45 protein-coding genes and 1 pseudogene (1 of these 46 running past the window's edge) are annotated in these 57,671 nt (G+C 70.7%); 20 read left to right on the forward strand and 26 right to left on the reverse strand.

Features of this window, described 5'->3' with window-relative positions:
- From KF837_41720 to KF837_41740, 5 genes and pseudogenes are all read right to left on the reverse strand, one after another.
- The coding region (locus KF837_41720; protein ID MBX3233916.1) for a MerR family transcriptional regulator at positions 1-662 on the reverse strand (662 nt) is incomplete at its 3' end.
- A gap of 255 nt (positions 663-917) precedes the next feature.
- Positions 918-1,226 (reverse strand): annotated as a pseudogene (locus tag KF837_41725) (integration host factor subunit alpha).
- A gap of 181 nt (positions 1,227-1,407) precedes the next feature.
- Positions 1,408-3,006: a glycosyltransferase gene (locus tag KF837_41730; protein ID MBX3233917.1), complete on the reverse strand. Its 1,599-nt coding sequence runs from the start codon at positions 3,004-3,006 to the stop codon at positions 1,408-1,410.
- Positions 3,007-3,108: 102 nt separating this feature from the next.
- Positions 3,109-4,419, reverse strand: coding sequence for a hypothetical protein (locus KF837_41735; protein MBX3233918.1), 1,311 nt, complete (start codon positions 4,417-4,419; stop codon positions 3,109-3,111).
- Positions 4,420-4,452: 33 nt separating this feature from the next.
- On the reverse strand, positions 4,453-6,042 hold the full coding sequence (locus tag KF837_41740) for a protein kinase (GenBank protein MBX3233919.1): 1,590 nt from the start codon (positions 6,040-6,042) through the stop codon (positions 4,453-4,455).
- Positions 6,043-6,189: 147 nt separating this feature from the next.
- Here KF837_41740 and polA point away from each other — a divergent pair, with 147 nt between their 5' ends.
- Positions 6,190-8,994 carry a DNA polymerase I gene (gene polA, locus KF837_41745; GenBank protein MBX3233920.1) on the forward strand — a complete coding sequence of 935 codons (2,805 nt, stop codon included), beginning with the start codon at positions 6,190-6,192 and terminating at the stop codon, positions 8,992-8,994.
- On the opposite strand, the gene KF837_41750 is transcribed toward polA, so the two are convergent.
- Positions 8,995-9,672 carry a hypothetical protein gene (locus tag KF837_41750; GenBank protein MBX3233921.1) on the reverse strand — a complete coding sequence of 226 codons (678 nt, stop codon included), beginning with the start codon at positions 9,670-9,672 and terminating at the stop codon, positions 8,995-8,997.
- A gap of 68 nt (positions 9,673-9,740) precedes the next feature.
- On the opposite strand from KF837_41750, the gene KF837_41755 reads away from it, so the two are divergent.
- A complete protein-coding gene (locus tag KF837_41755) occupies positions 9,741-10,439 on the forward strand; it encodes an SGNH/GDSL hydrolase family protein (protein MBX3233922.1) in 699 nt (232 codons plus the stop codon).
- On the opposite strand, the gene KF837_41760 is transcribed toward KF837_41755, so the two are convergent.
- Genes KF837_41760 through KF837_41770 form a run of 3 tightly spaced genes read right to left on the reverse strand, consistent with a single transcriptional unit; the run spans position 10,428 to position 14,213 of the window.
- The gene (locus tag KF837_41760) at positions 10,428-12,056 is read right to left on the reverse strand and encodes a hypothetical protein (GenBank protein ID MBX3233923.1); all 1,629 of its coding nucleotides are present in this window, start codon (positions 12,054-12,056) and stop codon (positions 10,428-10,430) included. The two genes, KF837_41755 and KF837_41760, sit on opposite strands and share 12 nt — an antisense overlap.
- A 3-nt stretch (positions 12,057-12,059) precedes the next feature.
- On the reverse strand, positions 12,060-13,172 hold the full coding sequence (locus tag KF837_41765; GenBank protein MBX3233924.1) for a hypothetical protein: 1,113 nt from the start codon (positions 13,170-13,172) through the stop codon (positions 12,060-12,062).
- 9 nt (positions 13,173-13,181) lie between these two features.
- Positions 13,182-14,213, reverse strand: coding sequence for a S1 family peptidase (locus KF837_41770; protein MBX3233925.1), 1,032 nt, complete (start codon positions 14,211-14,213; stop codon positions 13,182-13,184).
- A 336-nt stretch (positions 14,214-14,549) separates the two neighbouring features.
- Between KF837_41770 and KF837_41775 the strand changes: the two genes are divergently transcribed.
- The 4 genes from KF837_41775 to KF837_41790 all read left to right on the forward strand — a co-directional run bounded on the left by KF837_41775 (position 14,550) and on the right by KF837_41790 (position 18,868).
- The gene (locus KF837_41775; protein ID MBX3233926.1) at positions 14,550-16,178 is read left to right on the forward strand and encodes a hypothetical protein; all 1,629 of its coding nucleotides are present in this window, start codon (positions 14,550-14,552) and stop codon (positions 16,176-16,178) included.
- A 12-nt stretch (positions 16,179-16,190) separates the two neighbouring features.
- Entirely contained in the window at positions 16,191-17,534 is a 1,344-nt protein-coding gene (locus KF837_41780; protein MBX3233927.1) for a hypothetical protein, read from the forward strand.
- 133 nt (positions 17,535-17,667) lie between these two features.
- Positions 17,668-18,291: a BON domain-containing protein gene (locus tag KF837_41785; protein MBX3233928.1), complete on the forward strand. Its 624-nt coding sequence runs from the start codon at positions 17,668-17,670 to the stop codon at positions 18,289-18,291.
- Positions 18,292-18,307: 16 nt separating this feature from the next.
- A complete protein-coding gene (locus KF837_41790) occupies positions 18,308-18,868 on the forward strand; it encodes a DUF3341 domain-containing protein (protein MBX3233929.1) in 561 nt (186 codons plus the stop codon).
- Between the two features lie 27 nt (positions 18,869-18,895).
- Here KF837_41790 and KF837_41795 read toward each other — a convergent pair whose 3' ends face one another.
- Positions 18,896-19,606, reverse strand: coding sequence for a hypothetical protein (locus KF837_41795; protein MBX3233930.1), 711 nt, complete (start codon positions 19,604-19,606; stop codon positions 18,896-18,898).
- A 277-nt stretch (positions 19,607-19,883) separates the two neighbouring features.
- Between KF837_41795 and malQ the strand changes: the two genes are divergently transcribed.
- The 5 genes from malQ to KF837_41820 all read left to right on the forward strand — a co-directional run bounded on the left by malQ (position 19,884) and on the right by KF837_41820 (position 25,795).
- Positions 19,884-21,431 carry a 4-alpha-glucanotransferase gene (malQ, locus tag KF837_41800; GenBank protein ID MBX3233931.1) on the forward strand — a complete coding sequence of 516 codons (1,548 nt, stop codon included), beginning with the start codon at positions 19,884-19,886 and terminating at the stop codon, positions 21,429-21,431.
- Between the two features lie 51 nt (positions 21,432-21,482).
- Complete coding sequence (locus KF837_41805) at positions 21,483-22,376, forward strand: hypothetical protein (protein ID MBX3233932.1); 894 nt, start codon at positions 21,483-21,485, stop codon at positions 22,374-22,376.
- Between the two features lie 15 nt (positions 22,377-22,391).
- Positions 22,392-24,557 carry a glycogen debranching protein GlgX gene (gene glgX, locus KF837_41810; protein ID MBX3233933.1) on the forward strand — a complete coding sequence of 722 codons (2,166 nt, stop codon included), beginning with the start codon at positions 22,392-22,394 and terminating at the stop codon, positions 24,555-24,557.
- 85 nt (positions 24,558-24,642) lie between these two features.
- Positions 24,643-25,008 (forward strand): hypothetical protein, encoded by a 366-nt coding sequence (locus KF837_41815; protein MBX3233934.1) that lies wholly within the window; start codon positions 24,643-24,645, stop codon positions 25,006-25,008.
- A gap of 145 nt (positions 25,009-25,153) precedes the next feature.
- Positions 25,154-25,795: a hypothetical protein gene (locus tag KF837_41820; protein ID MBX3233935.1), complete on the forward strand. Its 642-nt coding sequence runs from the start codon at positions 25,154-25,156 to the stop codon at positions 25,793-25,795.
- A 148-nt stretch (positions 25,796-25,943) separates the two neighbouring features.
- On the opposite strand, the gene KF837_41825 is transcribed toward KF837_41820, so the two are convergent.
- The 3 genes from KF837_41825 to KF837_41835 form a co-directional block, all read right to left on the reverse strand.
- On the reverse strand, positions 25,944-27,230 hold the full coding sequence (locus KF837_41825) for a matrixin family metalloprotease (GenBank protein MBX3233936.1): 1,287 nt from the start codon (positions 27,228-27,230) through the stop codon (positions 25,944-25,946).
- A gap of 318 nt (positions 27,231-27,548) precedes the next feature.
- A complete protein-coding gene (locus KF837_41830) occupies positions 27,549-28,865 on the reverse strand; it encodes a dicarboxylate/amino acid:cation symporter (GenBank protein ID MBX3233937.1) in 1,317 nt (438 codons plus the stop codon).
- A gap of 180 nt (positions 28,866-29,045) precedes the next feature.
- On the reverse strand, positions 29,046-29,738 hold the full coding sequence (locus KF837_41835; protein ID MBX3233938.1) for a hypothetical protein: 693 nt from the start codon (positions 29,736-29,738) through the stop codon (positions 29,046-29,048).
- 298 nt (positions 29,739-30,036) lie between these two features.
- Here KF837_41835 and KF837_41840 point away from each other — a divergent pair, with 298 nt between their 5' ends.
- Both KF837_41840 and KF837_41845 read left to right on the forward strand, forming a co-directional pair.
- Entirely contained in the window at positions 30,037-31,491 is a 1,455-nt protein-coding gene (locus KF837_41840) for a HAMP domain-containing histidine kinase (GenBank protein ID MBX3233939.1), read from the forward strand.
- A 19-nt stretch (positions 31,492-31,510) separates the two neighbouring features.
- Positions 31,511-32,926: a sigma-54-dependent Fis family transcriptional regulator gene (locus KF837_41845; protein ID MBX3233940.1), complete on the forward strand. Its 1,416-nt coding sequence runs from the start codon at positions 31,511-31,513 to the stop codon at positions 32,924-32,926.
- Positions 32,927-33,061: 135 nt separating this feature from the next.
- Here KF837_41845 and KF837_41850 read toward each other — a convergent pair whose 3' ends face one another.
- From KF837_41850 to pabB, 3 genes are read right to left on the reverse strand one after another with little or no spacing between them, the layout of a single operon-like run.
- Complete coding sequence (locus tag KF837_41850; protein ID MBX3233941.1) at positions 33,062-33,502, reverse strand: hypothetical protein; 441 nt, start codon at positions 33,500-33,502, stop codon at positions 33,062-33,064.
- Complete coding sequence (locus KF837_41855; GenBank protein MBX3233942.1) at positions 33,499-34,074, reverse strand: aminodeoxychorismate/anthranilate synthase component II; 576 nt, start codon at positions 34,072-34,074, stop codon at positions 33,499-33,501. Before KF837_41855 ends, KF837_41850 begins: the two co-directional genes overlap by 4 nt.
- A gap of 2 nt (positions 34,075-34,076) precedes the next feature.
- Positions 34,077-35,375, reverse strand: coding sequence for an aminodeoxychorismate synthase component I (gene pabB / locus KF837_41860; GenBank protein ID MBX3233943.1), 1,299 nt, complete (start codon positions 35,373-35,375; stop codon positions 34,077-34,079).
- 554 nt (positions 35,376-35,929) lie between these two features.
- Here pabB and KF837_41865 point away from each other — a divergent pair.
- The 3 genes from KF837_41865 (at position 35,930) to KF837_41875 (ending at position 42,830) form a co-directional block, all read left to right on the forward strand.
- Positions 35,930-36,244, forward strand: coding sequence for a hypothetical protein (locus tag KF837_41865; GenBank protein ID MBX3233944.1), 315 nt, complete (start codon positions 35,930-35,932; stop codon positions 36,242-36,244).
- A gap of 184 nt (positions 36,245-36,428) precedes the next feature.
- The gene (locus KF837_41870; protein MBX3233945.1) at positions 36,429-38,396 is read left to right on the forward strand and encodes a BamA/TamA family outer membrane protein; all 1,968 of its coding nucleotides are present in this window, start codon (positions 36,429-36,431) and stop codon (positions 38,394-38,396) included.
- Positions 38,397-42,830, forward strand: a complete 4,434-nt coding sequence (locus KF837_41875; protein ID MBX3233946.1) for a hypothetical protein — start codon at positions 38,397-38,399, stop codon at positions 42,828-42,830. It abuts the gene before it with no gap.
- 2 nt (positions 42,831-42,832) lie between these two features.
- Here KF837_41875 and KF837_41880 read toward each other — a convergent pair whose 3' ends face one another.
- Together KF837_41880 and KF837_41885 are read right to left on the reverse strand one after the other, a co-directional pair.
- A complete protein-coding gene (locus tag KF837_41880; GenBank protein MBX3233947.1) occupies positions 42,833-43,693 on the reverse strand; it encodes a hypothetical protein in 861 nt (286 codons plus the stop codon).
- A 55-nt stretch (positions 43,694-43,748) separates the two neighbouring features.
- Complete coding sequence (locus KF837_41885) at positions 43,749-44,624, reverse strand: aminotransferase class IV (protein ID MBX3233948.1); 876 nt, start codon at positions 44,622-44,624, stop codon at positions 43,749-43,751.
- Between the two features lie 151 nt (positions 44,625-44,775).
- Between KF837_41885 and KF837_41890 the strand changes: the two genes are divergently transcribed.
- Together KF837_41890 and KF837_41895 are read left to right on the forward strand one after the other, a co-directional pair.
- Positions 44,776-45,504 carry a glycosyltransferase gene (locus KF837_41890; GenBank protein MBX3233949.1) on the forward strand — a complete coding sequence of 243 codons (729 nt, stop codon included), beginning with the start codon at positions 44,776-44,778 and terminating at the stop codon, positions 45,502-45,504.
- Positions 45,501-45,836, forward strand: a complete 336-nt coding sequence (locus tag KF837_41895; GenBank protein MBX3233950.1) for a DUF2304 domain-containing protein — start codon at positions 45,501-45,503, stop codon at positions 45,834-45,836. The genes KF837_41890 and KF837_41895 overlap by 4 nt, the downstream gene beginning before the upstream one ends.
- Here the strand turns inward: KF837_41895 and lnt are convergent.
- The 7 genes from lnt to KF837_41930 form a co-directional block, all read right to left on the reverse strand.
- Positions 45,787-47,346 carry an apolipoprotein N-acyltransferase gene (gene lnt, locus KF837_41900; GenBank protein MBX3233951.1) on the reverse strand — a complete coding sequence of 520 codons (1,560 nt, stop codon included), beginning with the start codon at positions 47,344-47,346 and terminating at the stop codon, positions 45,787-45,789. The genes KF837_41895 and lnt overlap by 50 nt on opposite strands.
- Positions 47,322-48,173, reverse strand: coding sequence for a matrixin family metalloprotease (locus KF837_41905; GenBank protein MBX3233952.1), 852 nt, complete (start codon positions 48,171-48,173; stop codon positions 47,322-47,324). Before KF837_41905 ends, lnt begins: the two co-directional genes overlap by 25 nt.
- 13 nt (positions 48,174-48,186) lie before the next feature.
- Positions 48,187-49,122, reverse strand: a complete 936-nt coding sequence (locus KF837_41910) for a hypothetical protein (GenBank protein MBX3233953.1) — start codon at positions 49,120-49,122, stop codon at positions 48,187-48,189.
- Positions 49,119-49,601, reverse strand: a complete 483-nt coding sequence (locus KF837_41915; GenBank protein MBX3233954.1) for a hypothetical protein — start codon at positions 49,599-49,601, stop codon at positions 49,119-49,121. Before KF837_41915 ends, KF837_41910 begins: the two co-directional genes overlap by 4 nt.
- An 83-nt stretch (positions 49,602-49,684) precedes the next feature.
- The gene (locus KF837_41920; protein MBX3233955.1) at positions 49,685-52,819 is read right to left on the reverse strand and encodes a hypothetical protein; all 3,135 of its coding nucleotides are present in this window, start codon (positions 52,817-52,819) and stop codon (positions 49,685-49,687) included.
- A gap of 286 nt (positions 52,820-53,105) precedes the next feature.
- A complete protein-coding gene (locus tag KF837_41925; protein ID MBX3233956.1) occupies positions 53,106-53,966 on the reverse strand; it encodes a polymer-forming cytoskeletal protein in 861 nt (286 codons plus the stop codon).
- 137 nt (positions 53,967-54,103) lie between these two features.
- Positions 54,104-55,477 (reverse strand): hypothetical protein, encoded by a 1,374-nt coding sequence (locus KF837_41930; protein ID MBX3233957.1) that lies wholly within the window; start codon positions 55,475-55,477, stop codon positions 54,104-54,106.
- A gap of 27 nt (positions 55,478-55,504) precedes the next feature.
- Here KF837_41930 and KF837_41935 point away from each other — a divergent pair, with 27 nt between their 5' ends.
- A complete protein-coding gene (locus tag KF837_41935) occupies positions 55,505-56,764 on the forward strand; it encodes a nucleotidyltransferase domain-containing protein (protein MBX3233958.1) in 1,260 nt (419 codons plus the stop codon).
- Positions 56,752-57,558, forward strand: coding sequence for a nucleotidyltransferase domain-containing protein (locus tag KF837_41940; GenBank protein MBX3233959.1), 807 nt, complete (start codon positions 56,752-56,754; stop codon positions 57,556-57,558). Before KF837_41935 ends, KF837_41940 begins: the two co-directional genes overlap by 13 nt.
- A 19-nt stretch (positions 57,559-57,577) precedes the next feature.
- On the opposite strand, the gene KF837_41945 is transcribed toward KF837_41940, so the two are convergent.
- Positions 57,578-57,671, reverse strand: partial view of a hypothetical protein gene (locus tag KF837_41945; GenBank protein MBX3233960.1) — the final stretch only. The gene runs 338 nt beyond the window's last position; 94 of the gene's 432 nt are visible here — the last part of the coding sequence; its start codon lies off the right edge, out of view; the stop codon is at positions 57,578-57,580.

Consider the following 57,671-nt stretch of genomic DNA (forward strand, 5'->3'; position numbering starts at 1 on the left):
GCTGCCGCGTGCACCGTAGCGTCTGCGCCACGCGCGGTTGCGCTCGCGCTACCCGCCGCCGAGCCCGGGCCGCCGCTCGCCGCTCCCGCGTGCGCCGTAGCGTCCGCGCTGCCCGCGGTCGCGTCGCCGCGCGCCGTAGCGCCTGCGCTCATCAACGCGCCCGCGCCGCCCGTCGCGCCAGCACCGCGCGCCGTAGCGCCTGCGCTCATCAACGCGCCCGCGCCGCCCGTCGCGCCAGCGCCGCGCGCCGTAGCGCCTGCGTCGACCAACGCGCCAATGGCCGCCGCATCGCCCGTCTCGCCTGCGTTCATCAACGCGCCCGCGGCCGCCGCGCCGCCTGCCGACACCGTCGTCGCGTCCAACGCCGCCGCGCCCGCCGCCGCCGCCCCCTGCGTGTACGTCTCTGCGTCGCTGAGGGGGGCTGCGCCGTGGAGGCGCTTCTTTGCGCCTGCGATGGTGAAGCCGTCGCGGTAGAGGAGGTCGCGGACGCGGAGGAGGTTCTCTACGTCCTTGCGCGAGTAGACGCGTTGGCCCTTCGCGCTCTTCGTCGGGCGGATGCTGCGGAACTCGCGCTCCCAATAGCGGAGCACGTGCGGCTCGACGCCGACGAGCCCGGCCACCTCACCGATGCGGAAGAACAGCTTCGGCGGGAGTTCGCCCATCGCAGCGCTCGTCGCGGTCTTCGCCAACGTGGAGGCGCTTTACTCCTTCGTGATCTCGCTCGCAATGGGCGCGGCGGCGAGCGGCGTCGATCCGAGCGGCGAGCCGCCGTTCGCGTTCGAGGGCGAAGTCGCCGCCGACGACGTCGACGTGACCTTCGACGCGCCGTCGGTCGCACCAGGCGCGGAGGGAGCGGCGGGCGCGGTGGCCGCGGCGGCGCCGCCGCCCGAGTCGAGCGACTCGTCGTCGTCGTCCTCGTCGTCCTCGTCGTCGATGAGGCCGGCGTGCTTCGGGTTGAGCGCCTGCTTCAAGATCTGGCTCGCCTTGAAGGTGAGGACGCGACGCTCGCTGATCTTGATCGGGTCGCCCGTCTGCGGGTTGCGTCCGGGGCGTTGGCGCTTGTCGCGAAGGACGAAGTTGCCGAAGCCGCTGATCTTGATCTTCTCGCCGCGTCCGAGGGTCTCCTTCATCATCTCGAAGACCAGGTCGACGATGTCCGCCGACTCCTTCTTCGAGAATCCGCCGACCCTCGTGTACAGCGCCTGGACGATCTCAGCCTTGGTCATGATCGTCTCCACCCCCGACGGTGGGAAATTCCTGCGCCCACTCGCAGGTACCGGATAGTAAAGCGATAAAATCCGAGCGGCCACTCAAAAACGACCGGGTCCGGCGCGCGCTCCACGAACGGGGGCGCGCGCGGACCCGGGCGGTGAAAACCAAGCTCTTTCGAGAGCTTGGCTTCGTCCTTCAGGCCGCGAGCTCCTCCGACGGAGCCGGGGCGGCGGGGGCCACGCTGTCGGGCACGCTGTCCCGAGACGACGCGAGCGCGAGCGTCGCGGCACGGCGTCGCGCCGTCTGCTCGCTCGTCACGAGCGTCGCGACGTAGCCGTAGCCGAAGCAGAAGAGCATCGCGAACGGCGTCGCGAACCAGTGCCCCGTCTCGATCGACGCGACCACGCTCGCGAACGAGAAGAGGCAGAGGAAGATCTCCGTCATCGGGAGATCGGCGCGCATGCGGTACCGCGTCGAGTGACCGACGCCGTGCTTCGGCGTGCGGACGAACTCTCCCGCCATGCTGTTCAGGCCGGACCACACCGCGGTCGAGAGATGCGGCGCGAGCCCGGCGCCGAGCGCGAGGAGCATCGGCAGCGTCTTCAGCGCCTCGATGCGGGAGCGGCCCTGCGCGGCCTCCGCCATCATGTAGAACGCCGCGAGCGAGCCCGTCGTGCCGATGCAGAGCGGGAGGTCGACGAGGACCATCGTGCGCGCGTCCGTCGCCGGCATGAGGATGAGGGCGGGGAGGAGGAGCACCGAGAGGACGACCATGAGCGGGTACGCGAAGTGCGGCGTCAGGTGGAAGAACGCCTCCGCGCGCTGCGTGAGCGTGAGCGACGAATTCGTCATCACCTTCTTCATCAGCTTCCGCGACGTCTGCACGGTGCCCTTCGCCCAGCGGAACTGCTGCTGGCGGAGCGCGCTCACGTCCTCGGGGAGCTCGGCGGGCGTCACGACGTCGTCGCGGTAGACCGCCTTCCATCCCTTCATCTGCGCGCGGTACGAGAGGTCGAGGTCCTCCGTCAGCGTGTCGTGCTGCCAGCCGCCCGCGTCGGCGATCGCCGCCGCGCGCCACATGCCGCCCGTGCCCGAGAAGTTGAAGAGCCACCCCGCGCCGTAGCGCGCGCGGTTCTCGACGAGGTGATGCCCGTCGAGCATGAGCGCCTGCACGCGCGTGAGCAGCGAGAGCTCACGGTTCATGTGACCCCAGCGCGCCTGCACCATGCCGACCTTCGCGTCGTTCATGAAGTGCGGGACGAGGTCACGCAGGAACGACGTCTGCGGGACGAAGTCCGCGTCGAACAGCGCGACGAGCTCGCCCTTCGCGACCTTCAGCCCCGCGTCGAGCGCGCCGGCCTTGTAGCCCGTGCGATCGGTGCGGTGCAGATAGACGATGTCGAGCGGACCCTGCCAGCTCGCGGGCGTCCCGGCGGGCAGCGCCGGCGGGTTCTTGCGGAGCGACTCCACCTTCGCGCGCGCCATCTGCCGCGACTCGTCGGTCGAGTCGTCGAGCACCTGGATCTCGAGCTTGCTGCGCGGGTACGCCATCTTGGCGGTCTCCTCGAGCAGGCGATGCAGCACCGTCGCCTCGTTGAAGAGGGGGAGCTGGATCGTCACGTGCGGGAGCGTCTTCGGATCCGCGCCGGCGGGGAGCGCCTCGGCGGCGCTCTTCATCGCGCGCAGCTTCTTCCGGAAGCGAAGGACGGTAAGGACGAGATGCGACCGGTGAAGCCCATACGACGCGAGCAGCAAGAGCACCGCGAAGTACGCGAAACACAAGGCAACGTGCATGCGTGGGAGCGTGGCATCCGCCGCCGCTCACATTGTCACGGAGTTGTAATTCGTTGTACCGGTTTGCCGCGCGGCGTCAGAAACTTGACGCGCGTTCGCCCGCTATTTCTTGCCGAAATCGACGTTGTAATAGATGCCGACGCTGAGGCCGGCCATGAAGAAGAAGCCGCTGCCGGGATCGGTGCATGACGTCGACGAGGTGTCGACGAGGCCGAGGTCGCTGGCGGTCTTGCAGCCGCGGTCGCTGAGCTGACCCGCCGAGACGTCGGCGAGCGGGACGAGGCGCATGGGACCGAGCGGGATCGAGACGCCGGCGTGAAGACCGGCCTGGAGGCCGTTCACGTTGTCGTCGAGCTTCTTCGTGACCCCGGTTGGGCCCGTGAACTCGATCGCGCGCTGGATGTAGCGGTAGCCCGCGTTGATCGTGGCGATCGGCGAGACGCTGTCGTTGTCGTAGACGAAGCCGCCGAACACGCCGATGTACTCGGAGAGGACGGAGATGTTCGAGCGCGAGGCCGCGCCCTGACCGCCGTCGAGGATGGTGGGGTCGCCGGGGATGAAGCGCTCGGGCGCACGGAGGAACGCGATCTCCGCGCTTCCGCCGACGAGGAAGCGATTCGCGATGCGCCCCGCGATGTCGATGCCGCCGCCGACGCCGGGACCCGCGTAGTCCTTGAAGTTCGTGTTCTCGTCGACCTTGCCGAACGGCAGGAAGGCGAGCGGCCGGAGGCCGACGAGGAGGCCGAGCCCGGTCGGCCCCGTGCTCGCCGGCTTGTCGCTCGTCTCCGGCGTGGTGAGCCCGCCCGTCGCGCCCTTCTCGAGCGTGACGTCGACCGACTTCGCGTCCTTCTCCTTCACGTCGACGTCGACCGGCGCGCGCGTGCCCCAGCCCGACGCCGTCGCGGTGATCTTGTACTGCCCCGGGTTGATCGGACGCGCGATGCCGATCGTCTCGATCGGCATCGTCTTGTCGTTCAGGTTGATCTGCAGGTTGGGGAGCGTGCTCGGCTCGGGCGTCACGTTGACGCGCAACGTGGGGATGCGCGGGCGGAGCGTCTCGAGCTCCTTCGCGCCTTGCGCCTGCGCCTGCTTGAAGACGTCCGGCGCGTTCGCCTCGAGGGGCAGGCGCGAGAGCGTCTCGTAGGTCTCCACCGCCTCGACGAGGCGACCGAGCTTCTCCTGGCACTCGGCGATGCGGAGCAGGTGCGTCGGCGCGTCGAAGAGCTTCTGCGCCTTCTCGAAGTCCGCGAGCGCTTCGGCGTACTTCCCCTTGTCCTGCAGCTCGACGCCTTCGGTATAGGCCGCACGAGCGGCGGCCTTCTTCTCGTTGTCGCTCATCTGGCCGAACGCGCCGCGTCCCGCGAGGAACATCGGCGCGAACGCCGCAAGCGCGACCAACACCCGCAGCTTCATGGCGCGGAGACTAAACCGGACTTGGCTGCGCCGTCAGTAACCGGGATCGTTCTTGTTCGCCTTCGGCCCCGGGGCGGGGGCCGGCGCGGGCGCGGGGGCCGGCGCGGCGGCGGGCTTCGCGACCGGGGCGGGGGCGGGTCCGGGCTTCGTCCCCGGCTTCGTGCTCGGCTTCGGGTGGTCCGGTTTCGTCTCGGGCTTCGGGTCCGGCTTCGTCTCCGCGACCTTCTCGTGCGCCTCGGCGCCGGCGGGCTTCGCGGAGTCGGCCGGCTTCGGATCCTCCGGGATCGGCGCCTTGATCTCCGTCTTCTCGGTCGGGACCTCCGGCGGGTTCGTGGGCGCGGCGACGACCGGCTCGACCGGCTTTCGCCCGTAGGTGAGGAACGCAGCGGTCCCGACCCCGGCGAAGAGGAGCGTCACCGCGACGGTGATGCCGATGACCTTGCCCTTGCCGCCGCTCGAAGGCACGCCCGCGACGACGCCGGTCGTGAACGGCGAGTTCGTCATCGACGCGGGCTGCTGGCCGTAGCCCGGCTGCGACTGCCCCGGCGACGACTGCGTGTGCGGGAGCGGCGCGGGCGTGTGGCCGTAGCCGCTCGCGGCGCGCGCGGCGTTCGCCTGCTGCCCCGACGAGTGCACGCCGGCGGCGCCGCTCGCCATCATGCCGTGCGGCGTGATGATGGCGGCGTGCACGGCCGCGGTCTGCTGATGGGAGACGGGCGCGCCCTGTCCGGGCGTCGCGATCCCGGCGACGAAGCAGAGCTCGTTCGCGAGCTCCATCACCGTGCTGAAGCGGCGCTCCGGCTCGCGCTCCATCGTGCGCATGAACCAGCCGTCGAAGCCGGGCGGGATGCCGGGGACGACCTGCGAGGGCACCGGCACCGGCGCGGTGCAGATCTTCACGAGGAGGTCGCCGACCGACTCGCCGTCGAACGGGAGCTTCCCCGTGACGCAGCGGTACGCGATGACGCCGAGCGACCAGACGTCGGTGCGGTGGTCGACGTTGCGGAGGCCGCGCGCCTGCTCGGGGGACATGTAGAACGGCGTGCCGAGGACCGCGCCCGTCTTCGTGCTCGACGTCATCCCGGGGTTGCCCGGCGCGCCTTGCATCTTCGCGATGCCGAAGTCGAGGACCTTCGCGATCTCCTCGCCGTCGTCCGCGTCGCGGACGATGAACACGTTGTCCGGCTTGAGATCGCGATGGATGATGCCTTGCTCGTGCGCGCGCTGGAGCGCGCGGCAGACTTGGAGGACGATGCGCGCCGTCTCCTGCAGGCTCATGCGCGAGAGCCGCTCGACGCGGTGCTCGAGCGACTCGCCTTGCAGCATCTCCATGATGATGAAGGGGATGCCCTCGGAGGTGACGCCGTGATCGAAGATCTGGATCGCGTGCTTCGACTGGATCGTCGCCGCCGCCATCGCCTCCTTCTCGAAGCGGTTCCGCGCCTCCTGGCTGACCGCGTGCTCCGTCTCGATGAACTTGATCGCGACGCGCGTGTTCAGCTTGTGGTGCTGGGCCTCCCAGACGGAGCCCATGCCGCCTTTGCCGATGAGGCGCAAGAGCTTGTAGTTGCCCGCGACGAGCCCTTGGGTCGGCGGAACGGCATCGGCGGGATTGGCGCTCATTCGTAAAAGCTCGTCGTCGTTCGACGGACGGGACCCTCGATTGGTTTACACCCGTTCGCGCGGTCGGAAAAACAATAGCGCGAGCGCCCGCGTAGGCTCAACTCGGCCGCGGTTGCAGGAGACGCGCCACCCTCCTACGGTGTGCGCGTGCCGCCGCTGCCTGCGAGCCTCCCGCCGCCCGGGAGCGAGGACGTCCTCTATCTCGTCGATCTGTCGGGCTACGTCTACCGCGCCTACCACGCGATCGCGCCGCTTTCCTCGTCGAAAGGCGAGACGACGCACGCCGTCCTCGGCACCGTGAACATGCTCCAGAAGGTGGTGAACGAGCGCCTCCCCGCCATGTTCGCCGTCGCGATGGACAGCAAACAGCCGAGCTTTCGGAAGGAGATCGACGTCCGCTACAAGGCGACGCGGCAGGCGATGCCCTCGGATCTCGCGCCGCAGATCACGCGCGTCGAGGAGCTCGTTCGGGCGTACAACATCCCGATCTTTCGCCAGGACGGGATCGAGGCGGACGACCTCATCGCGACCATCGTGCAGAAGGCGCACGCGCAAGGCCTCCGCACCGTCATCGTCGGCGCCGACAAGGACCTGATGCAGGTCGTCCACGACGGCGACAACGACGTCATGCTCTGGGACTCGATGCGCGACCGCACGTACGGCCCCGTCGAGGTCGAGGCGAAGTTCGGCGTGAAGCCGAGCATGCTCCGCGATCTCCTCGCGCTGACGGGCGACACCTCCGACAACATCCCCGGCGTCCCTTCGGTGGGTCCGAAGACCGCGGCCGACCTCTTGAAGGAGTTCGGCACGATCGAGAACCTCTACGCGAACCTCGACAAGGTGAAGCGCCCGAAGCTGCGCGAGAACCTCACCAACGCCGAGGCGGACGCGCGGATCTCGCAGACGCTCGTGACCCTCCGCGCCGACCTCGACGTGGAGGTCTCGCGCGACGAGCTCCGGTACGGCGGCGCCGATCTCGACGCGCTGAAGAAGCTCTTCCTCGATCTCGAGTTCACGCGGCTCCTCGACCAGATCAGCCAGGCGCAGCAGTTCGCGCGCGAAGGCCGCCAGACCACGGTCGGCTCGAAGGGCGCGGGCCGCGTCGTCGCGATGGTGTCGCGCTCCGTCGGCGAGGCGCCGGCTCCCGCGATCGAGCGGAAGTACCGCCACGTCACGAGCGCGGAGGAGGTCCGCGCGCTCCTCGCGCAGGCGAAGGAGACGAAGGTGCTCGGCCTCGGCGTCGCGATGACGGTGCCCGATCCGATGCGCGCGGAGCTCCTCGGCGTCTCGCTCGCGGCCGCGCCGGGCGAGGGCGTCTACGTGCCGTTCGGCCATCGCTACCTCGGCGCGCCGAAGCAGCTCGGGTGGGAGGAGACGAAGGCGCTCCTCGCGCCGGTCCTCGCCGACCCCGCCGTGCGGAAGGTCGCCTACGACCTGAAGCGGATCGAGGACGTCTTCGCGCGGAGCGGCCTCGTGTTCGAGGGCGCGATCTCGGACCCGATGCTCGCGGCGTACCTGCTCGATCCGGAGTCGCCGCACGGCCTCAAGGACCTCGCGCGGCGCGAGTTCGGGACCGAGCTCCCGATCTTCGAGGAGAACGCGACCGGTCGCAAAGCCGATCGCATCGCGTTCGATCAGCTCGACGTCGAGCGCGCCACGACCTACGCCGCGCCGCAGGCGGAGCTCGCGGTCGCCCTCGCGGAGCGGCTCGATCCGCGCATCGAGAAGGACAACCTCGGCAAGCTCTACACCGAGGTCGAGCTCCCGCTCACGCACGTGCTCGCGGCGATGGAGCAGAAGGGCGTCCTCGTCGACGTCTCGCGCCTCGCCGGCATCGCGCAGAAGGTCGAGTCCGAGTGCCAGATCCTCGACCTGAAGGCGCAGGAGGCGGCGGGCCGCAAGTTCGCGATCCGCTCGCGCGATCAGCTCGAGGCGATCCTCTTCGACGAGCTGAAGCTCCCGGTCGTGAAGCGCACGATGAAGGGCGGGCGCTCGACCGACGCGGCCGTGCTCGAGGAGCTCTCCGACAAACATCCGCTCCCGGGCCTCATCCTCGAGTTCCGCGAGCTCGACAAGCTGAAGGGCACCTATCTCGAAGGCCTCCCGCGCGCGGTGAACCCCTCCACCGGGCGCATCCACACGCGCTTCGAGCAGGCCGTCGCCGCGACGGGCCGGCTCTCGTCGACGGAGCCGAACCTGCAGAACATCCCGATCCGGAAGGAGGTCGGCCGCCTCGTGCGCTCCGCCTTCGTCGCGCCGCCCGGCTTCCGGATCGTGAGCGCGGACTACTCGCAGATCGAGCTCCGCGTCCTCGCGCACCTCGCGAAGGACCCCGCCCTCGGGCAGGCGTTCCAGGACCGCGTCGACGTCCACACCCACACCGCGTCGCTCGTGTTCGACACGCCGCGCGCGGAGGTCACCGCCGAGCAGCGCCGCCGCGCGAAGGCGATCAACTTCGGCCTCATCTACGGCATGGGCGAGCCGCGCCTCGCGCGCGACCTCGGCATCACGCGCCAGGAGGCGGCGTCGTTCATCGCGACGTACTTCGAGCGCTTCGCGGGCGTCCGCGCGTTCATGGATCAGACGATCGAGACCGCGCGTCAGGGCGAGGCGGTGCGAACGATCCTCGGGCGGCGGCGCTTCCTTCCGAACCTGCACTCGTCGAACCGCGGCCTCCGCTTCGAGGCGGAGCGCGTCGCGAAGAACACGCCGATCCAGGGCGCGGCGGCGGACATCCTCAAGCTCGCGATGATCGAGCTCGGGCTCGGCGACGTCGTCCCCGGCGCGCGCATGATCCTCACCGTGCACGACGAGCTCGTCTTCGAGGTCCCGGAGGCGGGCGTCGAGGAGGCGAAGGTGAAGATCAAGGCGGCGATGGAAGGCGCGATGACGCTCGACGTCCCGCTCGAGGTCGACGTCGGCGACGGCGCCCACTGGGGCGAAGCGCACTGATCAAGGTAGGAGCGAGGGGCCGCAGCCCGCCAAATCCTCGCGGCAGGCCGAGCACCCGCCGACGTGCCCGCCGCCGCAAGCCTGGTCCTTGCAGCTTCGGCGGCAGGTCTGGCTCGTGGCGGGACCGCACGTCGTCTTCTTGCAGCTATCGCCGCCGTTCCCGATGCACTCGATGCAGAACCCGGGCGCGGTCTCGATCTTCGTGTCCTCACACGCCAGGTTGCCGGTACAGCGGAGGGTGCAGTTCGGCGCCTGGCACTTGACCTCGGTGTTGTTCCCGGCGCACGACGTCTTGCCGGAGCAGCGCACCTCGCACGCCGCGTCATCGGGGCATTCGATCTCCTTGCCCTTGCAGCTGTCCTCTCCCTCGCAGCGCACGACGCAAGGCCGACCGTCGGGGCACGTGATGCTGTCGCCGCCGCAGCCGGGCCCCGGGCAGCGGATGACGCAGACGCCGTTCGGGCAGTCGCCGCAGCGTTCTGGGCAGGTGCTGCCGGACGACGACGATGACGACGTGCTCGACGACGTGCTCGACGAAGAGGACGACGTGCTCGACGACGACGTGCTCGACGTCGACGACGTGCTCGATCCGTCGGGGGCGGTGCCTTCGAGCGAGAGCCCGCACGCCGCGAAGACGGCGAGCAAACACGCGAGCGTCACGAACGCGAGTCTCCCCATCGCTCGATCATAGCGAAGCGAGCGATGCTGCCGAGGGTCACTCGACTGACCAGGTATGATGCAACGTCATGCGCCGCTTCGCCCTCGTCTTCCTGATCGCGTTCCCGATCGCGTGCGACCACTCCTCGACCGCGAGCCCGCGTCCGTCCGAGGTCCCCGACGCGACGGTGACCGCGCAGAAAGAGGAGATCCGCTACCTCGCGCTCGGCGATTCGTTCACGATCGGCACGGGGAACCCGCCGTCGCAGGCCTTCCCCGCGCGCCTCGCCGAGCGGTGGCGCGCGGCCGGTCGGACCGTGACGCTCAAGAACCTCGGCGTGAACGGCTACACCACCGACGACCTCACCGCGCGCGAGCTGCCGGAGGTGAAGCCGTTCGCCCCGACGCTCGTGACGCTCGCGATCGGCGCGAACGATCGCGTCCGCGGGACGCCGGTCGACGTGTACCGCGCGCACGTCAAGTCGATCCTGAAGGCGATCGTCGACGCCGGCGTCACGCCGAAGCAGCTCGTGTCGCTCCCGCAGCCGGACTGGTCGCTCTCGCCCGCGGCGTCGTCGTTCGGCGAGCCCGCCGCGATCGGCGCCGACATCGTGAAGTTCAACGGCGCGCTGAAGGAGGAGACCGAGGCGATCGGTGCACGTTACATCGATCTCTTCCCCCTCATGCACAAGCAGGCGGAGGCGAAGATGCTCGCGAAGGACGGGCTCCACCCGAACGCGCAGGCGCACGACGAGTGGGCGGCGGAGCTGTTCAAGTCATTGCCCTGAGCGCACGAGCGCGAAGAGCTCGTCGGCGACCGCCTTCGGCACGATCAGCGGCGCGACGTCGAAGCCCCGCGCGACGGCGTCTTGCTCGTAGAGGAACCGCTTCAGCACGTCGGCCGGGTACTCCTCGAGCGCGAGCGCGAAGGCGCCGTGGGCCTCTCCGCTCGTCGACAGCATGTGATGCGCGCGCGCCCCGGCGCCGCGGAACGAGTGACACTTGATGCAGCCTTGCTCGCCGAACATCGTCGGCTGGAGCGACGCGGGCACGTCCGCCATCGCCGCGAGCGGGTCCGTCTCCGTCCACGTGAAGCTCTTCGTCGTGAGGCTGAACGGCGCGTACGTCTTGTTCGGTCGCGGCGCCTCCTTCGTGAAGTGGAGGAACGCGCCGAGCGGCCGGATCATCAGCGGCATCGGCTCGGGTCCCTTCTTCCACGAGTAAGCATGCTTCAAGCGGTAGTAGCCGAAGAGACGATACGGGTTCGGCTCGTCGTCGAGGCCGACGACGACGACCGGCGCCGACGCCTCGAGCTCCGCGCGCGTGAAATGGAGCTGCTCCCCGCGGAGGTTCGTGACGGTGAGGTAGCTCCCGCGGCCGACCTCGGACTCGGGGCGCGACGCGAGCCACGGCAAGAGATCGATCGCCTCGTAGGTGCGGCCCGGCAGCGTGTTCAGGACGTAGGGGTAGCGCGAGAAGAGGACGTCGAGCGTGTCCTTCAGCGCGGCGTCGACCGGCCGCGTCGTGATGCGGCTCGCGTCGGCGCGGAAGTCCTTCGTGTCGAGCGGCGGGTGCTCGTCCCATTGCTGCTGCAGCTCGAGGACGCCGGCGTCCGGCGCGAGCGGCGTCGGGCCCTTCTCCACGAAGCCGGCGACGATCTCGCCGAGGTCGTTCTCCGCGCCGGTCCAGTGCGTGAGCGAGTGCTGATCGCGGAACGGGACGACGTGGCGCTCGACCGCGACGCCGGCCTTGGCGAGGGCGCGCGCGAAGTTGCGATCGAGGCGCGGCCACGAAGGGTCGTCGTTCGCGGCGCTGAGGAGGAGGAACGGCGGCGCGTCCGGGCGCACGAAGCGGGTGGGCGACTCCTCCGCGTTCGCGACGTCGTACGTGCCGCGCATCCCGACGACGGCGGCGACCCGCTTCGCGTCGAACGTCGTCGGCTCGAACAAGCGCGGATCGAGCGTGAGCATCGCGGCCGCCCACGCGCCGACGCCGCGCCCGGCGAGGACGACACGTGAAGGATGCAGGCGTCGATCGAGCTCGGCGATCGCGCGCGCCGACGCGCTCGCGCAGTCCCGGAGCGGCGCCGCCACGCCGACGCGGAAGCTCAGCGCCGCGACGTCGACGCCGCGACGCTGGAACGTCTCGCCGACCTCGGCCGCGAACGCGCTCCGCTCGTCGGGGTCGCCCGGATCGTTGCCCTGGAGGAAGACGAGGAGCGTCCCGGTGCGCTTCGCGGGCGCGTAGAGATCGACCACGACGAATGCCTTCGCGTTCTCTCGCGCGCTCTCGAGCGGGGCGTCGAACGTCACCGTCGCGCCGTCGAACGTCGCCGTGCGCCGTCCGGCGATCGCGCCCGCGAGCGCGGCCGCCGCGACGAGTCCCAGCCATGCCCCCTTCCGCATGGGTCAGTGGAGGAGGCCTTCGCCGAGCTCGATCCGGTTCGGCGCGGTGCGGCGGAGGGCGAGCACCTCGCTCGCGTCGCACGCCGTCGCGAGCTGCGTCGACGAGGTGGTGAGGATCCACTGCACGTTGGGGAGCGCGCGGCGGAGGAGCGGCGCGAGCTCGCGGAGGAGGGCGGGGTCTTGCTGGCTCTCGGCGTCGTCGATCGCGACGACGCCCTCGCGCTCGCGCGGCGCGTCGGAGCCGGGGTACGCCGCGGAGAGCGCGCGGAGCGGGAGCGCGACGAACGCGACGAGGTGGCGCGCGGCGCGCGGGATCGCGTCGAACGGGACGACGGCGCCGGTCCCGCGGTGCCGCGCCTGCGGCTCGAGGCTCGTGGGGCTCACGCCGGCGTGGACGAGATCGAACGGCTCGAGCACGACGTCGATCACCTCCCGGAGCGCCTGCTCGAAGCGCGCGAGGCGATCGAACTCCGCGCGCCCGCCGCCGAGCGCGGCGCCGACCGAGGCGTAGGAGATGATCTGCTTCACCTCGCGCGTGAGGTCGGCGCGCGTCGGATCGTCGAAGGACGCGTTGGGCTGCCGCACGTCGTAGCGAAGGATCGTGCGCTCCGGCACCGTGAGCATGTTCGGGACGCGCGAGAACCAGCGCGCGCCGGAGAACGAGACGAACACGTGTCCGCCTTCGCTCTGCGCGCGCCGATCGAAGAGCGCCTGCTCGCGCCGCCGCGCCGCGGCGCCCTCTGTCGTCTCTCCCGCGAGGACCGCGGACGGGCTCGCGACGACGAGCGGATGAGGCCGCTCGGGATCGTCCTCGCCGAGGAGCCAGTCGGTGGCGACCCAGGCGGGGCCGTCGCCGCGCATGCTCGAGGGCAGGGGAGGGAGGGCGTGCCCCGGGCGCGTGAGCGAGAGCGCGCCGAGGATCGTCGTCTTCCCGGTGCCGTCGCCGCCGAAGAGGACCGTGAGCGGCCGCGGCGCCGCCGTCGCGATCGTCTCGACCGCGGTGACCTCGCTCTCTTCGCTCGTCGCGGCTTCCTCGCTCACGGTCTCCGGAGCGAACGAGAGGACGTTGTCTTCGAACGGACCGACATGGCGGAGCCGCACGCGAGCGAGACGCACGCGACGAGATTAGCGGCGATTGTGGCGGCGGCGAAGCACGACCACGGCGGCGAGCGCGAGGAGCAGCGATCCGGCGCCGGTCTCGCGGCCCGGCGCGGCGGAGCAGCCGCCGGCGGACGTCTTGAGCGTGGTCTCGGTCTCGGGGGGCGGCTCGCGGAGCGCGACCGGGTTCGCCTTCGTCTGCGGGCCCTCGGGCTGGCCGGTCTCGACGATGGGCGCGCCGCCCGCGGCCGCGAAGGCGCGGTCGAAGAGCTCCTTGAAGCGTGCGGTCGCGATGTAGATGTGGCCGAAGTCGTCGTTGCAGTTGCCGCCGCGCGAGACGACGCCGATGACCGCGCCGGTCTCCTCGCTGATCGCGGGGCCGCCGGAGTCGCCCTCGCAGATCGAGCGGCCGACCTCGAACTCGTTCACGCCGAGCGCGGTCTTGCTCGCGGAGATCCCCCGGCCCATCGCGAGCACGGAGACGTTGTCCTTCTTCAGGCGCGTGCCGAGCGGCATGCGCTTGTCGTTCTGGCCGTAGCCGACCGAGCGCACCGTCTCGCCGTCGACGACGCCGACCTTGCTGCCGACGCGCACCGCGAACGGCTCGACGTCGGGGACCTCGGCGTCGAGCACGACGAGGGCGATGTCCGCGTCGCAGAGCGTGTCGCTGTCGGGCGCGATGATCTTCTTGCCGACCGCGATCGGCTCCGAGCTGAAGCGCGGGGACGCGCCGGTGTAGACCTTGATGTGGCTCGGCGGGAGGTTCCCCTTGACGTGGCGGCCGTTCGTCGACGATCCGTTCTCGTCACACGTCACGGTCGCCGTGAGGACTTTCGCGACGCAGTGCCGCGCCGTGAGCACGACGTTGGGGGCGACGAGCGCGCCGGAGCAGAGCTCGTACTCGCCTTCGTCGCCGACCTTGAGCGCGACCACGTTGCTCGCGCCGGCCTTGTCGTCGTCGGTGGACCCGCCGAAGATGCGGGCATCCATTCCGCCCACGACGTCCGTTTCCACCTCGTCGCCACCGACCTCCTCCGCGCACCCGATCCCGCAGATCATGGTCAGGACGAGGAGGGTGGTACGAATGATCCAGGTGGTGATCCCTGCGTCACATACCGTGTGCGCTGAAGTGCGCGATTGTACGGTGGCGGAGGCGGACGACCGAAGCACTGCCGTCCTACCCTTCACCTTGTATGCCGATCCCCTACCTCTACCGTATCGCGCAAATGCGTCCGCATGCCGCGCACACGAAGGGGCCCCAGAAGCGGCCGCGCAAGCGGTCGCGAAGCGACCCGGCGTCTTCGCCGGGCCGTGTCTGGGGTGGGGGTGTCGGGGGCGAAGCCCCCGACGTTGAGCGATTGGACATGCATTGGGCGCCGGGTTAGCTCTCCTCCTTTGAAGTCTTCTCTTGTCCTCGAATCCGACGGCGTGCCGGTTTCTGGGCTCGGGCGCTTCACGCTGACCGACCGGCAGCTCGCGCTCGTGCTCTCGGGCGTCCTCTTCGTGGTCGCCGCCTGGCCGCTCGCGCTCACGGAGGTCCCTCCTTATCAAGACCTCCCGAACCACCTCGCGACGACGACCGTCATCGGCAACCTCGCGGCGTACCCCGAGTACACCTTCAACGGGTTCCTCAAGACGAACGCCGCGCTCTTCACGTGGCTCTTCTTCGTCGGGAAGCTCACCGGCATGAACGCGGCGGCGCGGCTGTTCGCGCTGCTCGTCATCGGGCTGAACGCGCTCCTCCTCCCGCGGTTCGTCCTCGCGCTCACGCAGAGCCGCGGACGCATGGTCGCTGCGAGCTTGTTCGCGTGGCCGATGGCGCACAACTGGTTCGTGTCGATGGGCATGCTCGACTTCGCCCTCGCCGTTCCGCTCTCGCTCGCGCTGCTCGTCTTCGTCGAGCGGCAGCGCAGGGCGCCGTCGGCGAAGAACGTCGCCGCGATCGTCGCGCTCGGCGTCGCGACCTGGTACGCGCACGTCTTCCCGCTCCTCGCGGTGCACCTCCTCGTCGCGCTCGAGGCCGTGCGCGCGCCGGCGTGGAAGGAGCGCGTCGCGAGCCTGCGCGCGATGCTCGCGCCGCTCCTGCCGGCGACGGCGCTCACGCTCCTCTCGTTCGTGCTCCACCTCGAAGACGCGGTCGCGCCGATCACCGGCGCCACCGTGTCGACGAAGCTCATCGCGCCGTGGGAGCTCGTCTACAACCTCTGGGCGCAGTGGTTCTGGGGCTACTCGAACCTCTCGCTCTCGAGCCTCGTGCCGTGCGTGCTCCTCGCGTTCGTCGCGGTCCCGCGGCTCTTCGCGCGGACCCCGGCCCCCGCCTTCTTCTCGCCGGTCGCGCTCGTCGCCCTCGCCGTCTTGTTCTGCTTCGTGCCGTACAAGATGACGAACTGGTTCCACGTCAACTCGCGCTTCATCCCGTTCCTCTGGATCGGGCTCCTCCTCTACGTGCCGGAGCGGCTCCCGCGCGCGCTCGCCGGCGTCCTCGGCGTCTCCGCCGCGCTCTACAGCGTGGGCATGGGCGTCGACTACGTGCGGCTCGATCGCGAGCGCGCCGAGTTCACCGCCGGCATCGAGGCGGTGCCGGAGGGCGCGAAGCTGATGCCGCTCATGTTCCAGCACAAGGGCGCCTCCGCCAACACGCGGAACCTCCTCCACATGTGGGGCTACTACGTCATCGAGAAGAAGACCTCGGCGCCGCTCCTCTTCGCGCACTCGCGCTCGTTCCCGCTGACGTACGCGGAGCCGCTCCCGCCGGCGCGCTTCAATCACCTCGTGCTCGAGGCCTTCGCGCCGGAGGCCGGCACGCCGAAGGCGGTCTGCAACGCGGCCGCGCGCGAGGGCGAGTGCGACCAGCTCTTCGCCTCGACCTGGAGGCGCTTCTACGACGAGGCGACGCCCCGCTACGATCACCTGCTCCTCTGGGACGCGCCCGCGGCGGCGACCGCGATGGTGCCCGCCGACTACACGCGCACGTTCGCGCGCGGCCGTCTCGCGATCTACGCCCGCCGCGACGTGAAACGCTGATACGCATCGGTCGTGGCGCGCGTGCTCTGGCTGCTCGTCGCGGCGATGCTCGCCGCTTCGCTCGCGGCGACGCTCTGGTTCGTGGTCCGCACGCTGCCGGTGCGCGTCCCGTACTGGGGCGAGGCCGAGGTCGTCTTCGAGGCTTCGCGCCTCCGCGCGCACGAGCCGCTCTTCGTCGATCCGCTCGTCGGCGCGACCGAGCGCGGCCTGCCGCCGTCGCGCTGGTACGTCACCTATCCGCCGCTCTGGAGCTGGGGCGTCTCGTTCGTCCCGCAGGGCGGCGCGCTGATCGGCGCGCGCGTCGCGAGCACGCTCGCGTGGTTCGGCGCGCTGGGCTGGCTCGCGTGGCTCGGCAACAAACGCGAGGCCGCCGTCGCGGCCGCCTTCGTCGCCGGGGTGTGGGTCCTCGCGAACTTCGCGACGACTGGACGTCCCGACTCCATCGCCGCCGCCGTCGCCGCCGTCGCGCTCGTGCGCGCGACCCGCGGAGCGCGCATCGACCCGCTCACGATCGCGCTCTTCGTGCTCGTCCCCTGGCTCAAGCCGACGATGATCGGGCTCCCGTTCGGCGCGCTCGTCGCCGCGCGCGATCGCCGCGCGCTCGCGATCGCGGCCGGCCTCGCGCTCGCGAGCGCCGCGATCGCGCACGTCGCGTCGGGCGGCGCGCTCTTCCATCACGTCGTGCGCTCGAACGCGCAGCCCTTCACCCTCGCGGCGTGGCTCGACCAGGTGCCCGCGCGGCTCCCGTTCTTCGCGCCGCTGTTCGCGTGGGCGGCGTGGCTCGGTTGGCGTGAGCGCGCGTCCGCGTCGATGCGGATCGCGCTCGGCGCCCTCGCCGCGAGCGTCGCGTGGACGCTGGTCGCCCTCGCGAAGACCGGCAGCTCGTCGAACTACTGGATGGAGCCTTGCGTCGCCGCCGTCGTCGTCGTCGTGCGCGCTCGTCCGTCGCCGCGCGACGCGCGCTTCGCCGCCGCCGCGCTCGCCGCGACGGCGTACGCGGGCGTGGCGTCGATCCGCGGCGCGCTCGAGCACGCCGCGACGTACCGCGCCGACGCCGAGACGGTGCAGCGAATGTCTGCGCTCTGCAACAAGTCGGTGGACGAGGTCGTCGCCGCGGACGAGGCCGGGATCGAGCTCCTGCTCGACGGCCGCATCCTCGTGCCGACGTACCAGATGGTGCATCTCGTGCGGCGCGGTGACTTCCCCGCCGCGCCGTGGGCCGCCGACCTCGGCCGCGCGCGCTGCTTCATCGAGCACACCGGCCAGCTGCGGCTCGTCCCCGAGCTCGCGCGTGCGATCGACGAGTCGTTCGTCCTCGTCGCGGAGGAGCGCGGCCACCGCCTCTACAAGCGTTAGCGCCCCATGTGCGTCCGCGACGCGGGGCGGCCTCCGCACCAGCTCGCGTCGTTGGCGCTGCAATTCCCTCGACTTTCGCGCTCGCGCATCGGCTTCGTCGGCTTTGGCCCTCGTGTTGCTCCGAGCGCACTTCATGAAAACCACGATTGCGATCAGCGTGAGCCTCGCGCTCGCGCTCGCGGCCTGCGCCGATCGGCCGCCGCCGCGTCAGCCGGGCACCACCACGACGAACACGACCACGACGACGTCGTACCCCTCGTACCAGCAGAGCTCGCTGCAGGAGAGCACGACCTCGGCCTACGGCGAGTCGTCGCCCGGCGCGATCTCGACGATCGGCACGGGCAACAACGACGGCACGTACGTGACGAACGCCTCCGAGGACGGCGTCGTCCACTCGGCGCCGCTCGCGCCGCCGCCCGAGCCGGCGCTCAACGATCCCGAGGCGGCCGTGCGCCCCGCGCAGCCGGGGCCCGCGAACGCGAAGGCGCCGGACGGCAAGTCGCCGACCGCCGCGGCGGCGACGGATCAGGGCAACAGCAAGGGCGAGGTGGCGATCACGGCGCGCATCCGCAAGGCGCTCGTCGCGTCGGACACGCTCTCCGTCGGCGCCAAGAACGTGAAGGTGATCACGTCGGGCACGAAGGTCACGCTCCGCGGCGACGTGAAGACGGAGGCCGAGAAGAACGAGATCGAGGGCGTCGCGCGGAACACCGACGGCGTCACCGAAGTCGAGAACCAGCTCGTCGTGAAGAAGTGAGCAGAGGGCCGGAGTCATGAAGAAAGCAATCATCGGTACCGTTCAGAACAAGGCCCAGGCGGACGCGGTCGTCACGCAGCTCCGCAACGCCGGCTTCGAGAACAAGGACATCTCCGTCATCTTCCCCGCCCCCGACGGCGAGCACGTGATGAAGAGCCGCATCGACGACAAGGGCGGCCAGGAGACGAAGGCGGCCGACGGCGCGATCGCCGGCACCGGCGCGGGCGCGGTCTTCGGCGGCTCGCTCGGCCTCCTCGCCGGCATCGGCGCGCTCGCGATCCCGGGCCTCGGCCCCTTCATCGCGGCGGGTCCGATCGTCGCGACCCTCACCGGCCTCGCCGCGGGCGCGACGGTGGGCGGCTTCACCGGCGCGCTCATCGGCCTCGGCGTCCCCGAGGATCAGGCGCGCCAGTACGAGACGCACATCCGCGGCGGCGGCGCCCTCATCGCGGTCCACGGCGAGAACGAGGAGGAGCAACGCAAGGCGCGCGACATGCTCATCGCGATCGGCGCAAGCCGCGTCGCCGTGACCCCCGAGCCCCTCTCCGACCGCGACCCCATCTCGACCCAGCGCTGACACGCGGCCCCGCGCGCCGGCCGCTCGCTACCTGCCGCGGACGCGGACGTCGATGCGGCGGCCGATGGCGAGGGCGAAGAACGCGCTGCCCTCGCCGCCGGCGTAGCTGCCGCCGATCGCGAAGACCTCGCCGTGGAGGCCGTCGTGCACGGCGTCGGAACTCACCGTCGCGACGAGGTGGAGCTTCGTCGTCTTGCCCTTCGCGACGAACGTGCGGCCTTTGATGAGGGCGAGCGTGCGGCGGATCGCGCTCGACAACGCAGGGCTCGGCGCGCCGAGCACCTGCGTGCCCTCGAGGTGACCGCTCTCGTCGATCGTCAACACGACGTCGGCCTCACCGGCGGAGCCGAGCGCGGCGGTGCGCCAGATCGGATCCGCGCTCGCCGCCTGCGGGAAGCCACGCGTGAACGCCGTCGCGAGGTCCGTCGCCGAGCGTTCCCCCACCGCGCCGTAGAGCGCAGGCGGCCCCGTCGACTCGCCGCCGCTCTCGCCGTGCGCGCTCGAGGGCTTCCCCGCCGACGGACGCCCCGCGCGCGCCGCCAGCTTCCCGGCCTTGCCCCTCGCGCGCGGCGTCGGCTTCGCCGGCGCATCGCCATCGCTGGCCGGCGCCTCGACGCCGTCGACCTCGCTCGACGCCCACGCGTTCGCGAGCGCGACGTCCGTATCCGGCGCCGGCAGCTCGAACGTCTCCCCCGCGAGCGCCGGCAGCGGATCGACGTGCTCGGGCTCCACAGGCACCGCCCGATGATGAAACAACACCGCCGCGACGACGACATGCGCGCTCAAAGAAACGCCAAAGGTGATCCACAAGCCGCGCACGCCCTCACAGTCTGCCCCATCCCCCAAAAGTTCCCGCCCAAACAAAAGGGGCCCCAGAAGCGGCCGCGCAAGCGGTTGCGAAGCAACCCGAGCGCGAAGCGCGAGGGCCGTGTCTGGGGTGGGGTGTCGGGGCGAAGCCCCGACGTTGACTAAGTGAGCTTGCGAAATTCCTCTGCAAATGGGAAAGGACGGGGCCGTGTCAGCCAGGCTCTCGGGGGTAACGATCCCGCTCTTTTCTCTGCGATCTCGCTCGGATTGGGGCATCGGCCAGATCACGGATCTCCCCGCCGCGGCCGCCTTCTTCCTCCGCGCCGGCCAGAAGCTCCTCCAAGTGCTGCCCACGCACGAGCTGGCCGAGGGCGAGACCAGCCCCTACGGCGCGCTCTCCGCGTTCGCGCTCGATCCCATCTTCATCGACGTCGAGTCGGTGCCCGACGCCGACGTCCAGCTCGGTCGTCAGGTCCTCGGCGACGACGGCGTCAACGCGCTCATGCACGTCCGCGCCGCGAAGAGCGTGGACTACGGCGTCGTTCGCACGTTGAAGCGCAAGGTCCTCGCCGCCGCCGCCGCGCGCTTCCGCGAGGCCGCGCAGGGCGAGCGAACGAAGGCCTTCGACGCCTTCGTGGAGCGCGAGCGCTCCTGGCTCCACGATCACGCGCTCTACGCCGCGATCCGCCGCGCGCACGACGGCTACGGCTGGACGACGTGGCCCGCGAACGAGCGCGATCGCGCCCCCGAGGTCCTCGCCGCCGCGATCGCGCCGAAAGAACACGGCGACCTCGGCGCGCGTGTCCTCGAGGAGATGTACCTCCAGTGGATCGCGCACGAGCAGTGGTTCGCGGCGCGCAAGAAGCTCCACGAGCTCGGCGTCGTCCTGATGGGCGACATGCCGTTCATCATCGGCAGCGAGAGCTCCGACATCTGGGCGCACCGCGAGCAGTTTCGCACCGACGTCTCGCTCGGCGCGCCGCCCGACGACTTCTCCGCCGACGGCCAGAGCTGGGGCCTCCCCGCCTACGACTGGTCGGCGATGGACAAGGACGGCCTCGCGTGGCTCCGCGCGCGCGCGAAGCACGAGGCGGAGCTCTTCGATCGCTTCCGCATCGATCACGTGATCGGCTTCTTCCGCCAGTGGCTCACGCCGCCGGGAGAGAAGGGCGCGTTCGATCCGACCGAGGAACCGGCGCAGCAGGCGCGCGGCGAGAAGGTGCTGCGCGCGATGATCGAGGCGGCCGGCCCCGGTACCGTCATCGCGGAGAACCTCGGCGTCATCCCCGACTGGGCGCGCGAGATCATGGCCCGCCTCGAGCTCCCCGGCTACAAGGTCCTGCCCTGGGAGCGCGACGAGGACTTCATCCCGCGCGACGTGAAGGCGTTCCCCGAGCTCTCCGTGTCGACGTGGAGCACGCACGACACGTGGCCGATCACGGAGTGGTGGTACCGCCTCGAGGACTGGGAGCGCGAGCGCATCGCGAAGCAGGCCGACGTCCCGCTCGACACGCCGGAGAAAGATCGCGAGCTCGCGCTCGTCCGGCTCCTCTTCTCGTCGCGCTCGAACCTCACGCTCCTGCTCGCGCAGGAGGTCCTCGGGGACAAGACGCGCATCAACCTGCCGGGCCACGTCGGCCCCGAGAACTGGACGTGGCGCCTCGATCGCCCGCTCGAAGAGCTCGCGGCGGACCCGGCCGTGAACGCGCGGCTCGCCGCGATCAAGACGCTCGCCCAGGGATCCGGCCGCTTCTGAGCGCCCTCGGGAGCGATCCAAGAAAGTTCCCGCCCGCGAGTCGAACGCACGATGAGGGCGTTCGCGTTCGCGTTCGTCGTCGCGCTCGCGTGTGGGTGCCATTCGCGCCCGCGCGACGCGAAGACCCCCGACCCCGCGCTCGACGACACCGGCGTGATCTACGAGACGCTCGGCTTCGCCGCGGAGTACCAGCGGCCGTACTGCTTCGGCCTCCGTCCGGTCTCGACGTTCGGGCGCGCGCCCGTCGACGCGCCGCCGGAGTCGAGCTGTCCCGTCCACGTGCGCGTCACCGACGCCGGCGTCGCGGCGGAGACCTTCGAGCCGTTCGATCCGCACCCCGCGCACGAAGACGTGCCCGCGAAGTACCGCGTCGGATCGCGGCGCGTCCTCCGCGTCGACGACGGCTTCATCGTCGCGTACGCGGGCACCTTCGAGGGCGAGGTCTACTGGACGAGCGAGGAGGGCGACGAGCGGCGCCCGATCTCGCGCGCGCGCCTCGTCGGGTTCGCGCGCGCGCCGTCGGGGACGGTCCTCGCGCTCGGGGTCGGAAACGCGCGGCTCGGTCGCGGCGGCGTCGTCGCGCTCGATCGCGTCCGCCGCGGCGAGTACGTCCCCCGCCTCGTCGCGACGCTGCCGCTCGAGCCGAGCGCGACCGCGTTCGACGATCACGGGCGCCTCCTCACGTACGCGCAGGGCTTCGTCGTGAGCATCGACGAGGCGGGCAAGGTGGAGAACCTCCACTACGTCGCGCGCGACATCGGCCGCGTCTCCTCGCTCGCCCGCGCCGGGAACGGCGACGTCTTCCTCGGGGTCGAGTGCGGCGTCATCCGCCTCTCCACCGATCTCGGCGCCGTGCGCGAGGAGTTCTGGTCGGCGCGGAGCGGCGCGTCGGGCCGCTGGACCCCGTGCGAAGCCGCGCAGACGCTCGTGGTCGACCGATGGTAGGGTGCGCCCCGGACCATGGAACGTACGGTGCGGCCGGGCCGCCACACTCCGCTCGGGGCGACCTTCGACGGGCAGGGCGTCAACTTCGCGGTGTACTCCGAGAACGCGACCGGGATGGAGGTGTGCCTCTTCGACGAGCACGGCGAGAAGCGCATCCCGCTCCGCGAGCACACGATGCACGTCTGGCACGGCTACGTGCACGGCGTGAAGCCGGGGCAGCGCTACGGCTTCCGCGCGAAGGGACCGTACGATCCGGGCCGCGGCCTCCTCTTCAACCCGAACAAGCTGCTCGTCGATCCGTACGCGCGCTCGATCGACGGCAAGATCGACTACGCGGAGCCCGTCTTCGCGTACGGCGAGAACGGCGCCGCCGACACGCGCGACGACGCGAAGGGGATCCCGAAGGGCGTCGTCGTCGAGGACCGCTTCGACTGGGAGGGCGACGCCCATCCCTTCGTGCCGTGGGCGGACACGGTCCTCTACGAGGCGCACCTCAAGGGCCTGACGATGCGTCATCCGAACGTCCCCGAGGAGCTGCGCGGCACCTACCTCGGCCTCGCGAGCGATCCGATCATCCATCACCTCCACACCCTCGGCGTCACGTCGGTCGAGCTCTTGCCGATCCACGAGTCGATGAACGAGCACTCCGTCGCCGCGCGCGGCCGCGTGAACTACTGGGGCTACTCCACCCTCGGGTACTTCGCCCCCGATCAGCGCTTCGCCGCGGTGCCGGGGCGGCAGGTGACCGAGTTCAAGGAGATGGTGAAACGCCTGCATCATGCAGGCATCGAGGTCGTGCTCGACGTCGTCTACAACCACACCGGCGAGGGCGATCACCTGGGCCCCTCCGTCTCGTTCCGCGGCCTCGACAACCCCACCTACTACCGGCTCCAGACCCAGAACCGCGCGCGCTACGAGGACTACACCGGCTGCGGCAACAGCCTGAACATGATGCACCCGCAGACGATCAAGCTCGTCATGGACAGCTTGCGTTACTGGGTGACGGAGATGCACGTCGACGGCTTCCGCTTCGACCTCGCGACGACGCTCGCGCGCGAGGTCGGGGCGCAGGTCGATCGCCTCTCCGCGTTCTTCGACATCATCCATCAGGACCCGATCCTCTCGAACGTGAAGCTCATCGCCGAGCCGTGGGACCTCGGGCACAACGGCTATCAGGTCGGCAATTTCCCGGTCCTGTGGACGGAGTGGAACGGCCGCTACCGCGACACGGTCCGCAAGTTCTGGACCGGCAACCGCGGCGTCGTCGGCGACATGGGGTATCGCCTCACGGGCTCGAGCGATCTCTACGAGGACGACGGCCGCCGGCCGCACGCGAGCATCAACTTCATCACCGCGCACGACGGCTTCACGCTGCGGGACCTCGTCACGTACGAGAAGAAGCGGAACCTCGCCAACGGCGAGGACAACCGCGACGGGTCGGACGACAACAGCGCGTGGAACTGCGGGGTCGAGGGTCCGACCGACGATCCGAGGGTGAACGAGCTCCGCGCGCGTCAGGTCCGAAACTTCATCGTGACGCTGATGCTCTCGCAGGGCGTGCCGATGATCACGGCGGGCGACGAGATCGGGAAGACGCAGGACGGCAACAACAACGCCTACGCGCAGGACAACGAGATCTCCTGGCTCGACTGGGACGAGTACGGTCTTCACGCATGGGACGTCGATCGCCAGCGCCTCTTCGCGTTCGTCTCCGCCGTGGTCGCGTTCCGGCGCCGGCACCCGGTCTTCCGGCGCCCGCGTTTCCTCCGCGGCGAGCGCATCGCGGGGAGCGAGCTCCCCGACATCGCGTGGTTCCGCGCCGACGGCCGCGAGATGCAGCAATCGGACTGGGAGCGACCGGAGCGCGCCGCGCTCGCGCTCCTCCTCTCCGGCGAGGCGCTCGACTGGCGCGACGCGAAGGGGGAGAACGTGCTCGACGACACGTTCCTCATCCTCCTCAACGGCTCCCACGACGACGTGACGTTCACCCTCCCGAGCATCGAGTGGGGCGCGAAGTGGGCCCGCCGCATCGACACGACCGAGGACACGATGAGCGACGGCACCTCGCTCGAGGCCGGCGCGCGCACCTCCGTCGTCGCGCACAGCCTCCACGTCTACAAGCGCACGGTCCCGGTCCGCGGCTCGTGGCGTCCGACGCGCTCGACGAAGGGCGGCTTCTGATCGCCGCTTGCGGCGCGGCCGGCGCCGCACTACGCGAGCGCGATGGGGATTCTCTTTCGGGGCGCCGCGCTCCTCGCGGCGGGCGGTGACGGGGGTGCTCGTCGACGAGGACGAGGGCGTTCAGGTCGGTGACTGCACCGCGATCAAACATCGGACCGAGCTGAACGTGAAGATGCCTTCCGATCGTTGTCCTTCGAGCTCCAACCCGCGCGTCGTCACCGTGACCGGCTCCCGCGTGGGCACCGGCACCACGATCGAAGGTGTATGGGAGATGAACGTCGGCAAGGCGCCCGTGTTCGTCGTCGAGATCAAGGACAACGTCGCGAAGGCCTGGGACAAGGGCCGGCTCCTGCGCAACGAAGACCCCTCGCTCACGGCGTCGATCGCCGGCGGCGTCGCGACGACCTCGGGCCGCTACGACGAGCTGGCGTTCGCAGCGAAGAAGCGCTGACGGACCCGTCCGGTCGGACACCCCGGTCGAGACGCCTGGATCGGCCGGCGCCTACGATCGGCGAAGATCCCTTGCGCAATTCAATGAATACATAGAGTTGGTGTCGTGGGCGCGTGGCACCGAGTGTGCAGAAGTGTCCTACACCATGCGACTCTCCAAGCTTGCCGCTCCTTTCCTGGTCCTCCTTGCTCTGGCCGCGGGCGCGGGCTGCGCCCCCGAGGAGGAGGGGGAGGATACGGTCGCCGGCGAAGAGGCGATCACCGGATCCGTGCAAGGTGCACGTATCGCGCGGATCAAGCAGGCGTACGTCGACGCGAAGCTCGAGGACTTCTCATCGATCGAGCCGCTCATCGACGTGACGGCGTGGGGCATCGGCGCGATCGATCCTCACTGGTTCTCGTTCCCCGTCGACGACCGCAACGTCGTCCTCGTCGACTTCGTCGCGGAGACGAACAAGCTCCTCGCGGAGGGGCTGCCCGGCGAGCTTGAGACGTTCGTCCTCATTTACGACGTCGCTGGAGCGGCGCCCGACGGCGGCGGCGCCCGCCTCAACCCGGTCCTCCTGTACCGCGCCGATCGCGATCAGTGGATCGGCGTCACGCGCCATCTGCAAGAGACGACCCCGTCACTCCCCTCGGCCGACGGCGGCCTCGACGCCGGCCCGTACCCCTCGAGCGACGGCGGCCTCGACGCCGGCCCGTACCCTTCGAGCGACGGCGGCCTCGACGCCGGCCCCCGCCCCGACGGCGGCTCCTGGCCTGGCCCATCCGACGCCGGCCCCGGCTGAACACACCTCGCGCACAACGACTCGCGCAGCTCCGAGCGCGGCGCGCGCGCTTCCGCCCATCGCGCGGCCCGGCTGTGCGCCAGGTTCGGAGCTCGGTCCGCAGCTCCGCTTCGCCCCATCGGCGGGGCGGATTCGTGCGGCGTGTCGGTCAGCGCGCGGCGGTGATGACCTTCACTTCGGCGATCTGCGTCGTGTCGGCGCCGGCGCGGCCGGCGAGGGGGCGGGCGATCGGGTCGAACGCGTTCGGGAGCTTCTTGAAGGAGACGTCGACGTCGGCGCCGGTCGCCGGCGCGTAGTAGCCGCCGACCTCCTGCGTGATGTTGCCGACCGTGCCGCCCCACGTCACGCCGTGGCCGGCCTTCGGGCAGAGGTTCGTGCGGCAGCTCACCGTCGCGAGCTCGAAGGTCGTCTTGAAGAGGCCCTTCTCGATCACGGTCGACGTCGACGAGACGTGCGCGCGCGCGTGGCCGAGGCTCAGCGCGCCGCTCGTCTCGCTCGCGCGGGCGACGCCCTTGCCGGAGAGGTTCGGCATGAGCGCGACGCAGCCGGCCGCGGCGGCGAGGACGAACGCGGCGCGGGCGCGGCGATCGCTCTTCGCGCGGAGGACGAGGAACAGGAGGAGGCCGAGCGTCGCGACCATCGCGACGTTCGAGGCGGAGCGCGACGGGTTCTTCGGCGCGACGGTGGCGCTGCCGCAGCCGTTCGCGTCCGCGGGCGCGTTGTTCGCGTAGAGCTCGGAGAGGCCGGTGATGTCGTCGTCGGCCGGCTCGCGGATCGACGGATCGTTCGGCGCGGTGTAGCGGTACATGAGCGCGTCGTGCACGCCCATCTCGTCGTTCATGCCGAGCGAGTGCCCGAGCTCGTGCGCCACGACGTGGTGGAGGTCGTAGACGAGCGAGAGATCGCCCGCGTCGTGCTCGTCGTGCTCGACGACGTCGCCCACGAGCGCGGCGCCCTTCGTCGTCTTCGTGGTCCCCTCGTGCGGGAGCACCTCGAACGCGTACGCGCCGTTGAACACGACGTCCGCGTCGAGGATCTTGCCGCTCGCGTTGTCGTACGTGAGGACGGTGATCGCGAGCGCGCGGCCGGCCGGCTCGTAGCCGCCGGGCATGAAGAAGACGCCGTTCTTGCGGTCGAAGGTCGGCGCGGTGGGGGAGCTCGCGTCGAGCTTCGCGACCTGGATGTCCGGCGCGCCGACGGTGCCGCTCCACGACTGCATCGCGACCTTCGTCGCCTCTTCGGCGGTGGCGACGTTCGCCTCGACCGACGGATCGATCGTGAAGGCGACGCGGTCGACCTCCCAGTGAACGAGCTCGCCCTTCGTCGTCTTCTTCACCGAGTACGCGTTCGCGTCGCTCGTCGTCAGCGCGAAAGAAGCGAGGCCGAGGATCGAGGCGAGGGCGATCCGAGAGCGGAGGGTAGAAGCAGGCGCCACATAACCTTTTTACGCGAGTAAATCCGTCTCACTAAGGTTTCGGCACTACCGGCCGAAAATGAGTGTCAGCCTGTAACGTCACGGAGGCCGCGTCCGCACGCCTGGCCCCGCCCTCCGCCGCCGTCATCAGGTGTGTGTCCCAAACACGTCTCAACCATGCAACTATGCGTAACTATGCATAGATTACAGCGAGCTACAGCTCGGTTCAGGTCGCTGCTCGACCCTCAGCGCGCATGGTGTCGCGGCGTGCGCGCGCGGCTCGCCACCCACAGGAAGGGAGCGGTAATCGGTAGTGTGGAACTACCGATTTTCGGGTCGCTAACTGCTTATCGAAGACGCCGGCGGAGCGTCGGCTTCGACCTCGGCCGGCTCGGTCGTCTTGCCGCCGAGCGCGTCGAGCAACGTCGCGACGAGGAGGTCGCTCGACACGTTCGTCATCGCGCGGAAGCGACCGAGCAGCCAGTCGACGGTGAGGAGCACGGGCAAGCTCGCGAGCGGGAGCCCCACCGACGAGAGCACGAGCGAGAGCGTGATGAGCCCGGCCTCGGGCACGCCGGCGATCCCCGCCGCCGCGATCGCGCTCGTCACCGCGAGCTTCGCCTTGTCGCCGCCGTCGAGCGCGATGCCGTTGATCTGCGCGATGAAGAGCGCGGCGACGACCTCGTAGAGCATGATGCCGTCGTTGTTGAAGTTCGTGCCGACGCAGGCCGCGAGGCGCGCGCTGTCGTGGCCGACCTTCAGGTCCTTCTCGAGCGTGCGGAGCGTGACCGGCAGCGTCGCCATGCTGCTGCCCGTTCCGAACGCGGTCATGAGCGCCTGGCTCGCCGCGCGGAAGAACGCGATCGGCGAGCGGCGCGCGACGACGGTGACGAGCAGCGTGTACCAGCCGAGCACGTGGATGAGGAGACCGAGCGTCACCGTGCCGACGAGCGCGCCGAGCGAGAGGAAGATCGAGAAGCCGGTCGTGCCGACGACCTTCGCGACGACGCAGAAGACCGCGACCGGCACGACCGCGACGATCCCGTGGAGCAGCGTCGCCGTGAGCGCGAACGTCTCCTCGACCAGCCGGAAGATCGCGCCGCCCTTGCCGGCGTTCCGCATCTTGCGGAGCGCGATCCCGCACATCACCGCGAACAGCACGATCGTGAGGACCTGGTTCTCGACGAACGGCCGCGCGATGCTGTCGGGGACCAGCTCCGTCAGCGCGGCGACGGGGTCCATCTTCGGCGCGGTGGAGGTCGCGGCGGAGGTTGCGGCGGCGGCCGGCTTCGCGGCGACGTTCGAGGTCATCGCCTTCTCGAAGGCCTCGACGTCGGTGCGCGTCCCGGGCGAGATCGCGGCGGAGAGCCCGATCGAGAGGAGCCCGGCGACCGCCGCGTTGAGGACGCAGATCGCGATGAGGATCGCGCCCTTCTTCGCGGGGATCTTCGCGCGGCAGAACGAGTCGACGATCGCGAGGAAGACGAGCGGCGTCGCGAGCGCCTTCAGCAGCTTGATGACGAGGATGCCGACCTCGCCGAGCACCGCCGCCCGCGCTCCGAGCACGGTCCCGACGAGCGCGCCGAGCACGATCGCCACGAGCAGCCGAGCGACCAACGGAAAGCGCGACTTCTTCTCCGCCTCCGCTTCACCCACCGAAGCGTGCGTATCACGGATGAGGACAAACAAAAAACGAACGCCCTCGCGAGCCGGGGGGGGTAGCTCGCGAGGGCGCTCTCATCCGAGCTCGCGCCGGCAAGCCGGCGAGGGCGCGGGTACTCTTTCAGATGCCGGCGATCGCGAAGCCGTTGCGGCGTCGCGATCGTTGCATCGCGATCACGAGGACGCGGTCGTCGTGGTCGTGGCGGCGACGGGGCGCTGCTCGGCGCGGGCGCGGGCCCAGCGCTGGATCGTGCGGCGGTCGATGCCGAGGGCGGCGGCGGTGTGGACCTTGTTGCCGCCGAAGCGGCGGAGCGCGTAGTCGACGTAGACGCGCTGGAACTTGTGCATCGGGACGAGCGCCTCCGCCGCCTCGATGAGCGCCTCGAGCGCGTCCGGCGTCGCCTCCTTCGGGAGTGGCGCGGAGCGGCGCTGGACGACGCCGCTGTTCGGCGACGCCGCGAGGCTCGAGAGCGACGACGTGTCCTTGCGGGCGACCTTGCGCTTCAGATCCAGGATCGAGAGCATCTGCTTCACCTGGATCGCGGCGAGCTCCGTGTTCGCGCCGACGATCGAGGCGCCGAGGCGCGCGACCTTGAGGCCGAGATCGGCGCTGCCGCCGACGACGAGGACGGAGCCGCCCATCACGCCCTTGCCGACGAGCTCCACGACGTCGTCCTCCGAGAGGGCCGCCGCCGAGATCACGATCAGATCGCTGCCCGCGATCGCCTCGATGGCGCCGGCGCGCGACGTTGCACGACGGATCGCGCAGCCCTCCTCCTTGAGGACGTTCTCGAGGCCGAGGGGCTTGTCGCCCTCCACGACGAGGGAGTTGAAGCGGTAGCTCGGGAGCGGGGTTGCAACGTTCACTTGAGGATCTGCCTTTCTTCGCTCCGGGCCGTCAGGCTCCGCGAAGCGAACGCGGTGCCCCGCCATGAGCAGCGCTTGTGCCACGAGGCATGTGCGCCCAAACGTCGCGAAATCACTGCGATCGGACACACTCAGGGGCCGCCAGGCGTGTGACCGAATGCACCTCAGCACATTGGGTTGGGGCAAAAGGACACAATGCCGCACGCGGTTGCGGCTCCCGGGCGCAGAACACGGCGGCCGAGGACCGGATAGGTTCTATCCACCCCATGCAGCGTGCGCAGAGCTGGCGGAGAAAGTCGTGAAGGTCGCAACGAAATTCGCGTTGGCCTACGTGGCGGTGGGCCTGATGAGCGTCGCCGTCTACTCGTCGGTCGCAGCGAGCCGTGAGGTCTCGCAGCTCGAGGCGACGGTCACGGAGGACCTCGCCGGTCTCGGCGTGACGATGAGCGCGTCGGTCCTCTCGGTGTGGGAGCGGGAAGGGGAGGAGCGCGCGCACGAGCTCGTGGCGGTGCACGATCGCAAGGAGGTGATCGACGTCGACGTCCGCTGGGTGTGGCTCGACGCTCCGGCGTCGAGCGATCAAGGACCACGCGCCGGCGCCGCCGTCGTCGACGAGCTGCTCCACGGCCAGAACGCGACGTGGGTCTCCGTCACCGGGAGCAAGCGCCGCGCGTACGCGTACGTCCCGCTCCTCCGTCCCGGCAAGCGGCCCGCCGCGCTCGAGTGCTCGCGCGCGCTCGTCAACGCGCAGTGGGTCTTCTGGTCCGAGATCCGCGAGCAGCTCCTCCTCTCCAGCCTCGTCATGGCGTTCGCGGCGGCGGCGTCGCTCGTCCTCACCTCGTGGATCGTCGCGCGGCCCCTCGCGCGCGTCGCCGAGCAGGCGCGGCGCATCGGCGGCGGCGACCTCTCGCACAAGCTGCCGGTCACGGGCTCGGACGAGGTGACGCTCCTCGTGACGGAGCTCAACGCGATGTGCGACTCGCTGAAGGAGGCGCGCACGAAGGCGGCGGACGAATCGGAGAAACGTGTCCACGCGCTCGAGCAGCTCCGTCACGCCGATCGCCTCCGCACCGTCGGCACGCTCGCCTCCGGCATCGCGCACGAGCTCGGGACGCCGCTCAACGTCATCGCGATGCGCGCGAAGATGATCGAGTCGGGCGAGGTCCCGCTCGAAGAGGCCCCCGCGAACGCGAAGATCATCCGCTCGCAGACCGAGCGCGTGACGAAGATCGTCCGCCAGCTCCTCGACTTCGCGCGGCGCCGCGTCCCGAACCGCACCGAGACCGATCTCGCCGAGCTCGCCGAGCGCACGATGCACCTCCTCACCGCGCTCGCGAAGAAGTCGCGCGTCGAGCTGAGGGTCGACGCGGCCGAGCGCGTGAAGCTGAAGGTCGAGTCGTCGCAGATCGAGCAGGCGCTCACGAACCTCGTCATCAACGGCATCCACGCGATGCCGGACGGCGGAGAGCTCGTGATCGTCGTGCGCGAGGAGAAGGAGGCGGCGTCCCCCGACGAGCCCGGCGTCCTGAAACGCTGCGCAGTGTTGGAAGTAACCGACACTGGTGTCGGGATTTCCCGAGAGAACCTGGAACGCATCTTCGAGCCCTTTTTCACGACGAAGGCCGTTGGAGAAGGCACCGGCCTCGGTCTGAGCGTCACGCATGGCATCGTTGCAGATCACGGCGGGTGGATGACTGCGACGAGCACGGTTGGTGCAGGGACGCGGTTCACCGTCTACCTCCCGGTGGAGTAGCCGAGTAGGATCCGCGCCAATGTCCGTCACTCCCAACCTCGAATCGCAGCGCCGTGTCCTCGTCGTCGACGACGAGCCCGAGATGGCCACCGTCATCGAACAAGCGCTCACGCGCCGAGGCTACAAGGCGCTCCAGGTGAACAGCGCCGACGCGGCGTGGGAGGTCCTCGAGCGCGAGGACTTCGACGTCGTCGTGACGGACCTCAACATGCGCGGCATGAGCGGCGTCGACCTGACCGACCGCGTCGCGAAGAACCGGACCGACCTCCCCGTCATCGTCATCACCGCGTTCGGCTCGCTCGAGACCGCGATCGCGACGATGCGCGCCGGCGCGTACGACTTCATCACGAAGCCGTTCGAGATCGAGCAGCTCGTCGTCGCGGTGGAGCGCGCGCTCCAGAACAAGCGCCTGCGCGAGGAGGTGAAGCGCCTCCGCGCCGAGGTCGCGCGCTCGAAGCCGGCGGACGAGATCATCGGCGACGGCCCGCTGATGAAGAAGGTGCACGAGGTCGTGGCGCGCGTCGCGGAGACGGACGCGACCGTCCTCGTCACCGGCGAGAGCGGCTCCGGCAAGGAGCTCATCGCGCGCGACGTGCACAAGCGGAGCAAGCGCGCGAACGGACCGTTCATCGCGATCAACTGCGCCGCGATGCCGGAGACGCTGCTCGAGAGCGAGCTCTTCGGCCACGTGAAGGGCGCGTTCACCGACGCGAAGGCGACGAAGCGCGGCCTCTTCGTCGAGGCCTCGGGCGGCACGCTCTTCCTCGACGAGATCGGCGAGATGCCGCCCGGCATGCAGGCGAAGCTCCTCCGCGCGCTCGAGGAGCGCACCGTGCGCGCGGTCGGCGGCACGACCGAGACGCCCTTCGACGCGCGTCTCGTCACCGCGACGAACCGCGACCTCGAGTCCCTCGTCGAGAGCGGCCGCTTCCGCGAGGACCTCTACTACCGCATCAACGTCGTGCACGTGGAGCTGCCCCCGCTCCGCGCGCGCGGCACAGACGTGCTCCTCCTCGCGCAGCACTTCATCAACAAGCTCGCCCCGCCGATGGGCAAGAAGGTGACCGGCTTCTCCTCCGCGGTGGCGGAGCGTCTCCTCGGCTACTCGTGGCCCGGCAACGTGCGCGAGCTCCAGAACTGCGTCGAGCGCGCGATCGCCCTCGCGCGCTTCGAGGAGCTCACGGTGGAGGACCTCCCGCCGAAGGTGCGCGACTACAAGCCGTCGTTCGTCGTCGTCGCGACGGAGGACCCGACCGACCTCGTGACGATGGAGGAGGTCGAGCGCCGCTACGTCCAGCGCGTGATGGAGGCGGTCGGCCAGAACAAGACGCAAGCCGCAAAGGTCCTCGGCTTCGACCGCACGACCCTCTACCGCAAGCTAGAACGCTACAAGCTCGGCGGCCCCGAGAAGAGCGTCGCCCCCCCAAAAGACTAAGTTCTCAACGTCGGGGGCTTCGCCCCCGACACCCCCACCCCAGACACGGCCCTCGCGCTGCGCGCTCGGGGCGCTTCGCGCCCGCTTTCGCGGCCGCTTCTGGGGCCCCTCTCGCTGCTGCAGTTCTAGATCAGATCAGGTGCACTTACAGGGGGCGGTGCGGAGGGTTGCGTTGGTGAGTGTCTTCTTTGCGTCGACGCAGCGGGTGTCGTCGTCGCCGGTCATTCGGCAGAGCGCGTCGACGGCGCGGCGCATCGACGCGAGCGCGCGGCATGGGCTCGCGCACGAGTCCAGGGAGTAGTAGCGATCGTCCGTCTTCTCCGCCTTCTTCGGGTCCGCGGTGGGCGGCGCCGGCTCCGCGCCTGACCCCGGCGTCGCGTCGCTCTTGCCCGTGCCCGCGACGCCGAGCTGCGAGGACAGGCGCGCGATCTGCTCCTCCGCTTCTTCGATCGTGCGCGGCTCGCTCGCGGGCTCTTCCGGCGGGGGCGCGGCGGTCTTCGCCGGCGCGCCGGCCTCGGCGCCGCCGCAGGCCGCGAGGAGCAGGAGGGCGAAGGCACCGAGCGAGCGCGTTCTCATGAGAAGTCTCCGCGAAGGAAGGCACGAACGAGATCGGCGCCGTGCGGCGTCCCGATCGACTCGGGGTGGAACTGTACTCCGAAGATCGGCCTCCGCCGGTGACGAACGGCCATCACGGTGCCGTCCTTACACCACGCCGTCACCGCCAGCTCGGGCGGCATCGCGCCGGGATCAGCGGCGAGCGAGTGGTACCGCATCGCGGGGAAGGGGCGCGGCAGTCCGTGCATCAAGCCGTCGCCCTCGTGCTCGACGAGGCTCGTCTTCCCGTGCGTCGGCGTGGCGGCGCGGACGATCCGCCCGCCCGCCGCGGTCACGATGAGCTGATGCCCGAGGCAGACGCCGAGGACGGGGACGTCGAGGTCGAGCGCGGCGCGCGACACGCCCACGCGCGCAGGATCGTCCGGCCGCCCGGGTCCGGGCGAGAGCACGATGCGACGGGGCGCGAGCCGCCGGATCCCGTCCGCGTCGATCGCGTCGTTCCGCACGACGCGCGGCTCGCCGCCGAGCACCGCCACGAGCTGGAACAGGTTCCAGGTGAACGAGTCGAAGTTGTCGATGATGAGCGTCGTCATCGTCACGCGATCCCGAGCGCCGCCCGCAGCGCGCGCGTCTTCTGCATCATCTCGGCGTGCTCGGCCTCGGCGTCGGAGTCCGCCGTCACCGCGCCGCCCGCCCCGAACCGCGCGACGCCGTCGCGCAGCACCACCGTGCGGATCACGACCGAGAGGTCCATCGCGCCGCCGAGGTCGATCCATCCGAGCGCGCCGGCGTAGGGCCCCCGCTCCACCGGCTCGAGGCGCTCGAGGATGCTCATCGCCTCGATCTTCGGCGCGCCCGTCATCGATCCGGGCGGGAAACACGCGCGCAGCAGATCGACCGCGTCGTGCTCGTCCGCGAGCACGCCGCGCACGGTCGACACGAGCTGATGCACCGTCGCGTACGACTCCACCGCGAAGAGCGCGGGCGTCGTCACCGTCCCCACGCGGCAGACCTTCCCGAGGTCGTTCCGCGCGAGGTCCACGATCATCGCGTTCTCGGCGCGGTCCTTCTCCGACGTCGCGAGCTCGGCGGCGAGCCGCGCGTCCTCTTCGCGCGTCGCGCCGCGCGGCCGCGTCCCCTTGATCGGCCGTGTCTCGGCGACGCGATCGGCGCTCAGGGTGAGGAACCGCTCCGGCGACGAGGACACGATCGTGCCTTCCTCGAGCTGAAGGAACGCCGCGTACGGCGCAGGGTTGTCACGCTGCAGCGATCGAAACAGCGCCCACGCGCCGTCCGGATCGAAGGGCGCGTCGAACGCACTCGTCACGCAGATCTCGAACGCGTCGCCGTCGAGGATGTGCTCCCGCGCCGCGCGAACGCGCGCGACGTACTCGTCGGGCTCGAGCCACGCGCGCACCGCCCCGGCCGCGACGCGGGCGGGCCGGACCGACGGCGCGCTCGCGAGCCGCGTGACGACGCGCTCCCGCACCGCGCGCGCCGCGCCCGCGTCGCCGGCGAGGACGGAGAGCCAGGTCTTCCCGTCGCGCGTGGCGAGGACCCAGTGATGCAGCGCGAACGCGAGGTCGGGCATCCCGAGGCTCGGCCGCGCCACGCCGGGCAGCCGCTCGAGCATCTGCCCGCACTCGTACCCGACATAACCAACGAGCCCCGCCCGAAAGGAAAACGGAAATGACGAATCCCACCGAATGCCCGAAGCGTCGCCCAGCACCGCGCGGATCCCGGCGAACGGATCGCCCCCATCCGCGCGCGCCACCCGAAGCTCCACCACCGGCTCGGCGCCCATCAGCGTCGTCCCCCCTCCTTCGAGCACGAACACACCAGCCCCCGCATACGCCGCGCGAAACCCCTCCGCCGACACCGCCCCCTCGAGCACGAAGACATGATGCTCGAGCGGCCGCCGCCCACTCGCAGCCTCGTCCCCCCCCCCGAGCTCGGACGACGCGACGCCGACGGATCCGCCGCACTGGTCGGGTGCTGCCGCGTTGGAGTGTGCTGCGTGAGCGTTGCCGGGGTTGCTCTGGCGCGACGGTGAAGTGGTTGGCATTTTTCTTTGGGCCCGCACGGCGTCTTCGCTCGTTTCGGCGTGATCGCGTGGGGCGCGGGTGGGCCTTCTCACCGGCGGCGTCCTCTTCATGCGGCCGCTCCTCGGTCGAGCTTTTGCCGGATCCGCGCGGAGCTCGCTCGCGGCGACGCGACGATCGTGCGATTGAGCCGTGCGGTCATCCACCCCTCTTTCGCGCGCGCGACCGCGTTTGGCAAGGAGAGGACGGCCGCGTGAAGATCCGTTGGCGTTCGCCGGCGCGCACCGGCGCGTTTCGCAGCGCGCCGCGAGGGCTCCGCGGCGCTGCTTTCTCGCGGCGAGAACGCGTCGGGCCGCGTGGCACACCCGCTGCACCGCTTCGAAGGGAACCGATGGTGGGGCGAGTCGTGCTGGCGTTCGGGGCCCTGTCGCTCGTGGGATGCCATGCCGTCGTGCCGGCCGCGCGGCTCGCGCTCCTCGTCGGCTCCGCCCACGCGCGCGGAACCGACGTGCGCAGCGAGACGCGCGAGGAGGCCGCCGCGAGCTTCGACTGCCCGCCCGACGACGTCGAGCTCGACTCGATCGCGGACGGCTACGTCGCCAAGGGCTGCGGGCAGTTCCAGCACTTCACGTGCCGGGGAGAGAGCGTCCTCGGCTGGAGCTCGTGTACCTCCGAGCCCCCAATCAGACTGCCCCCGCTGGTCACGAGCCGGGAACGCTGACCGCCGCCGAAGGCGCGCGGGCGCAGATCCACGCGCGCACGTGCACACCGGCGGAGGAAGCCGCGATGCGAGTGGCGGTGAAGGGGCCGAGCGCAGCGGGGTCGTGGGGGTCGTCGAGCGGTGGCGCGTTTCATAATGCAGCGCCTCTTCCGGCTCGCGCTCACCTAGGATGCGCGAGGGAGGAATGTCGCGCGTCTGCATCAAGCTGGCGCTCCTCTCGTTTGGGTGGCTGCTCGCGGCGTGCGCTCACACGCGCGCGGAGAAGCTCCCCGGCGAGACGGATCTCGAGGTGTCGCGTGTGTCGATCGTCTCGGTCGACGGACAGAGCGACGACTTCTCCGTGCTGCTCCCGCGTCTCGGGTCGCGCCCGGGCAACGCGCTCTACACCAACCGCTACTACAACCCGGTGCGCGTCGCGGAGGACCGGCGCCGCGTCCTCACGTTCCTCCAGTCGAAGGGGTACTTCGACGCGCGCGTCGAAGAGCCCGACGTCGCGATCGACGAGGCGAAGAGGCGCGTCGAGATCACGATCCAATACGAGAAGGGACCGCGCTACGCGCTCGCGGGCGTCGGCTTCGAGGGCGCGCCGCCGGGCACCGAGCCGATCCTCGACGCCCGCGTCACCGCGCGCGCCGGCGATCTCTACGACCTCGAGACGATGCGCGTCGCGCGCTACGACATGGCGCAGGACCTCCAGCGCGAGGGCTACGGGCACGCGCGCGTGTACGTCCGCACGTACGTCGATCGATCGGCGCACACGATCCGCGTCGTGTACTTCGCCGATCCCGGACCGCGCACGAAGATCGGAAGGATCACGATCGAGGGGACGCGAAAGGTCGACGCGTCCGACGTCCGTGCGCGGCTCGGGCTCGAGCCCGGTGAGCCGTACACGCTCTCGCGCAAGGAGAAGGCCGAGCTCGATCTCTACGACATCGGCGCGTTCGCCGGCGTCGTGATCGACACGACCGCCGACGTCGAGACCTACTTCGGCGACGTCCCCGACTCCGGCGGCGTGATCCCTCCCGCGCGCGTCGCGGCGGACGGGACGCTCTCGCCCCGCGCGATCGACGACACGATCGATCTCGTCGTCCACGTCGACGAGGCGCCGTCCGCGCGCGTGCGCCTCCGCGGGACGGTCGAGGCCGATCCGACCCGCGGCGACGCGACCGCGGGCGCCGAGCTCCAGCTCCGCAACGTGTTCGGCTCGCAGCACCACGTGACCGTGCGCGGGCGCGTCGGCTACGGCGTCCTCTTCTCCGACGAGGTCGACACCCCCGGCGGGCTCTACGGCGACGCGCTCCTCCGCTACACGCGGCCGTCGCTCTTCGGGCGCATCGTCGACGGACGGCTGTCGGTGCGCTTCCGCGACGTCCTGTATCCGGGGTTCCACTTCCGCGAGCTGTTCGCCGGGCCGGGCGTCCGCTCCACGCTCGCGCGCGATCTCTTCGTCGAGGCGGACGCGGGCTTCCGCCTCGGGCAAGAGGTCGACTTCGGCAGCTTCGACGAGGCGACGCGCGCGCGCTTCGCGCTCTCCGATTCGCGGACGTATCGCGGGGCCGAGGCGTCGGGCGCGATCGTGTGGGACGCGCGCAACGATCCGGTCGAGCCGATGCGGGGTCATCTCCTCGCCCTCCGCGTCGCGGCGAGCCCCGGCGGCGCGCTCGCGACGAACCGCTACGTGCTCGCCGCCCCCGAAGGACGCGCCTTCGTCCCGCTCTCGTCCTCCTTCTCGCTCGGTCTCCGCGCGTCGGCGGGCTGGGTCTTCGGTTGGGACGACGCGGGGGTCCCGCTCGGCCCGCGGTTCTTCGGCGGAGGCGCGTTCGGCAACCGCGGCTTCGGGCGTGACCGGATGTCGCCGGTCGCGCCGTCCGGCACGCTGGTCGGCGGCCTCAGCCTGCTCGAGAGCTCGGTCGAGCTCCGCTACTTGCCGGTGCTGAAGCAGGCCGGCCTCGTCGTCTTCGTCGACGCGGGCGGCGCCGGCACGCGCGCGAACCCGCTCGAGGCCGGCGTCTCGATGGCGGCGGGCATCGGCCCGCGCCTTCGCCTCTGGTACGTTCCGTTGTCGGTCGATCTCGCGCACCAGTTCGTGCGCGACGCCGAGCTCGGCAACCATCGTTTCCTCGTGTTCGCCCGCATCGGAGAGGCCTTCTAGATGAGCGACGAGCCCGCCGAGAAGAAGGAGCCGCCGAAGCGAAGGTCCGTCGCGCGGCGCGTCCTTCGCGGCCTCCGCAACCTCCTCGGCGTCGTCGTGCTCCTCCTCGTCCTCGTCGTCGCGTGGCTCCACACCGACTCGGGCGCCGAGACGCTCCGGTCACGGATCGAGGCGAGGCTCGGCGAGCGCGTGACGACGAAGGCCACGATCGGACAGCTCCGGTTCTCGCTCTTCTCCGGCATCTCTCTCTCGGACGTCACCGTCTTCGATCGCGACGACAAGGGCGCGATCGTCGCCGGTCGCGCCTTCGTGAAGCCGCGGCTCGGCGAGGTCCTCGGCGGCACGATCGCGCTCGACGAGGTCACCCTCGAGCACGTGAACGTCGAGGTCCGAGGACGACCCGACGGCACGACGAACCTCACCGGGATCGCGAAGCCGTCTCCCCCGCGCGATCCCAACGCGAAGGACGATCGGCGCGTCGTCGTCCGCGCGCTCGCCGTGCGCGACGTCGCGGTGCACGTGTCGAAGCCGGACGGCGCGAAGATCGACGTCGAAGGCGTCGCGCTCGACGGTCACCTCGATACGCGCGCCGCGGCCGGGACGACGAGCGCGGAGCTCGCGCTCGCGATCGCGAAGGTCTCCGTCGAGAGGCCGCGCGAGCTCACGCTCACCGTCACGGAGATCGCGACGAAGGCGACCGCCGATCTCGTCGGCGGGCGTGGCCCGATCGTGCTCGGACCGACGACGGCGGCGATCCGGGTGACGCGACCGGAGCAGAAGGACGTCGCGACGAAGCTCTCGCTCCCCAAGCTCGCCGCCGACGTCACGCCGGAGCGGCTCACGCTCGCGCTCGAGACCCTCGAGCTCGCGGCGCTCTCGATCGCGACGGCGAAGGTCGAGGCCGCGCGCAAGGCCGACGGCTCGGTCGATCGCGTCGAGACGGCGCGCGTGACGAGGCTCGCGGTGAAGGCCGCCGACGTCGAGGCCCTCGCCGGCAAGCCGGTCCTCGCGAGCGATCTCACGATCGAGGTCGACGCGTCCGGACCGGCGGAGGCGTTCGCGCCGAAGATCGAGATCGCGAGCGCCGGCGGCGTCCTCACGCTCCGCGCGTCGCTCGACCTCCGCGATCCGAAGGTCGTCCGCTACGACGCGTCGCTCACGACGAAGTCCCTCGACGTGAAGAAGGTCTACGCGTCGGAGAAGGTGCCGCCCCTCGTCGTCGGCGAGCTCGCGCTCACGGCGAAGGGCGAGCGCAAGGAAGACGCGCCCGCGCGGCTCGGAGGAACGCTCCTCCTCCGCGACGTCCAGGTCCGCGACGTCATGATCGACGCCGTCGACGCGCGGTTCCGCGTCGCCGATCACGTGATCGCGATCGAAGAGCTGACGGTGCGGGCGCTCGGTCAGAAGCTCGACGCGAGCGGGACCTACCGCGCCGAGACGAAGGAGATCGACGCCGAGCTCACCGCCGACGCGCGCGTATCGGAGCTGCTCGCGAGGCTCCGTCGCGCGGGGGTGCTCTCGCGCCCGCCGTCGCCGATCGCCCTCGCGCTCTCGCTCTCGCGTCCGGTGAAGGTCCGCGTGTCGGGGAAGGTCGACGGCGAGATGGTCGTCCGTGTCGACGACGTCGACGCGAGGATCGCCGGCGGCGCCGCGCGCGCGAGCGTCACCGCGCGCGTCGTGCGCGGCGATCCGGCGAAGGACGAGAAGGCGATCGTCGTGAAGCACGTCGACGCCGACGTCGATCTCCGCGCGGTGTCGCTCGCCGAGATCGGACGCCTGCGCGGGAAGGAGCTCCCCGTCGCGGGACGCGCGCGCGGACGGGTGCGCGTGGAGGGAGACCTCGCCGCGCCGGAGGGCGAGATCGACCTCACCGTCGATCTCACCCTGCCCGAGGATTCCTCGCAGCCGGTCGGCACGTTGCGCGCGAAGGGCGACCTCGGCGGGCGCGCCGGCGCCGGGCGCATCGACGCGAAGATCGCGCTCACGAACGCCTCCGGCGCGGCGCTCGCGACGGTCGACGTCAAGGGCACGCGCGCGGGCCTCGCCGCGCCGCTCGCGATCGCGGTCGACGTGCCCGATCGGTCGCTCTCCGACTTCGCGCCGCTCCTCGCGCCGGAGATCCGCGAGAAGCTGCCGAAGGACGCGCGCGTCGCGCTGACCGCGAAGGTCGACGGCGGAGCGCGGCGCACGAACGTCGAGGCCGATCTCACCGCGCACCTCGCGCCAGGCGCGGCGCCGATCACGCTCCGCGCGCGCGCAGCTCTCGAGGGCCCGCCCGCGGCGGCGTCGACGGCGCCGCTGTCGTGGACGCTCGACGCCGACGTCCCCGAGTCGGAGCTCGCGTCGCTGCCGCTCCCGCCGGAGAGGCGCGTCGCGCTCGCCGACGTCCGCGGCAAGGTCGGCGTCACGCTGCACGCGAAGGGCACCCGCGCCGACGCCGCGGGAGACCTCACGATCACGGCGCGCGGCGTGGCGAGAGGCGTGAGCCCTCCGCTCGACGCGCGCGTCGCGGTCGCGCTCGGAGACGACGCGACGACGATCGATCTCGAGGGGTCGCTCTCCGAGCTCCGCGTGCTCGAGGGATCGGTGCGCGCCGCGCTCGGAGGCAAGGGCCTCGTCACGGCCGCCCGCGCGGGCGCGCTCGCGACGGTGGACCCCGCCGTCGCCGGCACGCTCACGATCCCGGAGCGCACGATGACCGAGTGGTCGCGCCTCGCGCCGGGCGCGCGCGACCTCCCGGGGAAGCTCGGCGGCGACCTCGCGCTGTCGGGCCACGCGCGCGATCCGGAGCTACACCTCCGGCTCGGCTACGCGGGGTATCCCACGCTCACCGGCGCCGCCGGCGCGCTCGCGATCGACGCGCGCGGGAAGCGCGAGCGGGCGGTGGTCACGGTGAAGGCGAACGACGCGATCACCCTCGCGGCCGAGGTCTCCCCCGCGGCGGTCCTCGCGGCGCGCAAGGTCGACGGCGGCGCGGCGAAGGTCCACGCGTCGCTCGACGCCGACGACGTCCCGATCGCGTCGCTCCTGCCGGACAGCGAGGACCTGCGCGCGTCGCGCCCCCGCGGTCGGCTCGACGCGCGCATGACGGCGGACGCGACGCTCGTGTTCCGCGGCGACGCGCGCGAGCTCGGCGAGCTCTCGATCCGCGGGCCCCTCACGGTGAAGGAGGGCGCCTTCCAGATCCCGACGACGTGGCGACGCGTGCACGACGTCTCGGTCCACGTCGAGGGCGACGGCGACAAGATCGCCATAAAGAGCATCGCGGCGAAGGAGTCGGATCGGGACGAGCCGAACCGCGCGCTCGCGATCGACGGCGCGTACGCGGTCCGCGATCGCGAGCTGTCCCTTCACGCGAAGGCGCATCGCGTCCTCCTCTCCGGCGGCAGCTTCGGCATGCTCGACGCGCCGAAGGCCGCGCTCAGCGCGGACGTGTCGGTGCGGGCGTCGCTCGGCGGCGCGGTGCGCCGCGTCGTCGTCGACGTGAACGCGCTCGATCTCGACAGCGGCGATCGTCAGCCCCGCGCCGTGCAGCAAGAGGTCTTGAGCCTCGGCGACGTCATCGAGGTCGGCGCGGGCGTCCCGGTCGGCAAGCTCCCCGTCGCGTCGCCGCCGCCACCGCCGCCGCCGCGGACCGCGGAGCGCAGGCCCGAGGACAAGTCGCTCGACGTCGTCGTCCGGATCCCGAGGCCGATCCACGTGAAGCAGCGGCCGCTGGAGCTCTACGCGAAGGGGGAGGTCCACCTCGAGCGGTACGGCGAAGAGCGCGTCCTCTCGGGGAAGCTCGAGGCGAGCGACGGCTCGCTCCTCGTCGGCGGTCGACTCCATCCGTTGACGAAGGGCGAGGTCCGCATGACGGAGGAGGGGCCGTTCCTCGATCTCCACTTCCGTCGCGAGCCGCACCCGGCGGCCCTGCGCGATCTCGCGACCGCCGGCGGCACCGACGTGTACGCGCACATGGTCGGGCCGTTCGGGAAGCAGAAGATCTCCTTTTCGGGGACGGCCGACGGCCTCTTCGAGGGGCTCGCGATCGAGAACATCGGCCGCGTGCGCGTCCTGTCGACCCCGGACGCGCCGGCGGGGCAGACGCCGCAGCTCCCGCTCGTCCCGCAGATCCGGCAGACCGCGTTCATGAGCGCGAACCTCCCGCACCTCGCGTTCCTCGATCGGATGAACACCTACGCCGATCCGAACGTGAGCCGCTTCGCGTACGGACGCTTCGAGAACCTCGAGGCCGAGCGCTACTCGCAGGACGGAACGCGCCGCATCCGCACGACGGTGCGGTCGCGCGTGATCGGTCAGAGCGACGCCGAGGTCGAAGGCAGCCTCCTCTTCCGCAACGATCCCCGCGTCGTCTCGGGGATCGGCCTCCTCGGCGGCACGCGCGTCGGCGGCGGGCCGACGATCTTCCTCGAGTGGTCGAGCGCCGATTAGCGTCAGAGCTCGACGGACACGCGGTAGACGAGGAGCGCGTACACCGGCATCTTGAGGATCTGGAAGCCGAACGAGTCGTCGCCCGGGCGCGTGAGCACGTTCGCGAGGAAGAGGTCGTTCTTGAGGAGGCCGATCCTCCGGCCGCCGGTGAAGCCGACGGCGAGCTCGAGCTCGCGCTCGCCGCGCCGGGGCAGATCCATGACGCGCACGGTCGGGCCGATCGCGCCGAGGGTCTGCGATCGGAAGAACACGGTCGCGTCGTAGCGGAAGAGCCACCCGCGATCGTGCATCGTCGTGTGGAGCCAGTCGAACGAGTTGTTCGGACAGTCCTCGTAGCGGATCGCGGCGTTCCCCATGAAGAGCACCGGATCGGCGACCGGCAGCACCATGCGGAGGCGCCCTTCGCCGTAGCCCCAGCTCTCGGTCGTGAAGGACTTCTCGTCGTCGAGCGCGGAGCGGACCTCGCGCGTGCCCGCGACGTCGGGCGCGAACGCGTACGTGCGCCACACGCGCCGGTAGCCGGCGGTCACGCCGGCGCTGAAGAAGAGGAAGCGCACGTCGGTGTGCGCGGCGACCTCGCCGAAGCCGAGGCTCGCGAGCGTGTTGACGCGCGGGACGATCGCCGCGTAGTCGTCGCGCTGGATCGAGAAGCGGCGCTCGAGCGTCGCTTGCACGCCGGCGGTGTACGCGTCGAACGAGGCCCACGTGCCGCCGCGCGGCGCGGTGAGGAACACGTCGCGCGGCACGAAGACGGGCGGGACGTCGGCGCCGATCGGATGCTCCGCGGCCCGCGCCTCCGGCACCGCGCCGAACGCGAGCATCGCGGCGAACACCGATCCACGCGCCATCCGCGAACGAGGCACGCCCTCAGACTAGGGGCCGTTCCCGTTCCTGTCGACGTCATCGGAGCCCGACGGCTCACGATCCTCGGACGCGCTCGCGCCGGATCAGATCGCGGAGGGCGGCGCGCAACGCGTGGGCGCGCGAGCCTCTCGCGACGGGCGCGCCGTCGACGCTCGCGATCGGCAGGCACTCGATCCGAGCGCTCGTGAGGAAGGCCTCGTCGCATTCGCGAAGCTCGCGCGCAGCGACGCGTCGCTCCTCCGCGACGAGGCCCACGTCCTTCGCGATCTCGAGCACCGCCGCGCGCGTGACGCCGGCGCGGCACCCGGAGTCGAGCGACGGCGTCGCGAGCGCGTCGCCGCGGACGACGAAGAGGTTCGCCATCGTCGCGCACGCGAGGTCTCCGTCGAGCGTGAGCTGGATCCCCTCCGCCGCGCCGCGCGCCTCGGCCTCGCGCCGCGCGAGCGTCTGCATCGCGTAGCTCGTCGTCTTCGCGCTCGCGTCGAGCCGTCCCAGCGCGACGTCCACGCGGTCCGCCTCCGCGGTGCGCTCGTCTCGGGCGCCGAAGCACGCGGGCGGGATGCGGCGCGCGCTCACCGTCACCACCGCGACGCCGCGGGCGTACTCGTCGTCGGTGGGCACGCGCATCGGCTCGGCGAAGACGGAGCACGTCGTGTCGGTCACCGTCACGCGCACGCGCGCGTCGGCCGCGCCGGTCCGCGTCGCCGCTTCGTCGAGGACGTCGTCGACCGCGCGCGGCACCGAGAGCCCGAACGCCGCCGCGGCCCGGCGGAGCTGCGCGAGGTGCCGGTCCGCGCGAAAGCAGCGCCCGTCGTACGCGCGCAGCGTCGCGAACGCCCCTTCGCCGAGCTGGTAGCCGCGATCGAGGAAGGGCACCCGCGCGCTCTCGACCGCGACGAAGTCCCCATCGATCCACAACACCCGACTCAACGCGCGCCGAGCATGACACGCCTCGCCCCGCGGGCAAGCACCACGCGAAGTCGCGTCTCCCTTGCCCCGTGGGCGCGGCGCCGCATCACCTCGTCCGCGGAGCTCTCGAGGAGCGGGGCGGAGCTTCGTCGAGGTGCTAGGCTGCGCGGCGATGCGCCTCGTGGTGCTGATGCCTGCGTTTCAGGAGGGCGAGCGGCTCGAGGCGACGCTCGACGAGCTCGCGGTCGCGGCGCGCGCGGGGGGACACGACGTGGTCGTGTTCGTCGTCGACGACGGGAGCGCGGCGCCGATCGTGCTCGAGGCGCGCGCGGAGCTGCGGGTCGTGCTCGCGCGGCACCCCGTGAACCTCGGGCAGGGCGCGGCGATCGAGACCGCGCGGCGGCTCGCGCTGCATCCGCGCTGGAGCGGCGAGGACGGGTTCGACGCCTACGTCACGATGGACTCCGACGGACAGCATCGCGCCGCCGACGCGCTCGCGCTCGCGGAGGCGATCCGCGCCGGCGCGGACGTCGCGCTCGGCGATCGCTTCGCGGGCGCCTCCAACGTTCCCCTCACGCGCCGCCTCTTGCTCCGCCTCGCGCGCGCCTTCGAGCGCTGGACGACGGGGCTCGTCCTCGCCGACGCGCACAACGGGCTCCGCGCGTTCAGCCCGCGCGCGATCGGCCTCATGCGGCTCCGGCAGAACCGGATGGCGCACGCGACCGAGCTGACGCGGCGGATCGGCGAGTCCGTGCATTCTGCACGTGCCTTGAAGCTCGTCGAGGTCCCCGTCTCCGTGCGCTACTCGGCGGAGACCCTCGCGAAGGGCCAGACCGCGGGCGGGGCGATCGCGATCCTCGTCGATCTGTTCCAGGGCTTCTTGTTCGGGAGCCCCGAGTGAAGCCCGAGGTCACCGTCGCGGCGCTCCTGCTCGTCGGGTTCCTCGTCGCGCTCTTCATCCACGACTGGACGACGCGCGCGCGAAACCGGCGCCTCCTCTACGTGCAGCTCGCCGTCTTCGCGGCGGGCGCGCTGCTCATCTTGTTCCCCGAGATCGCGCGGCGGCTCGCGGCGGCGGTGGGGATCGGCCGCGGCGTCGACTTCGTCATCTACCCCACCGTGATCTGGCTCGTGCGCGAGTCGCTCGTGAACCGCCGCCGCCGCCGCGAAGAAGAGGAGCGCCTCACCGAGCTCGCCCGCTCCGTCGCGATCGAACGCGCGCACGAGGTCTGAGCGGGCCCCAGAGAAGCCGGGCAGCGATCGCGAGCGCCGACCACCCGAGGCCGTCGCCGACGGTTCGGAACCAGGTCTCGTCTACCGTCCAGCGGACGCGCACGCGCGCGGCCAGGGCCTGGTGCGGTGGAAGTCGCGTCGTCACCTCGCCCGTCGGCTCGACGAGCGCGCTGACGCCGTCGTTCGTCACGCGCAAGAGTTGGCGCCCGTGCTCGACCGCGCGAGAGCGCGCGAGCGCGAGATGGAGCTCGGCGCCGGGGGAGTCGCCGAACCACGCGTCGCTCGTGAGGTTGACGAGGAGCTCCGGCCGCGTCGCGTCGACGGAGCGCGCGAAGGCGTCGTAGAGGATGTCCTCGAAGCAGATCGAGACGCCGATCCGGTGCTCATCGAGGACGATCGCGTCGGGACGTGGCCCTTCCGTGAACGGAGCGACGGGCGGGACGGCGCCGCCGAGCAGGGCTCGTTCGCCGAGCGGCGCCAGCGATTGCTTCAGGTACGTCCCCAACCGTCGGCCGTCGGGCGCGACCATCACCGCCGCGTTGAAGACCTCGGGTCCGCGCGCCGAGCGGCGTTCGAGGATTGCGCCCGTGAGGAGCGGCACGTCGATCGCGACCTCGTCGCGCTTGAGCGCACCGAGGACGTCGTCGCGGAAGAAGGCCTCCGTCGTTCGTGTGTCGTCGGCCGGCAGCGCGCGCGTGATCGCGGTCTCGGGCCAGACGACGAACGCCGGACGGACCCCTGTTCGCAGCGCCGTGTCGGTCGGCGTGCGGTGCACGTCGATCTCGCGGTCGCGGGCGTCGAGTGGACCGAGGTTGCCCTGAACGACGAGGACCTCGCTCGTCGGGCTCCGCGCGATCCGCTCGCGGAGCGCGCGCATCCGAACGAGACCGCCCAGCGCGAAGCTCGCGACGGCGCTCGCCAGGACCGCCGCGCGAACCCACGCCTCGCGGTGCTTACCGCTCCACCAGGACGCAAGGACGACGACGACACCGGCGTTGACCGTCGCGACGAGCCCGCTCACGAGGACCGGACCTCCGAGCGCGGCCGGCTGCATGAAGACGGGGCACGCCTGAACGACGACGCCGAGGTACCAGGGGAGGAGCTGCGGGAAGAGCATCTCCGCGCTCATCCAGGAGAGCGGGAGCGCGACGACGAGCGACGACCCCAACGCCACGCACCGCGCCGCTGCCCCGAGCGCGAACGCGCATCGCAGCGCGGAGAGCGCGCAATAGACGCCGAACGCGACGCCGCTCACGATCGGCGAGGCGTGCGCGACGCGAACGACGGCAGGGACGGTCCACCAGAACCCGAGGAGATGAACGAAGAAGCCGAACGCGAGCCCGGCGATCGCCGCGCGCGCGACCGACTGCTTCGCGACGGACGCGACGGGCGCGAGGCAGAAGAAGCTCGCGGGCCAGAAGCTCGCGGGCGGCAGCGTCGAATAGAGGAGTATCGCGGAGGCGGCCGCGCGGAGGAGCAAGGAGATCACGGGCGCGCGCGCCGTCGCCACGAGCCAATGGCGATCGCACTAACAAATACGAATCCCGAATAGCGGGCGCCGGCGCTGCCTCTCGGACCGCAGGCGCACGATGCGGCCGAGGGTGGATAGCCGCTCGCGAGCGTCGCGCGCTCGTCCTCTCCCGGCGCCAAGACGAGCGCGCGTCCGGGCTCGAGCGCGTCCGGATACATGAGCGAGCTCTTTGCGCGTGGCTCGATGCAAGCCGGGACGCCCGCGAGCGCGCGGCTGGGGTCGGCGACGCACGAGTGCTCGAGCCCGAGGACGTGGCCGAGCTCGTGGACGAGGACAGCGAAGAGCGGCAGGCTCCGCGCGCCGTCGCCAGGAGAGCCTGGAGCGCCGCGCGACCAGTCGACGTCGACGCCGTTCACTTCGATGTCCGCCTCGGCGACTTCTCCGTCCGCTGCGTCGCCCGGAGCGTCGATCGGATAGAGGTGCGTGACGGCCTGATGGGCACGCGTGAAGCAGCCTCGCGCGGAGAGTGCCTCCTCCGAGCAGCGTCGCGACGTCTGGAGCAAGACGACGCTCACGCCGTCCTGCGCGACGTCTCCGCGCGGCCTCGACGCGGCGATGCGGATGCGTGGAGCGCCGCTCGGACGGAGCCCGTTCCACGCGTCCGCCGCGAGCTCGAGCTCGCGGCGAACGACCTCCTCGGAGAGCGACTTCGCGTTCGCCGGAACGACGGGCACGAGCTCGATCTCGCGGCGCGCCCAGTGGACCCGTTTCCCCGATCCGACCGTCGCGAGCCTCCCGGCGAAGGCGGTCGCCGGAGCGAGGACGATCGCGAGCCCGCCGATCAGCGACGCGAGCGCGCGGATCACGAATCGCCGCCGCTCACTCGAACTCGAACCGACTCACGCGCTCCCGCCGACTGGATGCGTAGTGGATCTTCGTTTGAATGCTCGCTGTCACCGCGAAGGGTCCACTTCTTGTACGCGTGATCGACTCCGTCCAAAGATCGCCGGAGAAACGCTCGCTCCCGAAGAGCGCGAGCACCTCTCGCTTGATCACGACGCGCCCCGACGCGGACGGCCAGCGACAGTACACGCGAGTCTTGCCAGGGGGGGCCGCGTAGAGGAAGAGCGCGATCGTGATGTCAGGCGTGCCCCGCTCGAACTCCAGCACGAAGTCCGACGTGCGAGGCGGTCGAAGCACGCCATCGGCAGGCGGCGTCGACGTGGCCAGGAGCACCAGCGGAAAGCGCGTCACGATCTCGAATGGTGGTACGTCGCCCCCTTTCACGTCGAAGCGAACGCTCTCCTCGCCGACGAACCGCTGGCTGTCGAAGCGGTGGTTCAAGAAGTAGTCGTTGTTTGCACCTGGCGTCGTCTCCACCGTAAAGCTCGGCTCGCCGGCCGTGACGCTGATGGATCCTGCGCTCGCGTACGTGGAACCGCCGGCGTCCTCGAGCTCGTCGAGGAAGGCGGAATCGTCGATGCAATGCCCCTCGTCGTAGCGGGCAGCGGCGTCGAATCGTGGATATCGATTGGAGCCAACGGGTAAGAATCGAGCGGTCAAGATCGCGCCCAACTCTCCGATGGTGTGGTTCAAACGGAGCGTCCCGCTCCCAGGCTGCACGAGGTACGCGAAGGGATCCCCGTCGAACGAACCTGGTCCAATCTCGGAGGTCGTCGGTGGAGCCGCATCTGGAACGGTGTTCGCTGGCGATGCGGCGTCGCCGGATGACGAGGACGACGGCCCGCTCGACGCGTCGTCACTGCATGCGATCGCCGCGAGGGTGAGGAGCGCGAGGAATGCGAGCCGCCTCATAGTTTCTCCACGTCTACGACCAGCGCGAGGGGGCACCTTGCGCAGCCCTCACCCGATAGGAATCTGCCATCGATGGAGCCGTCGATCAAAGCCGATGGATATTGTCCAGGCTGCGAGCGGAGTGGCAGGCTTACTGGAAATTCAAAGGTCGGTACAATGTTGAGACTCACGCTTCCCAGCGAGCACCCAGGCACTGACGTAAGGTACGCACCTCCCACCATCGCAGCCTCTCGGATCCCGCGATCGACGAGCTCCAGCTTGAAAGCTCCGAAGCTTTCCCAGTCCACGAGGTAGTTCACGCAGTCCATCCCTCCCGCCGGTCGGTTGACGCGGGCAATATGCACGCTACCGGCGCCGAGACCGTAGTCCGCGTGGCAGTTCCCGTAGTCCTGTTCATCCGCCCCACGGAAGGTCGAGCGCTGGTCATATCGATCGAGGACCGTGACCTTCAGCCGATCGCCGACTTGAAGGCCCTTCACGCATGGCTCATCGCGAGTGGAGTCGCATCCACTGCTGCACGCGAACACGATGGCGAGCGCCAACGCTCCGGCGAGTAGTCGTCTCATTTCGGCTCAGGAAAGATTGCTGCGTCGAGGAGCATCAGCGTCCGACTGTCGGTCGGAGTACCAAACCAGACCGACAGGACCGGCGCGCTCAACGACGCGTTTTCCATCTTGTACCGCACAACCGGTTTCCCACAACCGGCGAAGATCTCGGTGTTGAAGGTGCCAGACGCCGTCAGCGGGGGCTCGAACTGAAGGCCGCTTCCGAACTCCCTCGCTGGCCGCAGCGTGAAAGGACGCTGACACTCTGCAGGGACGCTCAAGATGTTCGGGTACAGATCTACTGTCAGACCATGCGCGCCGCGCGTAACGAGTTGTCCGGGGTTCGTGACCTGCGCCCAGAAGACGTCTGGGCAGGTGTCGCCCGGCGCCACCAGTCCAGCATTGACCTCGGCTTCGGTCAGCGTCGCGCCATCGAACGTGACGTCCGCGGGGCACTTCACGCATCGATTTCCGACGACCGTGTCGGGACAGAACACGCAGACGCCGTCGGCGTTCGATGTCTCGTTCGGCGCGCAGGGCGTGCACGTCGCCGCGTTGAGCCGGAGTGAAGGCTCGGGCGGCGGGCCGCCGAGCGCGTCGCGAACGAGGCCGTCCGCGAGGCACGTCTCGAAGAGGTTGCCGACCGTCGGAGGATCGGCGGCCGACGGCGAGTGGAGCGCGAAGACGCGGCAGCGATCGCACCAGGATTGGCTCGCGCTCGACATCGCCGCGTTGAGCGCGGCGTACGTATCGGCGTCGCGGAGGTCGCCCGACCGCAGAGCGAGGCGCTCCGCGAAGTGAGCGGCGAAGGTCTTGAGGGTATCGCCTGCGAGGCGCACGCGCTCCGGATCGTTCAGGTTCCCGAACCCCGTCGCCGCGACGCCCAAGCTCGCCGCTCCCTGCGCGGTCGGTCGCGGGACGATCTCTGCCCAGATGTCTCCATCCCCCGGGACGAGGGCGAAGCGCTGGCCGTGGCCGTCGTACACATCGTGGAGGAGCGTCGCGATGCGTCCGACGTTGGGCTGACCAATTCCACCGACCTGGCCCGGCGCGCCCGTAACGTTCGCATCGAAGCAGCTCGCGGTAGACGCTGTCTTCCGGTAGCAGGTGCCGCTGTTGGGGTGGAACCCCCAGATCTCCGCAGGCCAGTTGTACGCCGCGCTTCCCGCGACCTGACCGCTGATGAAGTCGGCGATGCCCTCGTTCGTGTACTGAAGCGGCGTCGTCAGATCGGTCCCGCCGACGGCCTGCCTCGCCATGTAGTCCACGGCGCCGTCCTGGGCGTCGTGCAAGAGCGAGCAGAACAAGAAGTGCCCGAACTCGTGGGAGAAGAGGCCGCGCTCGGCGCGCACCGCAGTCCCGTCGGGGAGCAACGAGTCGGCCGCGAGCATCGTGTTGAGGAAGACCTGCGAAGCTACCGCGGCCGCTGGATGGGTGGGCGGTAGTCCCGCGCGCGTGAGGATGCCGTCGCCACGCGTCGCCGCGTTGAGGACGAGCTGCGCTCCCGTCCCTGTCAGCTGGAGGAAGCTGAGGCACGACGTGGTGGGGAAGACCTTCTCGTTGCGCACCCAGCGAATGGTCGTCGGCCAGAAGCCCGCGACGATGCGCTGGCGGTGGGGCGTCTCGTAGGGGATGACGTCTCGCGCCCAGAGCGCCGCGTCGTCGGACTGGTAGAGCGCCGAGAGCCACTCGTGATCGATGTGGACCGTCGCCTTCGCCGACGACGACCGCGCGGCCGCCTCGCCGATCTCGTCGAGCCGGAAATCGCCCGGCGTCGGTCGCGCCGCGTCGTAGCCGCGGAAGTCGCAGAGGTCCGCGGGCACGAGGAAGTTCGTCATGATGATGCGCGGCGTGTCGAGCTGGAGGCAGAGCCCCGATCCACGCGGCGTCTCGCCCGCGAACATGTCGACCACCGCCATCCCGTCGTTGTTCGTCTTCGACCACAACGCCGTCGGCAGGAGCCCGCCGACGCGCTGCAGGATCGTCACGCGCATCCCCGCCGCCGCGAGCGGATGGTTCGCGAGCGGTCCCCAACCACGGATCATCACGGGATCCGGCGTTGGCGGTATACCCGCGACCGGCTGGACGAAGGCCGGGTCCTGCGTCACGGCGTGGAGGTAGAGCGTGACCGGGACCTTCGGGCCGGCGAAGACGGAGGCGATCGTCGTCGTGATGAGCTGGACGGCGTCCTTGATGCGCGTGAGGAGCCACGCCGTCGCGTCGACGAGCACGCGCGCGACGCTGCCGGACTCGAGGGCGATGTCTCCGCGCCGGTCGAGCGGTGTCGTCTCGTAGTCGAGGTAGCGAAAGCCGCTCCGCCCGAGGAGCTCGAGCCGGAGCGAGCCGTTCGCGTTGCGGAGCCCCGACGGTAGGTTCCGGATGACGACGGCCTCGAAGATGGTTCGATCGCCCGTGACGTCTCGCGTGGTCTGGAGATCGATGAGGCGGTTGTACGTCGCGCCCGGGATCAGCACTGGAACGAAGGTGCCGTTGCCGTCGCCGGGGTTCGTGAAGACGCCGCACTTGCCGGCGTGCGGCGCGAGCTCGCTGTCGAGAAGCGGGCGGCTGAGGAGGTGGATCGACAGGCGGCGGAGCGCCAGCGCGTCGTCGCGATGCCGGAGGTAGACCCACGCGTAGTAGAGCGGCGTCGCCGCGCCGCGGCTGTCGACCTCGGCCACCTTCTGAGCCCTCGCCCAGCTGAACTCGCGGCGGAGCCGCGCGGTCTCGACCGGCGTGATGATCTCCATCTCGTCGGTGCATCCGCCGGCCTGCGTGACCGGCGACTTCACGGTGACGGGGTAGTTGGGCGCCGGATTCACCGTGAGACGGAAGTTCGTGCCCGTACGGCGAGCGCTGGCCGGTTGTCGGTCGGTGCAGCCTTGAAAGCGGAGCACACGACCGAGCAGGAGGGCCTCTTGCGTCGTCGGCGTCGCGGTCGGCGATTGACCCTGATAGGTGCACGTGACGTCTTGCCCGTTCGGACGACGGAAGACGAACGAGATCGTTCCGTTCGCGATGATGCCACCGGCGACGGCGTACTCCTGCTGGAGCGAGAACCCCTGCGGAGTCGACGGCTCGAAGCGACTCGTGAGGACCGAGCCGGCGTCGCCGCCGCTCGTGACGGCAAGGTCGATGAAGGGCGACGCCGTCATCGCATGTCTCGGAAGCGTACCGAAGGCGGGGGGCGGCGCAAGTACACCGCCCGTTTCCCCCCGCGACCGCCAACCAATCGAAGGGCCGGGCGGAGACGAACGCCCCCGACTCCACCTTGACGTCCTTTCCATAGAACGTCCCGGAGTGGGGCTCGTCCTTGCACGCGGAGCGCGGGTGGCGCCGCGCATCGTCGTCGTAATCGTAGTCGTGACCACCGTGGTGACGGCTCTTCGACGAGTGGCTCTTCGATGAATGCTTTCCGTATTTCCAGTGTTTCCCGTGCTTTCAGCGTTTCCAGTGGTCTCGCTCGCAGTCGTCGTCCCGCTTGTCGTCGCACCGTTCGAGGCTCACGCTCGCGTTCGGGGCGACCACGGCGCCCGCGAACGGCGGACGGACGATGAGCTCCTTGCTCCCGAGGTGGCTGACCAGGAGCTTCGGCTCCGATGCCGTCGTGCTCCGCGTCGCGGCGCGAAAGTAGGACTCGTCGCGAACATAGAGTTGCACTGGCCCGGCGCCGTCGTCGAGCTCGAGCTCGCTGCCGCGGAAGAACAGCGCCTTCGACACGACGTAGACGCCGGAATGAAGGACGACCGTCGCGCCGGACGCGGCGATGAGCTCGTCGTAGGTCCCAGGAGAGAGGTCGCGTGTCACGCCCCGCGCGACGACGACGTCGCCGAGCGAGGTCGGCGAGGCGGTCACCGACCAGCTCTGCGTGGATACGTCGATGTTGGCCGGGGCTTCGAGCCGCCCATGCACGGACGAGCCCGGCGCGCGCCGCACCTTACCCGTCGCGCGGACGTCTCCCTCGATGCGTGCTTGCTTGCCGAGCTCGACGTCGCCGACCGCCGTGACCAGCGCGGAGGAGAGCTTCGCTTCCTTTCCGATCTCGACGTCGCCGTCCGCGCCGAAGACGCCGCCGCGAACCTGCGCGCGATCGCCGATGCGGACCCGCGTGGCGGCGCCGACCGTCGTGTCGAGGAAGCTCGCACCGCTCGGGACGCGGAGGGTGATGGAGAGGACCTCGGGATCGAGGTTGCTCTGGGACGTGTCGATCGCCGGTTCGTTCGTGTCCAAGCTGCACGCCGCGGCGACGCAAGCGAGCGCGAGGCACAGCGTCCGACCCCACGAGCCAAAACGATTCGTCATGTTCCCCCTCCGGGCGACGTCGGCGTCGAGCCGCCGAGCGCAAAGCCACTACCAATCTACCTGCCGTTTCGATCACCACCAGGTAAATCGTGACAACCGATGCAGTTGGGTGCGAGGGCGGTTCCTCGGCCCCGACGTCAACGACAGTCCTCCGGCGCTGCCTGCTCCTGCACCGTGTACGGCGGGAGCTCGGGGTGGAAGCGCGGCGCGTAGAGGACGTTGAACGGCTGCTTCTGCACGCAGAGGCGCGCGCCCGGCGTGATGCCCTCGAAGACGGAGCGGTCCACGCGCTGCGCGAGGAAGTCCGCGAACGAGCTGCCCGACGCGTAGAGGTAACCGCCCGACGTGGACCACGCGACGACGGCCAGCGCCGCGAACGCGATGACGCCGGCGGTGACGCGCCGCTCGCGCCCCCACAACGCGAGGTTCAGCGCGACGAGCGTGATCATCCAGTACATGTAGTAGCGGAGCTCGTGCGACTGTGGCACGAGCGCGGCGACGACGGTGACGCCGCCGAAGAGGGCCGCGGCGACGATGTCCTCGCGGCGCCGCCGCTTCCACGCCGCCCACCCGAGGCCGCCGAGCAAGGCCACCACGTACGCCCCGAAGTACCCGCCCATGCGGTAACCCGGCTCCGACGGCGGCGTCCATTGATCGAGCGACCAGCGCGCGTGCGACGCGATGGGACGGTTGTCGATCTCGAGGACCGAGCGCACGAAGCGCGTCGCGCGCCACGACGACTCGAGGTGCGCCGGCGCCGACGAATACGCGCTCTCCGCGGAAGGGAAGCGATGCCCCAGCGCCGTGAGCTCCACCGGCCACACCGGGTTGTCGTGCAGCGCGAGGTTCTTGAGCGGCGTCGCGAGCACGAGCGGCGCCGCGATCGCGAGCACGGCGAGGCACCTGCGATCGCGCGCGCGGATCGCGAGCCACGTGAAGACGAGCGCCGAGACCGCGACGATCGGGACGAGCTGGAACTTCGAGTTCGCCGCCGCGGCCGCGAGCGCCGCTGCGCCGGCGAGGAGCTTCCACGTCAATGCGGCGCGGTCGACGAGCACGCGATGGACGAGGAGGAGCAGCATCGTCACGCACACGTTGGCGGGGAGGTCCACGTAGGCGGACGTCGCGTGGATCTGCACGAGCGGGATCGCGAGGAGCGCGAGGAGCGAGACGTGGAGCGGCGTCCCGTAGAGCCGGCGCAAGAAGACGGGGAGGCCGAAGAGGGAGGCGATCGCGACGAAGCTCGTCGCGGCGGGGTTGTCGGTGACGCGCCAGACGACGCCCTGCAAGAGCTCCATGAAGAGCGGGAAGCCCTCGTAGCGGACCTGATTCTCCGCGCTGAAGGCGAACGACCGCGCGTCGAGGAGGCCGACCATGCGGCCCGCGAAGGGGAGGTGGTAGTACCAGACGTCGTACGCTTGCGAGACGTCGCACCACCCGGCGATCGCGATCGAGATCGCGAGGGCGATCGCGATCGCGGAGAGAGCGCGGTCCACCGTCCTCGCGAGCACGGGCCGCCTTATACTCCTACTCCGGCAATGGACCTGCGCCTCCGTCATCTCTCGAACCTCGATCCGCAGGCGGTCGTGCTCCCGCACGGGACCGAGGTGGTCACGCGCGTCGATCGCGTGATCGGCGAGCGCCGCGTCCCGCAGGGCACGGTCGGGCGCGTCGTGAAGGTGGACGCGGAGGGTGAGGCGCACGACGTGCTCGTCGTCGGCGTCGGCACGCTCCGGTACGCGCGGCGCGAGCTGTCGCCGCGGCGCATCGGCCAGGTGCTCTGGGCCGAGCGGCGCGAGCGCGCGTGGGACTCGCTCGTCCCGTGCATCGTGCTCGACGCGACGGTGGGCTCGCAGGCGTGGGGGCTCGCGGACGCGTCGTCGGACGACGACCGTCGCGGTGTGTTCGCGCATCCGCTGAGCTGGACGCTCGGCCTCGTCGCGCCGCCCGAGGACGTCGTGCGCGCCGACGGCAGCGCCACCTACTGGTGCGCGGGGAAGGCGATCCGGCAAGCCTTGCGCGCGGATCCGAACACGCTCGAGATGCTCTTCGTGCCGTCCGCGACGGCGACGGACGAGATCGGACAGTGGCTCCTCGCCGAGCGCGACGCGTTCGTGTCGACGGAGATCTACGGCTCGTTCGGCCGCTACGCGCTCGGGCAGCTCCGGCGCCTCGAGCAAGGGCAGCGGCTCGCCGAGCATCGCGGCGTCGTGCTCGAGTGGCTCCGCGCCGAGCCGGAGCTCACGCTCGATCAGGTGGCGGTGAAGCTCGCCGCGCTCTCGCCGCGCGCGGCGCCGACGAAGGCCGACGCGGTCCATCAGGCGAAGCAATACGTGAAGCAGCTCTATCGCTCGCTCTTCGATCAGGGCCTGCTCGAAGGCGCGGAGCTCCGCGCGCTCGCGGCGTTCGCGCGCGGCCCCGCGACCGAGCTCGACCTCCCGCGCGAGCTCCGGCCGAAGAACGCGTACAACCTGCTGCGCCTCATCGCGACCGCGGCGCGCTGGCTCCGCGAAGGCGCGCCCACCTTCGCCGCCTCCGGCGCGCTCCGCGATCGCCTCCTCGCGGTGAAGCGCGGCGACGTCCCGCTCGCCGACGTCCTCGCGGAGGCGGAGGCGCTCGTGCCCGATCTCGAGGCCGCGCGCGATGGCTCGAAGCTCCCCGCGCGCCCCGACGTCGTGCGCGCGGACGCGTTGCTCCGCCGCATCGGCGAGGAGATCGCAAGGCGCTGGACCGAGCGGCGGCCCGGCCCCTTCGGCGCCGACGCACCGCCGCCGCCGGAGGTCACATGGAGCGAGTGAGCTGGGGGTTGTCGGAGCATCAGCTCGCGATCGGCGACCGCGTGATCGCGGAGGAGTCGGCGAAGCGCGAGCACCTCGTCGTGTACCTGAGCGGCGCGCACGCGTACGGCTTCCCGTCGCCGGACAGCGACCTCGATCTGAAGTGCATCCACGTCGCGCCGACGGGCGCGCTCGTCGGCTTCGAGCCGCCGCCGTTCACCTACGATCGCGCGGAGGTCATCGAGGGCGTCGAGATCGACTACACGTCGAACGAGCTCGGGCAGGTCCTCGGCGGCATCCTCACCGGGAACGGCAACTACCTCGAGCGCGTGCTGGGCGCGACGTTCATGACGCCGCCGGGCGAGCTGCTCGCGTCGCTCTCGCCGCTCGTGCGCGCGGTCGTCTCGCGTCGCGTCCACCGCCACTACCGCGGCTTCGCGGCGAACCAGCAGCGCGAGCTCGCGAAGACGCCGACGGTGAAGAAGCTCCTCTACGTGCTCCGCACCGCGATGACGGGCACGCACCTCCTCACGACCGGCGAGCTCGAGACCGACCTCCGCGTCCTCGCCCCGCGCTACGGCCTCGCCGATCTCGGCGTCGACGCGCTCATCGCCGCGAAGCGCGCCGGCGAACGCGCCGCCGCCGACCCCGCGATGCTCACCGAGTGGGAGCCGCGCCTCGCGGGCATCCTCTCCGCGGTCGATCGTGCCCGCGACACGAGCCCGCTCCCGGAGGAGCCGCCGCCCGACGCGGTGCGCGCCCTCGAAACATGGCTCGTCGCGACGCGGAGAGCTCGTTTCGCACCCACCGCGTGAGCGGCGGCTGCGCGACGAGTCAACGGCAGGAGGCCCGGTAGCTCGCGCCGACGCGCTCGCAGTGGCTCTTCCCCTCGGGGTAAGGCGCGTCCATCCGGACGAGCTGCGTCCCC

This window comes from Labilithrix sp., assembly GCA_019637155.1.
Lineage (GTDB): Bacteria > Myxococcota_A > Polyangia > Polyangiales > Polyangiaceae > Labilithrix.

Excerpts from the sequence above, each read along its gene's own strand:
- KF837_41730 (MBX3233917.1), bottom strand. The coding sequence starts at position 3,006 with ATGCACGTTGCCTTGTGTTTCGCGTACTTCGCGGTGCTCTTGCTGCTC.
- KF837_41735 (MBX3233918.1), bottom strand. The coding sequence starts at position 4,419 with ATGAAGCTGCGGGTGTTGGTCGCGCTTGCGGCGTTCGCGCCGATGTTC.
- KF837_41740 (MBX3233919.1), bottom strand. The coding sequence starts at position 6,042 with ATGAGCGCCAATCCCGCCGATGCCGTTCCGCCGACCCAAGGGCTCGTC.
- KF837_41750 (MBX3233921.1), bottom strand. The coding sequence starts at position 9,672 with ATGGGGAGACTCGCGTTCGTGACGCTCGCGTGTTTGCTCGCCGTCTTC.
- KF837_41755 (MBX3233922.1), top strand. The coding sequence starts at position 9,741 with ATGCGCCGCTTCGCCCTCGTCTTCCTGATCGCGTTCCCGATCGCGTGC.
- KF837_41760 (MBX3233923.1), bottom strand. The coding sequence starts at position 12,056 with ATGCGGAAGGGGGCATGGCTGGGACTCGTCGCGGCGGCCGCGCTCGCG.
- KF837_41770 (MBX3233925.1), bottom strand. The coding sequence starts at position 14,213 with ATGATCTGCGGGATCGGGTGCGCGGAGGAGGTCGGTGGCGACGAGGTG.
- KF837_41785 (MBX3233928.1), top strand. The coding sequence starts at position 17,668 with ATGAAAACCACGATTGCGATCAGCGTGAGCCTCGCGCTCGCGCTCGCG.
- KF837_41790 (MBX3233929.1), top strand. The coding sequence starts at position 18,308 with ATGAAGAAAGCAATCATCGGTACCGTTCAGAACAAGGCCCAGGCGGAC.
- KF837_41805 (MBX3233932.1), top strand. The coding sequence starts at position 21,483 with ATGAGGGCGTTCGCGTTCGCGTTCGTCGTCGCGCTCGCGTGTGGGTGC.
- glgX (MBX3233933.1), top strand. The coding sequence starts at position 22,392 with ATGGAACGTACGGTGCGGCCGGGCCGCCACACTCCGCTCGGGGCGACC.
- KF837_41820 (MBX3233935.1), top strand. The coding sequence starts at position 25,154 with ATGCGACTCTCCAAGCTTGCCGCTCCTTTCCTGGTCCTCCTTGCTCTG.
- KF837_41845 (MBX3233940.1), top strand. The coding sequence starts at position 31,511 with ATGTCCGTCACTCCCAACCTCGAATCGCAGCGCCGTGTCCTCGTCGTC.
- KF837_41850 (MBX3233941.1), bottom strand. The coding sequence starts at position 33,502 with ATGAGAACGCGCTCGCTCGGTGCCTTCGCCCTCCTGCTCCTCGCGGCC.
- KF837_41855 (MBX3233942.1), bottom strand. The coding sequence starts at position 34,074 with ATGACGACGCTCATCATCGACAACTTCGACTCGTTCACCTGGAACCTG.
- KF837_41870 (MBX3233945.1), top strand. The coding sequence starts at position 36,429 with ATGTCGCGCGTCTGCATCAAGCTGGCGCTCCTCTCGTTTGGGTGGCTG.
- KF837_41875 (MBX3233946.1), top strand. The coding sequence starts at position 38,397 with ATGAGCGACGAGCCCGCCGAGAAGAAGGAGCCGCCGAAGCGAAGGTCC.
- KF837_41890 (MBX3233949.1), top strand. The coding sequence starts at position 44,776 with ATGCGCCTCGTGGTGCTGATGCCTGCGTTTCAGGAGGGCGAGCGGCTC.
- KF837_41910 (MBX3233953.1), bottom strand. The coding sequence starts at position 49,122 with ATGAGGCGGCTCGCATTCCTCGCGCTCCTCACCCTCGCGGCGATCGCA.
- KF837_41920 (MBX3233955.1), bottom strand. The coding sequence starts at position 52,819 with ATGACGGCGTCGCCCTTCATCGACCTTGCCGTCACGAGCGGCGGCGAC.
- KF837_41925 (MBX3233956.1), bottom strand. The coding sequence starts at position 53,966 with ATGACGAATCGTTTTGGCTCGTGGGGTCGGACGCTGTGCCTCGCGCTC.
- KF837_41935 (MBX3233958.1), top strand. The coding sequence starts at position 55,505 with ATGGACCTGCGCCTCCGTCATCTCTCGAACCTCGATCCGCAGGCGGTC.
- KF837_41940 (MBX3233959.1), top strand. The coding sequence starts at position 56,752 with ATGGAGCGAGTGAGCTGGGGGTTGTCGGAGCATCAGCTCGCGATCGGC.